General features: G+C 62.0%; 39 protein-coding genes and 1 tRNA gene (2 of these 40 running past the window's edge). 4 read left to right on the top strand and 36 right to left on the bottom strand.

The annotated features are described in order from the left end of the window. The 5 genes from ACFPPA_RS00910 to ACFPPA_RS00890 all read right to left on the bottom strand — a co-directional run. On the bottom strand, positions 1 to 1,329 hold the 5' portion of the coding sequence (locus tag ACFPPA_RS00910; protein ID WP_377316354.1) for an asparagine synthetase B family protein. Its footprint begins 324 nt before the window's first position; the window shows 1,329 of its 1,653 coding nt (coding positions 1–1,329); its start codon is at positions 1,327 to 1,329; its stop codon lies off the left edge, out of view. 53 nt (positions 1,330 to 1,382) lie between these two features. Next, positions 1,383 to 2,504, bottom strand: coding sequence for a CapA family protein (locus ACFPPA_RS00905; protein ID WP_377316352.1), 1,122 nt, complete (start codon positions 2,502 to 2,504; stop codon positions 1,383 to 1,385). Next, positions 2,505 to 3,947, bottom strand: coding sequence for a lipopolysaccharide biosynthesis protein (locus ACFPPA_RS00900; protein WP_377316350.1), 1,443 nt, complete (start codon positions 3,945 to 3,947; stop codon positions 2,505 to 2,507). It lies immediately after the preceding gene. Between the two features lie 324 nt (positions 3,948 to 4,271). After that, entirely contained in the window at positions 4,272 to 4,517 is a 246-nt protein-coding gene (locus ACFPPA_RS00895; protein WP_377316348.1) for a hypothetical protein, read from the bottom strand. Between the two features lie 260 nt (positions 4,518 to 4,777). Beyond that, complete coding sequence (locus ACFPPA_RS00890; RefSeq protein ID WP_377316346.1) at positions 4,778 to 6,634, bottom strand: hypothetical protein; 1,857 nt, start codon at positions 6,632 to 6,634, stop codon at positions 4,778 to 4,780. A gap of 1,089 nt (positions 6,635 to 7,723) precedes the next feature. Here ACFPPA_RS00890 and ACFPPA_RS00885 point away from each other — a divergent pair. Continuing rightward, the gene (locus tag ACFPPA_RS00885) at positions 7,724 to 9,772 is read left to right on the top strand and encodes an acyltransferase family protein (RefSeq protein ID WP_377316344.1); all 2,049 of its coding nucleotides are present in this window, start codon (positions 7,724 to 7,726) and stop codon (positions 9,770 to 9,772) included. A 509-nt stretch (positions 9,773 to 10,281) separates the two neighbouring features. Here ACFPPA_RS00885 and ACFPPA_RS00880 read toward each other — a convergent pair. From ACFPPA_RS00880 to ACFPPA_RS00770, 23 genes are all read right to left on the bottom strand, one after another. Next, complete coding sequence (locus tag ACFPPA_RS00880) at positions 10,282 to 11,766, bottom strand: asparagine synthetase B family protein (protein ID WP_377316342.1); 1,485 nt, start codon at positions 11,764 to 11,766, stop codon at positions 10,282 to 10,284. Positions 11,767 to 12,640: 874 nt separating this feature from the next. After that, positions 12,641 to 13,504: an ATP/GTP-binding protein gene (locus ACFPPA_RS00875; RefSeq protein WP_377316340.1), complete on the bottom strand. Its 864-nt coding sequence runs from the start codon at positions 13,502 to 13,504 to the stop codon at positions 12,641 to 12,643. A 166-nt stretch (positions 13,505 to 13,670) separates the two neighbouring features. Continuing rightward, on the bottom strand, positions 13,671 to 14,909 hold the full coding sequence (locus ACFPPA_RS00870) for a glycosyltransferase (protein WP_377316338.1): 1,239 nt from the start codon (positions 14,907 to 14,909) through the stop codon (positions 13,671 to 13,673). Between the two features lie 16 nt (positions 14,910 to 14,925). Then, complete coding sequence (locus ACFPPA_RS00865; protein ID WP_377316336.1) at positions 14,926 to 16,251, bottom strand: putative O-glycosylation ligase, exosortase A system-associated; 1,326 nt, start codon at positions 16,249 to 16,251, stop codon at positions 14,926 to 14,928. A 4-nt stretch (positions 16,252 to 16,255) separates the two neighbouring features. Continuing rightward, a complete protein-coding gene (locus ACFPPA_RS00860; protein WP_377319414.1) occupies positions 16,256 to 17,365 on the bottom strand; it encodes a beta-L-arabinofuranosidase domain-containing protein in 1,110 nt (369 codons plus the stop codon). A gap of 2 nt (positions 17,366 to 17,367) precedes the next feature. Then, entirely contained in the window at positions 17,368 to 18,573 is a 1,206-nt protein-coding gene (locus ACFPPA_RS00855) for a carboxylate--amine ligase (RefSeq protein ID WP_377316334.1), read from the bottom strand. Further along, positions 18,563 to 19,867 carry a TIGR04063 family PEP-CTERM/XrtA system glycosyltransferase gene (locus ACFPPA_RS00850; RefSeq protein WP_377316332.1) on the bottom strand — a complete coding sequence of 435 codons (1,305 nt, stop codon included), beginning with the start codon at positions 19,865 to 19,867 and terminating at the stop codon, positions 18,563 to 18,565. The genes ACFPPA_RS00855 and ACFPPA_RS00850 overlap by 11 nt, the downstream gene beginning before the upstream one ends. Further along, positions 19,864 to 21,183, bottom strand: a complete 1,320-nt coding sequence (locus ACFPPA_RS00845) for a glycosyltransferase family 4 protein (RefSeq protein ID WP_377316330.1) — start codon at positions 21,181 to 21,183, stop codon at positions 19,864 to 19,866. Before ACFPPA_RS00845 ends, ACFPPA_RS00850 begins: the two co-directional genes overlap by 4 nt. Then, the gene (locus ACFPPA_RS00840; RefSeq protein WP_377316328.1) at positions 21,180 to 22,178 is read right to left on the bottom strand and encodes a sulfotransferase family protein; all 999 of its coding nucleotides are present in this window, start codon (positions 22,176 to 22,178) and stop codon (positions 21,180 to 21,182) included. Before ACFPPA_RS00840 ends, ACFPPA_RS00845 begins: the two co-directional genes overlap by 4 nt. After that, positions 22,175 to 24,130, bottom strand: coding sequence for an XrtA/PEP-CTERM system amidotransferase (locus ACFPPA_RS00835; protein ID WP_377316326.1), 1,956 nt, complete (start codon positions 24,128 to 24,130; stop codon positions 22,175 to 22,177). Before ACFPPA_RS00835 ends, ACFPPA_RS00840 begins: the two co-directional genes overlap by 4 nt. 3 nt (positions 24,131 to 24,133) lie before the next feature. Then, positions 24,134 to 25,330, bottom strand: a complete 1,197-nt coding sequence (locus tag ACFPPA_RS00830; protein ID WP_377316324.1) for a TIGR03088 family PEP-CTERM/XrtA system glycosyltransferase — start codon at positions 25,328 to 25,330, stop codon at positions 24,134 to 24,136. Beyond that, positions 25,327 to 26,889: an exosortase A gene (gene xrtA, locus ACFPPA_RS00825; RefSeq protein WP_377316322.1), complete on the bottom strand. Its 1,563-nt coding sequence runs from the start codon at positions 26,887 to 26,889 to the stop codon at positions 25,327 to 25,329. The genes ACFPPA_RS00830 and xrtA overlap by 4 nt, the downstream gene beginning before the upstream one ends. Further along, the gene (locus tag ACFPPA_RS00820) at positions 26,886 to 28,136 is read right to left on the bottom strand and encodes a TIGR03087 family PEP-CTERM/XrtA system glycosyltransferase (RefSeq protein WP_377316320.1); all 1,251 of its coding nucleotides are present in this window, start codon (positions 28,134 to 28,136) and stop codon (positions 26,886 to 26,888) included. Before ACFPPA_RS00820 ends, xrtA begins: the two co-directional genes overlap by 4 nt. A gap of 3 nt (positions 28,137 to 28,139) precedes the next feature. Then, positions 28,140 to 29,195, bottom strand: coding sequence for a FemAB family XrtA/PEP-CTERM system-associated protein (locus ACFPPA_RS00815; protein ID WP_377316318.1), 1,056 nt, complete (start codon positions 29,193 to 29,195; stop codon positions 28,140 to 28,142). Next, positions 29,188 to 30,120 carry an XrtA system polysaccharide deacetylase gene (locus ACFPPA_RS00810; RefSeq protein ID WP_377316316.1) on the bottom strand — a complete coding sequence of 311 codons (933 nt, stop codon included), beginning with the start codon at positions 30,118 to 30,120 and terminating at the stop codon, positions 29,188 to 29,190. The genes ACFPPA_RS00815 and ACFPPA_RS00810 overlap by 8 nt, the downstream gene beginning before the upstream one ends. Further along, on the bottom strand, positions 30,117 to 31,190 hold the full coding sequence (locus ACFPPA_RS00805) for an ExeA family protein (RefSeq protein WP_377316314.1): 1,074 nt from the start codon (positions 31,188 to 31,190) through the stop codon (positions 30,117 to 30,119). The genes ACFPPA_RS00810 and ACFPPA_RS00805 overlap by 4 nt, the downstream gene beginning before the upstream one ends. Positions 31,191 to 31,197: 7 nt before the next feature. Continuing rightward, positions 31,198 to 32,976 carry a TIGR03016 family PEP-CTERM system-associated outer membrane protein gene (locus tag ACFPPA_RS00800; RefSeq protein WP_377316312.1) on the bottom strand — a complete coding sequence of 593 codons (1,779 nt, stop codon included), beginning with the start codon at positions 32,974 to 32,976 and terminating at the stop codon, positions 31,198 to 31,200. After that, positions 32,966 to 33,859 (bottom strand): AAA family ATPase, encoded by an 894-nt coding sequence (locus ACFPPA_RS00795; RefSeq protein ID WP_377316310.1) that lies wholly within the window; start codon positions 33,857 to 33,859, stop codon positions 32,966 to 32,968. Before ACFPPA_RS00795 ends, ACFPPA_RS00800 begins: the two co-directional genes overlap by 11 nt. Next, positions 33,856 to 35,412, bottom strand: coding sequence for an XrtA system polysaccharide chain length determinant (locus ACFPPA_RS00790; RefSeq protein ID WP_377316308.1), 1,557 nt, complete (start codon positions 35,410 to 35,412; stop codon positions 33,856 to 33,858). The genes ACFPPA_RS00795 and ACFPPA_RS00790 overlap by 4 nt, the downstream gene beginning before the upstream one ends. A gap of 87 nt (positions 35,413 to 35,499) precedes the next feature. Beyond that, complete coding sequence (locus ACFPPA_RS00785; RefSeq protein WP_377316306.1) at positions 35,500 to 36,123, bottom strand: XrtA/PEP-CTERM system exopolysaccharide export protein; 624 nt, start codon at positions 36,121 to 36,123, stop codon at positions 35,500 to 35,502. Between the two features lie 19 nt (positions 36,124 to 36,142). Beyond that, the gene (locus ACFPPA_RS00780; protein ID WP_377316304.1) at positions 36,143 to 37,543 is read right to left on the bottom strand and encodes a TIGR03013 family XrtA/PEP-CTERM system glycosyltransferase; all 1,401 of its coding nucleotides are present in this window, start codon (positions 37,541 to 37,543) and stop codon (positions 36,143 to 36,145) included. Positions 37,544 to 38,423: 880 nt separating this feature from the next. Next, positions 38,424 to 38,500 (bottom strand) — tRNA-Arg (locus tag ACFPPA_RS00775). A gap of 351 nt (positions 38,501 to 38,851) precedes the next feature. Then, entirely contained in the window at positions 38,852 to 40,756 is a 1,905-nt protein-coding gene (locus ACFPPA_RS00770; RefSeq protein ID WP_377316302.1) for a M61 family metallopeptidase, read from the bottom strand. Between the two features lie 310 nt (positions 40,757 to 41,066). On the opposite strand from ACFPPA_RS00770, the gene ACFPPA_RS00765 reads away from it, so the two are divergent. Continuing rightward, positions 41,067 to 42,146, top strand: a complete 1,080-nt coding sequence (locus ACFPPA_RS00765) for a GGDEF domain-containing protein (protein ID WP_377316300.1) — start codon at positions 41,067 to 41,069, stop codon at positions 42,144 to 42,146. Between the two features lie 6 nt (positions 42,147 to 42,152). On the opposite strand, the gene ACFPPA_RS00760 is transcribed toward ACFPPA_RS00765, so the two are convergent. The 6 genes from ACFPPA_RS00760 to ACFPPA_RS00735 all read right to left on the bottom strand — a co-directional run bounded on the left by ACFPPA_RS00760 (position 42,153) and on the right by ACFPPA_RS00735 (position 50,945). Continuing rightward, positions 42,153 to 43,646, bottom strand: coding sequence for an amino acid permease (locus ACFPPA_RS00760; protein WP_377316298.1), 1,494 nt, complete (start codon positions 43,644 to 43,646; stop codon positions 42,153 to 42,155). Between the two features lie 169 nt (positions 43,647 to 43,815). Next, positions 43,816 to 45,087, bottom strand: a complete 1,272-nt coding sequence (locus ACFPPA_RS00755) for a sterol desaturase family protein (protein ID WP_377316296.1) — start codon at positions 45,085 to 45,087, stop codon at positions 43,816 to 43,818. Further along, positions 45,084 to 45,830 (bottom strand): lysoplasmalogenase, encoded by a 747-nt coding sequence (locus tag ACFPPA_RS00750; protein ID WP_377316294.1) that lies wholly within the window; start codon positions 45,828 to 45,830, stop codon positions 45,084 to 45,086. The genes ACFPPA_RS00755 and ACFPPA_RS00750 overlap by 4 nt, the downstream gene beginning before the upstream one ends. A gap of 87 nt (positions 45,831 to 45,917) precedes the next feature. Further along, positions 45,918 to 48,233 carry a TonB-dependent receptor gene (locus ACFPPA_RS00745; protein WP_377316292.1) on the bottom strand — a complete coding sequence of 772 codons (2,316 nt, stop codon included), beginning with the start codon at positions 48,231 to 48,233 and terminating at the stop codon, positions 45,918 to 45,920. A 212-nt stretch (positions 48,234 to 48,445) separates the two neighbouring features. Then, a complete protein-coding gene (locus ACFPPA_RS00740; protein ID WP_377316290.1) occupies positions 48,446 to 49,783 on the bottom strand; it encodes an alkaline phosphatase family protein in 1,338 nt (445 codons plus the stop codon). A gap of 82 nt (positions 49,784 to 49,865) precedes the next feature. Then, on the bottom strand, positions 49,866 to 50,945 hold the full coding sequence (locus tag ACFPPA_RS00735) for a glycerophosphodiester phosphodiesterase (protein ID WP_377316288.1): 1,080 nt from the start codon (positions 50,943 to 50,945) through the stop codon (positions 49,866 to 49,868). 218 nt (positions 50,946 to 51,163) lie between these two features. Between ACFPPA_RS00735 and ACFPPA_RS00730 the strand changes: the two genes are divergently transcribed. Then, a complete protein-coding gene (locus tag ACFPPA_RS00730; RefSeq protein WP_377316286.1) occupies positions 51,164 to 53,182 on the top strand; it encodes an alkaline phosphatase family protein in 2,019 nt (672 codons plus the stop codon). A 301-nt stretch (positions 53,183 to 53,483) separates the two neighbouring features. Here the strand turns inward: ACFPPA_RS00730 and ACFPPA_RS00725 are convergent, their stop codons facing one another. Further along, positions 53,484 to 53,741 (bottom strand): hypothetical protein, encoded by a 258-nt coding sequence (locus ACFPPA_RS00725; RefSeq protein WP_377316284.1) that lies wholly within the window; start codon positions 53,739 to 53,741, stop codon positions 53,484 to 53,486. A gap of 234 nt (positions 53,742 to 53,975) precedes the next feature. After that, a complete protein-coding gene (locus tag ACFPPA_RS00720) occupies positions 53,976 to 55,679 on the bottom strand; it encodes an LTA synthase family protein (protein ID WP_377316282.1) in 1,704 nt (567 codons plus the stop codon). 186 nt (positions 55,680 to 55,865) lie between these two features. On the opposite strand from ACFPPA_RS00720, the gene ACFPPA_RS00715 reads away from it, so the two are divergent. Then, positions 55,866 to 57,671 carry the 5' portion of a bifunctional 2',3'-cyclic-nucleotide 2'-phosphodiesterase/3'-nucleotidase gene (locus ACFPPA_RS00715; RefSeq protein ID WP_377316280.1) on the top strand. 222 nt of this gene lie beyond the right edge of the window, so only the first 1,806 of its 2,028 coding nucleotides appear in the window; it begins with the start codon at positions 55,866 to 55,868; its stop codon lies beyond the right edge, outside the window.

Below are 57,671 nucleotides of genomic sequence, written 5' to 3'. Positions count from 1 at the left end.
CAGTGTGGTGAGAAAATCGAACAGATCATGATCCAGAAAAGGTGCGTATACACGAGGTATGTCCGCAAGCAGGCTGTAGGGTGCTAGCGCGATTGCACGCCTGGTGCGGTTCCATAAAATGAATGATGCGACCGGATTTGGGCCGTCCAGGTGTTTTTCCACCTCCATGGCAAGTCGCTTCGTGGCTACCCCTGGTTCCATGGCTGCTTTCAAGTCTCCCTTCAACAGACCTCTTATGCCGGAATATCCCGCAGTCTGCCGTGACAGCAGTGCATCACAGATTGCATTGACATCCCGGGTACGAAACGCTGTGTCGAGCTGAGGGTTCAGAAACTTGCTCTGAGTGAGAACGTCACCCGCTATTCCGTCATAGACACACCCGAATCGCCCGTTCAGAGAGTCCGCCAACGCAAGGTACCACCCATGCGCTAGCGTGCAGAAATGGGTCTTCGGATTCTTGCGCACTTCCGCTGAAAATGCTGATAGTTGCTGATTGACGATGACAAGATCAAGTCGCAGCTTCTGGCACAGGGCTGCTGCAACTCTGGCGTCCTCGTTGGGATCAGGTGGATTGTCCAGCGCAGAGACGCATGCCCCTGGTTCGAATCCGGTCCGGTGCAATTCCAGCAGTATGTGCCTCGAGTCCCGACCACCACTTATGGGGACGGCGAAGGCATCCGAATCAGGCGCTCGCTTCGCCATGGCTTTCGCGAACAGGTCGATGTATCTGTCGATGGCTTCATCGCGTGAGAGCGCTGTGGCGTTGAGCGTCTGAGGATATCTTCCGTGGCACTCGAGCTTCCCGTTCTCCCACTCGAATACGGCATTCGGGGGCACCGTTTTGATGCCTGAAAACGGAGTGTCGTCCCCGACGTAGAAGCCCAGCCTGAAAAAGACCGAGAGGGCTTCAATGTCCAGTTCCGTCGGTGCCCCTTGTTCGAGAAGGCTGACGAGCGACGAGGAGATACATACCCCGCCGCCGGGAGGGCTGAACCAGAACAGTGGATAGAAGCCATAGCGATCATTTTTGACCGCGAGCCGTGTTCCGTCCCAGTGCCAGTGCGCGAAAATGCCATCGGCAACGTGGTGGGTGGTGGAAGGTATCTGATGACCAAACTCGGCGGTCGACCGACCCCGTGTTTCGATTCGTTCACCACGTTTCCGTACGAGGAAGTACGGATTATCGATTGCGCCAGCGCAATCGACATCTGGTTGCGCGGCGCCACCGGCATCCGGTGCCGTTTGGCGCGAGGCCCGTAACGGACCGCTCGATGTCGAGAGATCGGACTTCGTAACGGACGTCCGCATCGGCATGTACTCTGTCTGCATGTATCGCCGCTCCGCTGCAAAGGGGCGCGCTATGAGTGGTTCCTGTTCAGGCCTCAAAGATAGCCCAGCGACGCCAGCCCCAGCATCCAACGCCGGTCTTCCCGGCATGTTAGCAGCTGGTGCAGTGTGCGATTGCCGCTCGCGATATCGCCGCGACGATACGCATAATAGAGATGACTAATGCGGCTGACGGCTTCCAACCGGCAACGCCGAAACCAGATTTTCCTGTGGACGTTTCTCTCGGCAACGAGCGACGAGCGCGCCTGCAACCGTACTGAGGCCTTTTCGCGGGAACGGTCGGTCATGTGATGTGGCAAATGATCGCTTCCGATGTGGAGTGGAATGGTGCGATGCGCAAGTACCGGTTTCTCTCCGCGCATGTCAACGTCGACGATCAGTACCATGCTGTCGAAGACGCCGGCCTGGTGCTCTTGGTACTTGTTGCCATGCAGCCGGAAAATGAAGTTTCCCAGCGAGTAGGCAATCACACCGCCCTGGTATTCTTCGATGCCCTGCAATACGTGTGGATGATGCTGGATCACGAGGTGCGAGCCTTGTTCGACCAGCCAACGTGACAAGCGCTGCCGCCATCGGCCGGGTACGTCGGAAAATTCAAGGTCGGCGTGCAGCATCGTGACGACCAGATCCGCTTCCGCGGCAGCGGCGCGCACGCGTTCTCCCAGGCGCAATTTTTCCAGCGGTGCGATACCGGCGCGGCCGTCCGACGCGTAGTATTCACTTTTGTCGCAAGCTCCCAGAAATGCAATTTTGCACCCATTGCGCTCCGCGAAGACAGGTTCTTCTGCCTCGCGCAGATCGGCACCTGCGCCGAATCCGCGAATGCCGTGGGCGGCCAGACTCTCGCGGGTAGTCGTAAGCGCTCCAGATCCACAGTCCAGTGAATGATTGTTCGCCAGGCACAGGTCGGTAAAACCGATTTCATGCAGGAACGAGCCCGCGGCAACGGGCGTTGCCATCGGCTGCTCTCGAGCTTTCTGACTGCAACGCTCGTCCACAAGGCAGCATTCCAGGTTGCCGACGAGAAAGTCATGCTCTCCGATCTCGCGCCTGATCGTGGGCCAACTATTGAATTCAGGAACGCCGGCTGGCGTACCTTTCAAGAAGGGGAGGCACACGTCTCCCACGAACGCAAATCGGAGATGATCTTTGTCCATTTACCTTCTTCTCAACAAATCAACGACTTCCATGAAATTTCTGCGCCAGAACAACCACATGAATACCGGATAGACCAACACGCCGATGGCAATTAAAAGTGCCATGCCGCTTGCGGGGCCAAGTAAGGGTTGGGCAATCGTGTCACGGGCAAGGATCACAGTGAGGTACATGACCGCGCCGCCTGCTGCCGGGCCAACCATGGCCCCGAGGTATTTTCGAGTGTTCAGTCCGAGATGTGGCAGCGTAAAGGGTATACGGGCAAGTACGAGAATGGGATATCCAATGACCCATGCAAGCGAGGCACCCACCAAGCCACCGAAATAGGTACCTATGAAGAGCGCCGGCGGCATGATTACAAGCGCGATCAAAGGACTCAACGTGCCGATATGGGGCTTGCCGATCGCGGTCAACGCCGAACCACTACCATGGCCAATCATGCGGATTGGTCCAACCAAGCCGAGTAATTGCAGGGGAATGATCGCCTTTTCCCAGCGGCTCCCCAGCACGACCATAACCAAATCAGGCGATATACTGGAAATTCCCCAGAACACGGGAAAGGAAATGAAACTGAGTATTCGTATGACTTTCAGGAAATGGCATCGGATAGCGGCCATATCGTGCTGGACGGAAGAATACGCGGCAAACCCGACCTGATCCAGCATCTCCGCAACTTTCTGTATGGGCAAAGACGCCAACTGCATAGCAATGGAATAAAACCCAAGAAGTTCCTTGCCAAGGAGTTTGCCGATGATGAAGACGTCCGATCGAGAATATACGTACCAAAGTAATCGACTGATGGTGACGAAGCTTCCGAAACGCAGCATGTCCGACAGGCCATCGCGCGAGAATCGTGGGCGGCACCAATGCCTTGCCGCCAGGCTCAGCGCAATGGGGCGTATCGCAGCCCCGGCGAGGCTACCGAGCACCAGCGCCCACACGCCTGCACCCGCCAGCGCGAATCCCAGTGTCGTAATGCCGTTGCTCAGACCTATCACGAGGTTCGCGAGCGACTTTTGCTTGAATCGCATGCTGCGACTCAACATGGCATCCTGCACTACACCAACCGATGCCAAGGGGAACTGGATGCCCAGAACGCGCACGATATTTGTGAGACGCGGGTCGCCGAAGAAACTCGCGAGCAGTGGCGCGATGGCGAACACCAGGATGTAAATTCCGCTGTTGACCAGGATGAGAAAGCCAAAAGCCTGCTCAACCTGTCGGTCAGTCAGGTCGCGTTTCTGGACCATGGCCGAGTACAAGCCCAGTTCCTGAAACAAGGTTGCGAAACCGATCAGCACTTCGGCGATCGCCATCAAGCCGTAGTCGGACGGCTTGAGGATGCGAATGACCACCAGCGTTATCATCCACGCGATGATCTGGCCGGCAAAACGCGCCCCGGCCAGCCACTTCAGTGAGTGAAGGACGTCTTTGCGTAGACTCATTCGGAATCAGTCCGGCCAGACACGTGGGCGAACATGGGTGACGCTTCCAAAGGGCGACCATCCTGTCCAAACAGTCATCATGGCGTGGTGCCAATCGTGCTTTGGGCAGTTTAGCCTAGATGGATGAGAGATAAGCAGCCCTATCATCAACAGATACTCGGGATCGAGTCACTGTGGAGTGTGATGTCGGTTGAAGAGGGTGAAGTCAGGGTCCGGGTGGCAAGGCCTGCCGCGGCTAGCCCAGCCAAGGCCCGATCGTGGTCGCGGTCGCGACCCACCTGAAAGTTCATCCAGGGCTGGGCATCGCTGGGCCCTGGGATGCCCTCAGCAGACGACTGGCTTGCGCGGCGCCTCACGGAGGCCCCCGAGATCCAAGGCAATGGACTGGGCGCAGCCCGAGCCGGCATCGACCATGGTCATGCTCACCGAGTCATCGACGGCCCCGACGGCCCCGACGGCAAGAACGGTGCCGACATCCCTGGCGAGCGCTTGAGCAACCGCCCAGATATCTTCGACTGCAGCGGTTTTGTGTGCGGCCTGCTTGCTAATCTCCTGAAGCGCCGTCGCCATCGGATCCGATATCCGTATTCTGCAGCAAGGCAATATACCGGTCGTACCTGACAGTGCTGTAGAACGTATTGTATTGCCGACCTCGACCGATATCGCGCCAAGGTCATGTGGCCCAAGAGTCACCGCTTTCGAGGCAAACACTCCGAACAGTATCCGGCTACCCGGAACAGACCCAGCTCGACCTCGTTGCAGATCGCGCCTGCCCCTGTCTGAATCGGATACACACCGACTGCGGGATTGTTCATCGGAAAACCCCCTGCTTACAGCTTCGATCTCGGTACGAGGTGGTACTTCTGGTCACTGCTGTAGTGCGGCTTGGTTGGCAGGGCGCCCACATAAGCCAGCGCCGCGTCCGCTCCCGGCGCTCCACAGTTTGCAGCTGCAACCACAGCGGCAATGAACGTCGCTGGGTAGGCCTCCGCCTGCGCAAAGTTTCCATGGAAGTCGGATACGTTGTTCACGCACCGGCCGCCCCACGTGCCACCAACCCTTGCGTACTGCGCCGCCACAATATCGTGGGCCTCTTGCACGGTGGTCGCTGCGAGCAATGCGTTTGCTTCTGCATCAGTCCACTTTCCATGGGCGCTGTCCACGAGACTGTAGTACAGCATTTGCGAAAAATCGGTCATGAGATTACCGTTCGGGTCTTTGCACATCAGGCAGTAGTGCGTAGCCAGCATGACGTAAGGATGTTTGAACCACTCCATCGGCAGCTTGGCAACGTACTGGGCAAACGGCTTCCACTCGGGCAGCTTGTACGACACCGCATCCAGCGTCATGGACAGGTAGTTCTGCATCCACTCGGCCATGCCGTGGTAGCCGGCGGCTTCGCCTGTCCCCGCGTACGAGACCACCGTGTCGATGATGCCAAAGGGGTTTTGCGGCAGCGCATTGGCAATGACCAGATTCCGGGCCGTTTCCGCCGCGAAGTACGCGGTGTCGGCACTGACGTAGCTGGCCATGAACAGGTTACGCAGGCACCATGCGAACCGACGTTGCGCACTATGCACCACGCCACCGGACGCCGTGTAGCTCGGCCCAATCTCCATGAGCGGGAAGTTCGCCCAAAAACTCGCATGCTCCTTGTCCCGCGCTGTACCTGTAAGCATGGCTGAAAGCAATGTGTAGGAATCCAGATGCGCCCCGTTCGGGATGAACCGGCAACCTGTGGATTTCCAGATACTCTTTGGAGGCACAAGCGTGGCCCCGTCAAACGCGCCGCTGTAGGGAGCAACGGGATTATGCTTGATCCCGCGCTGTTGCGCCGGAGGCAGGAAGTTAGCATCCGGGTAGACGTTCCGATCGATAATTCGCCCAGTGGACGGGTCGCAGAAGAATATCGGCCACGCACCGTCATGGTCATCAGCGCGCCGCACAACCGCCCAATCTTCTGGCGTCTGGTTCATGAGGAACCCTACGTTCCACTTCGACATGTATCCAATGTCCGGACGCTCACCACCCGGCCCCATGTTCGTGTACTGGGAAAGCCCAACGCCGTTGAAGCTGTAATCATATTTTGAGTCTTTGTATAACGGCTGTGCCTCTTTCGTGTAGCTCGGCAGCAGCGACCAATCAATGTCTGCGCCCGTAGGGATGGGCGCCTGAGTGCCATAACGAATCGCCGGGTTACGACAACCGCGCCAAAAGTCCACAGTGCCATCGGCTTTGCTGCTGGGTGCATGTGGCACCACCACGCCGTCGTACATTACTTCGAGCTGGCAATTGATGTAATCGTACGCGTTGTCAAAGCGGCACGCCCCCACTTCCACGCAGTCCGCGTAGAACCATGCAGTCAGTCCGGCATGCGCATTCCCTGCCGCATCGGTGAGCTTGACGTACTTGGCGGCAACCTTCGGATCGTCACCCACGCGCGCCTGAGCGAACCATGTCCTTCTGGCCCCATCGATAACCGTCACGACAGCGAGGTGCGCGCCCTCCGTTACCGGCGGCGGAGCTGGCGGCGGAATGGGCGGTCCTGGCGATAGATTGGGTGATCCTGGCGGAGTTGGCGGCGCGCGGCCAAACACACGCCGCAGCGGCACCAAGGCGGCGAGGCCCAGCAGACCCAGGACGGTTTGCAGGAAACGTCGGCGCGAAGACGGACTCTGTTCTTCCATCACACAGTCTCCCGAGGAGTGCTGTCGCAGATGCCATGATGAAACGAAGCGATCTTAACGCAACGCTGCCGTGTCAGCGAGCGTTCGCCCAATACGGGTACGATTCGTCGCCATGGGCGTCACCAACGGAGGGCTTTCTTGCAAGGAAAACGCTTGCACACGCCACCTGCATCTACACCGCCAGCATGGTCCATCGCGGCGTGTCAGCGCGCTCACCTCCAAGAAATGGTTGATCGAAGCGCCCTACCGGATGATTCTTCTTGCACTCGTTCACCTTTCCAGGAAATTGAAACCCCTGCCGGGAATACTCGTCGAACCCACCCTGTCGTATTCCAGTACTACATCACGGCTCTGGTAGTTCTTCTCGGGGGTCCAATCCATGTCTTGTTTGCCACGCAGGGGGATGCCAATAGATTCGAGGGATCGGAATCCCCCCGTCGGGCACTCACAAGCCGCATCGCTGGTAAGTGTCGCGGCACGATCAGAAGCAGGTATCGCACGCCCTCGGCTGGCACAGATGGAGTTGAAGCAGGTCGATGAACCACATGCCGGTGGTCGGTAGAGAGCATGGCCCCTCTTCTTGCGTCCGCTACGTGCCCAAAGCGCACCCGGCGTGAAATTTGCTGCCTTGACGCAGCCGTGGCCAGTATTGAGAGCAGGGCGAAACCTGGAACCACCCGTGCCGATCACATCATGCGGATGCCTGACGCGCGCGTGAGGCACTCGTTCCCGGCCTCGTGCATGCTCACGATTCTCCAAATCGATGCGGCCAGGCGCACCACGTAATTCGCCAAGCCGTCGCAGTCGCGGAAGACGCCGCGTCAACCCTCGGTAGAAGGTTCGCACGATGTAGCGGGCGGTAAACGTGCGATCCGGATGGTCGAAGTAGTCACGGAAGATCTCGCTGCCACCACCGTCCAGCGCAATGGACCCGTCGGCGGCTTGCCGCAACCCAGTTCGGCGGTCGGCACCCCGATTGTAGATGTCGTCGTTGGGCGGGCCATCGAAGAACAGCGTACTCCGCCCGACGGCACTTCCTAATTGAACCCACCGGGTACAATCCGACACTCCTTCAGCACTGGTCTGTCGATGGCTATCCGAGACCTCTTTGACGTCGTGCGACCCAAAGGGTTCTATCGCCCTGACATCGACGGCGTGCGTGCACTTGCAGTGCTGGCGGTAGTCGCCTACCACTACTCGCCAGGGAATTTTCCGGGTGGTTTCATTGGCGTCGACGTCTTCTTCGTCATCAGTGGTTACTTGATTACAGGAATCCTCGTCAAGGCAATCGAGGACAACGACTTCCCGACCTTTCGTAGTCTGCTGTCGGATTTCTACCAGCGCCGCATACGCCGCATTTTCCCCTCGCTCATTCTCGTGCTGACTGCCTGCCTTGTCATTGGCTGGCTGGTACTGTTTTCCTCGGAATACGAGCGCCTTGGAAAGTATGTCGCGGCGGGCGCCGGTTATGTGGAAAATTTTGTCTTGTGGAACGAAGCCGGCTATTTCGATCACGCATCGATCGATAAAACGCTGCTGCACCTGTGGAGTCTGGCAGTAGAGGAGCAGTTCTACATCGCGTGGCCGCTGCTTCTCTGGGTTATCACCCGCCGGCGCTGGCCGCTGCTTAGATCCATTGCCCTGATCGCGGCAATGACGTTTGCGTTGAACGTATCACTCGTCTTCGGCGGTCATATCACACATGCCTTCTATTCCCCAGTCTCACGCACCTGGGAGCTTATGGTAGGGGCATGGCTCGCAGTAGCGCACCGACATGGTGTGACATGGTTGTCCAGGTGGAGTTCTGTCCAAGCGTGGGGAGGGATGGCCCTCATCGTTGCAGGACTTTCGCTCATCGAGCCAACCAGCGCGTTCCCGGGCTTCTGGGCGCTACTTCCCGTGCTCGGCACCGCGTTAATCGTCAATGCGGGGCCGAATACATTCTTGAACGGACGCTTGCTGAGCTGGCGCCCGGCGGTCTGGGTGGGACTGATAAGTTACCCGCTGTACCTGTGGCATTGGGTGTTGCTCTCGCTGATGGTCATCGTGTTTGGCGACAACAACCCGACGTTTCGCCACGCATCCCGGCTCGTGCTGGTGGCGGTGTCGACCCTGCTGGCCTGGCTGAGCTACCGCTACTTCGAGGACCCAATCCGCAGGAGTCGGCGAGGATTTACTTCAGTCGGCCTCACGGCCGCCGTTTCGATATTGGGTGTGGCGGGCTTGGCCGTTTACGCGGCGTCAGGGGTGCCAGATCGGCCAGCAAGTCTTGTTTCCGTCAAGGCCGAAGAGTATGTCAAATCCATGCAGCTGGGCGCCCTTGCCGACTCCCGCGATTGTTTCAATCCCCAGACAAGAATGACGCTTCTGCAGAAACGGGGCCGTGACGCGTACTTGCCGGACAAATGGTACTGCGAGATTGGCGACACACACTCCAAAGCGGTAGTGCTGGCTTACGGTGACAGCCATGCGAGAGCCATGATCCCGACCCTGGACAAGTACGGCAAGGCTACCAACACGAGGATTGTCTTTTCATCCATCGGGAGTTGCTTGCCACTGACAGACGTCATAGTGCGCACCGATTATCCGAATGCATGTCGCGAATTGAGCGAGAAAGTAAGCCACTTCGCCAACGAAGCTCGACCAAAAGCAGTCGTATTGATCGAAGCTTGGGCAAGCTATATGGGTACAGGAGAGATTCATATCCAACACTCCAGCACGGGCGCGCAAGCGTTGCGCACCGCGTTGAACGAAACGCTTGGCTTTTATCAGAATTTGGGAATCCCGGTGGTGCTCATGGAGGACAACCCGCACCAACGCACGTCGGTCCCCAAGGCGGCCATCCGATTTGCCAAGAATCCCTCTGACAAACAATTGAACGCCAGTGCGGTGACCCGACCTAGATATGAGCAGCAGCAAGCGGGAGCGAATTCGATACTCAAATCGGTCGCCTCGCAGTACTCGCTGGCATCGGTACTGGGGGTCGGCGACGCGCTGTGCAACGCAGATATATGCCCGTGGGCTACGCAGCATGAGTTTCTCTACTATGACTCGGGTCATCTGAGCGAAGCGGGATCGCTGCAGGTCTATCCGGTGTTTGCCGCACATATGAACGCAATATCGAGGCACCGGCCATAATGAAGCCTGACTAGCGTCGAACCTCAGCTGGCATGCCCCTTCTCCGGTCGCGAGCATGGTTGGATTCCCGCTCCCCCCCCCTGCTTGCCCCAAAGGGACTTCCTTCGGTCGGAGGGAGGGCTGGGAAGAGGGTGCTCTTGATTCACCAGCAAGAGCACCCCCTCACTTGAAGGACTCCCTGCGCTCGCCAACCTCCCCCTGCCAGGAGGAGGAGGAGGAGGAGCGAAATCAACTACTCCCGAGCCATACTGATTCTGCCGCAGGGCGGCGTCCCAAGTCGCCGAAGATACATATGGGCTGTATCAGCTGAGGTTTGGCGCCAATCAGATGGTGAAAACAGACCGGATAGGGCATCATCCCTTCGTACCTTGGTTTGAGGCCTTGAGAAGTGGATCGTGTTTGCTGCCGACGGAATCCGGCGCGGCAGGAACGCGAACCGAGACGTGAACCTGGAGACGCATGCACTATCCCGCGACTATTACGTCGATTATCCATAGGCGGACAGCCGGCTAGAGTATCCGCCGCCACACTACTTCGACGGCAAGGGCGCGTCCCAAGGCACGTTCATCCGCCAATTGAGTAAGGTCGAGCAGTGAGTCCATGCGCCACTCGCCCGGCAGCAGCGCGCGGTAACGGTGCCACACCGCGGGTGCGACGCGCACAGTCCTCAGCCTTCGTCGTGCGGCATTGATCAGCGGGCGCAGCAACACCGGACGAGCACAGGTCGTCCACTCGGCCAGTCGTGCCTTCCAACCCGGTCCAACATCAAAGCGAAAACCATAGGCCGAAGGTTGCGCTGCGATACCTGGATGCAGTGCAGCGACCAGGCGGCTTTGAAAGGCACCCGCATTCTTCCAGCGCAACGGCACCTGCAGAGCCATGCGCACGGACTCCAGATCCACCAGCGGCGTCGCGTAGTACCCGTGGCGCACCGCCACGCTGTTGTTGACGCCCATCCAATAGTGGCAGCGGAACAAGGGGTAGAGGAGCTCGATCTGCGCGCGCGAGAGGCATTCGTCCCCAACCGCGGACATGCCCGCGATGTTCCGGATCGACGCCGCAAGCCGCGTTTCGTAGCGCGCCAGGCCGTCGAGGTCACGAAACATGCCACGGCTGAATCCTCGGTAGAAGGTTCGTACAATGTCACGGGCGGCAAAGGCACGGTCCGGAAGGTGGAAGAAGTTGCGGAAAATCTCGCCGCCGCCACCATTCAGCGCAATGCGCCCGTCGGCAGTTTGCTGCAATCGGGTGCGTCGGTCGGCGCCCGGATCATAGATGCCGTCGCTCGGCAAGCCATCGAAGAACAGAGTGCTTTGCTCCAGCGATTCGATGTCCGGCACCGGCAAACTGCGATTCATCACCTCTTTGTCGATTGCATCGAGTGCAAGGCCGGTCGCACCAGCCACTGTCCTCGCTATCGCCACGTCGGCGGAATCGGAATCGCCATACACAAATAACCGCGGCTGCACGCCGACCGCAAGCAACCCTGCAACAATCAGACGCGAGTCGAACCCGCCCGACAAAGCCGTGTTGACCCGACCCGGAAAGGCCGCAGCCACTTCGGTCGAAACAGTACGCAGATGTTCGGTGATGGCCTCCACAGCATGGTCCGGCGAGCGGAACTCAGAGGCATGCACATCGAAACCGTGGGGAAACCGCTGCCACGTGCAGCTGCGCCGAAGATCCTGGGCATGGCCGAGGGGAAGCAGGTCGACCCCGCGCGCGACCGATTGGCAAGAATGTGCCGCCCCCAGCAGCACGTATTCAATCGCCGAGGCCGCGTCAAGTTCGACGTGCTGCAGATATGCACAGGTGGCCAGCCAACTCGTGCTGAAAAAATAACGATCCGCACTGGCGTAGATGCGTATGAACCCCAACGCGTCATTCAGCAGCCAGGTGTGCTCGCCCGTATTGAGGAACAGCGCGAAGTTGCCGCGCAATGCGCCTTCTTCCAGGCGCCCGGTCGCGCGAACTTCGTCGAGCAGTATCGCCAACGCGTTCCGACCAAAATGACCCCGAAACCACAGTGGGCCGACGCAGCAAGCCGCCCCCGATGGAGTTTGAACGACACAATCCTCTACCTGCCGCTGTTCCGGGTGCCCCCATGCAACAACGCTGCCTCCGCCCCACTCCATTCGCGTGGCACGCAAGAACCCTTGACGCTCCAACGAGCGGGCAGCACGGACTTCCCCATTGGGGTCACCATTAACAAGGAAAACCGACAGCGCGTTCAGCACGGGTATGAGCAGCGAGCCGAGACGCAATAGAAAAAAAGCGCATTCAGGCTCATGACGTCATCGTCGATGAGTTACGACTGCCGTTCCTATTCAACGCTTCGACCATGCGTCTGCCCTCCAGATTCCGCCCTGTTCCCTTGCAGCACATCGTTCACCGCTGATCGTATTGCCAACATGACCGGGAAGTTCAATTCTGAAGTGCACCACTCGGAGTGGTAAATCGGCGCAGGTGCGGCAGCCTGCACAGCTTCTGGGCCAAGACTAATGCTACCGGATTCAGCACATCAATGGGATGGCTTTTCTTGGCGCGCGAGACCGGCGCGGATTTGAAACGCGCGGCGACGAAGATCAATCGCAAGCTTCGGTGAAACCTCGACAAGGCGCCCAAGTATCAAGCGCGTGCCGCACAACGCCAGGGCACAAGGTGCCGGCATGCGGCGAACGCGCAACCATGGGTGCGTGACGTGGGGAATCAGGCCGTGTCAGGTAACGCAATCACGTGTCCATGTGCATCGCACGATCCAGCAGCCGAGCCCAACTTAACCGGTCGAGGTCGACCGCAAAGATGCTGGCGTCAACGCGACGAAGCCAATCTCGCGTGATTGGCCTGACGGCACTATTCCATATAATGTCATTTCTCCGGTATCTCCGCCCGCAACACGACATCTTCAATTTCCGACCCGGATCCGACCCTATGAACCACCTCAAAATGCTTATCGTCTCCCCTGCGAAACAGAGTCCCATGGTTGGCACGGTCTTCGTGAGTACGCACCACAAACAGACTGCCGTGGGGTCTACGCAGGTAGCGTCCTATATTCGCAATCATAGTTGAAAGAACAGTGTGAGAAAAATATCCGTTGTTGAGCACGTTTGCTGCGCGAACGAAATCAAACTTCGCCTCAAACGCACTGTTGTACCGGCTTATGTCGTCGGTGCACATGGTGATACCTGCTTTGGCCAGCGCACGCGGGGTAACCAACTTCACTTCGCTGATTCCGGCGTTGTCCGGGTTGCGCAATATTCGATGCACCCGGCGGGTGAATAGAGCATTGACGAATTTACGCAAGATGAAAAGCCCGTTGTAATAATCTTTGCGTGTTACCCAGGGCTTCATGGTGACGAGGGGCAAATCGAACCTGAGCGGAAACCCGCTAGGTTCGACCAACGCGTGGCATTTGGGAAAGACCCTCACCAGAAGGGCGTCAATCAGAATGTCGGTGCCGAGAATCTCCACTTCGAGCCCGCCCTGACGCAGATCGTCGTACAGCTCGACGGTACTTATGCCGGAAGAAACCCCGACATCCAAAATCCTGGGCGCTGGCGGCGCATGATGCTGCAGGTATTCCAGGAGGTACGGGTTGATGTCGGAAAAACGGTCGTGAAATGTAGTCTTGTAAGTCTTGTTTCTCGTCATCAACGAGGTGAAAAAGTCCTCCTCCATGCGTGGAGTAAGCTGCTCCGATGGAGTTTCGAAAAACGTCTTGGCTGCTAGCATGGAGTTTGTTTACCCCGTTAATATTTCATTTGGGCAGACTATCCGAAGACGTTCCGATTATGCTGATTCCGCTCGTGGTTAGCGACGTTTACCACTAGCGCTGTCCGTCAAGAGTTTGCGATGCTTCGGCGAGCGGGCCCGCAGAAGCCCCGCATCCGGAAGAGCTTCAAGTGCAAACCTGATCGAGCAAGGAGGCCAGTAGTTCCGACCCTGCGCGCCGTGAATAATGGGCGACCACGGCGGATCGTGGAGTCGGAGCAGTCCCCTCGGTGAGTGCGCGGAGGAATCCGGACAGGCCTGTCGTGATCGCATCGACGTCATCGGCCGCCACCAATTCTGCTCCGCCTGAGTCGCGCAACAGGGTCGCGGTGTCTCCGTTGGCTCCGACCAGAGCGAAGATCGGCTGCCCAATTCGCAGGTACTCGTACACCTTGGCCGGTATCTGCAGGTCGAACTTGCTGCCCTGGAACAGCAGCAATCCATCGGCCGCGGCCTGCTCGAGCAGCGCTTCGTGGTTGCCGATGGGCGGCAGCAAGCTCACCATTTCCCCGAGCCCCAAACGTTGTATTTCGCGGGTATAGGCGGCCACCGAACCACTCGCTCGAAGGACGACCTGGAGAATCTCGGGAGTTACGCTCCCCAAGTCCCTGAGACGCGCGAGTGCGGCGAAGAATGGACCTGGGTTCCGGCCCTCTGGATACAGGAGGCCGCTGTGCAGCAGGACCAACGGTCGCCCGGTTCGTGGAGGCGGACGACCGAGGTCGGCGAATACCTCCTCGTCATATCCGTTCGCGATGACCGTCAAACGGCCAGCCCGGCAAGCCTCAGGGTAGAGCTCGGCACACCACTGCATCGCGCCGGGAGTCGTGAACACCGAACGCGCCGCGTGCGATAGGACACGACGCTCCCAGCGACTCTGCGACCTTACCGCCATCGGGTGCTTGCCCGCCGTTGAACTCGCCACCGGGTCGCGAAAATCCGCGATCCATGGAATGCCGGTCAAGCGATGCAGCGTGTAGGCGACGCAGTGGGAGGTCATGATGGGAAACGTCGACCATATCGCCTGCGCACGATGGCGCTTGATCAGACGCAATCCATTCCAGACTGCGGCGGGCCACCAACTTGCCCATCTGTCGGGTAACGCAAGAATGGGCGGGTACTTGCCCATGACCGCCAGGTGACGTTTGGCATCCAGCGCGAAGGCGCGGTATACACTGCACTTTTCGGGTATGGATCGCACGCTGGCGGGATCAGTTAGTTCGTACGCGCCTGGGGTCGCGGACAGGACCACCGGATCCCAACCGAACTCGGGCAGGTATTTCGTAAATGCCAAGAGCCGCAGGTGACCGCTGCTCAGTGCGGACGGGGGAAAGTGGAAACCCGTCATGATCACGGTCTTGTTCATCACTCGATCCGGTCGTTCATTTCGTGCTAGACGAGTTCAGGAGCGTTTCGCCCGCTGGCAACCGGGGCAGTGACGGATCGACTGTTCGGTGCGCAGCGGTCGCGGCGACCTTTGCGATCACCAACCCATGCAAAATGGCACACATCGCCATGATCTGGTAACTCATATCAAAGTAGCTCGAGGTGGTCGCGAGGCCCGCGGTCATGAATGCGAGCAGGCTCACCTGAAGCATGGAAGCAAGGTCGAACGCCCATTTCTCCGCTGGCACCTTGCGCGTCCGGCGCCGCACCTTGGCGCAATACCGCCAACTGGCAACCAGAAGCGCGATGAACAGGACGATCCCGGGGAGCCCTTGTTCACCAAGCACGCGGAAGTAAACGCTGTGGATGGCGCGCGGCTTCGCACCCTCAGGCCCATAACGGCCCCACATGGCGTTACTTTCGGAAACATTGAATCCACCGCCAACCAATGGACGGTGAAGCGTGACGTTGGCGGCAAACTCCCACGACTGCACGCGCGTCTGGAAACTGTTGACCTGCCCGGCATTTTGGATCGTGTCCATGCGTTTCATCCACTGCGCGGGCATGAAGTTGTAGGCCGTCATTCCCACCGCCACAAGGGCGATCGCAAGCGTTATCATCCGGCGACTCTTCAGGAACAGGGTCGCGCTTACCACCGTAAACGCAACGAGACCGCCGCGTGAATAGGTACCCAGTATCGCGACGCCAGTGAGGAACATCGCCAGTCCCAGCCCGACCTTCACCAGTTTTTTTGAGGTCTGAAGCTGGAGATAGCGCATCAGCGGAAGGACCATGCACAGCGCCTGGGCCAGGTCGTTGTTGTCGGCGATGAAACTGCCGGCAGGTCCAAGTACGTGATTGGTGCCGCCCTGAACGATCGTAAACACGCCCCCCTTGATGCCATAGAATCCGAGCGAAACCACGATCACCCATACGAGCCAGTGCATGCGTTCACGGGTATTCACCAGCATCAGTGTGGCGAACACCAACACGAGCGTCTTGGCGAAGTCCTGCCATCGTTGCCACGCGACATCCGGCACGACCGCGAAGAACGTAGTGAATCCCGTCCACAACAGGAACAGCACGAGCAGCACGCTGACCGTCGACCTGGGAATCCGCTTGCTTTCCTTGCTGACCCACAAACTCAGGAGCGTGATGACGGCGATCAGCATTACCCACGGAAAGCCGTAAGCAAAACCGTAGGTCAGCCGATGGGGGTTCATGTAGCCGAGCCATGACCATACGAGCAGGCCCACATAGGGCCGCATCAGCATGATGGGGATCATTCCGAAGATGAACAAGGCGAGGGCAATGTCACGCATGTCGCTAGTCCGTTTCGAGTTGCAGCATGAGCGCATCCATGAAGAACTTCGCTGCCCAATTCGGATAGCGGTTCTTCATATAGCCCCCTTTCAGGGGATGGGAGCCCGGCATTCCACCGCGCACGCCGCCATCGACGGCAGTCAGGTTCTGGATCGACAGATTGAAGCCGATGGCGCGTCCCGCCGCCGGTTTCCAGGAGGCATCGCCGGTTGCCGCCGCCAGACGATGCCAGATGATGGCCATCTGCGCATTGCCAGTCACACAGGTCCAGCGACTCGCAGGACGCCAGGCTGAGTCCAGCCGACCGGGCAAGGCTCCGTCGCGGCGCTGGGACAGCGCGACGGATCGGGCCATACGCGCGGCAGCGTCCACAAAAGTGCCGTTGGCAGCAATTAAGCCGACTTCCAGGATGCCGCGGGTCGCATAGGCGATGGTATGCGTGAGCGGCCGCTCGTTGTCTTCCAAATCGTTGTTCTCCAGCCAGCCATTGGCACGCATCTGGGTGAGCGCCCACTGCACATTGTGCACTGCTGCATCCAGATAGCGCGGCTCTCCAAGGGCGTGACCGACCTTGGCCAGCGCGAAGGCCACACGCGTGTTGTAGGTATTCACGGCATGAGCGGCAAAGGGCGAAGCGAAACTTCGCCAGGCGCCATCCGGATCCTGCGCGGCCACCAGCCAGTCAGCTGCGCGCACTGCCGAGTCACGAAAGCGCGCATCCTGCGTTTGCTGCCAGGCGGACAGCCAGCCAAACAACACCTGCCCTGTATTGAAGATAGTCGGCACGATTCGCGAAGCGTCCATCGTGCCGGCGCGTACGCCACCGTCCCGAAGCTGAATGTCGGACTCCCATGCTGCCATGCGCCGGGCCCGTTCGCGATACTCATGGTTGCCGGAGAAATCTGCATAGCGAAAGAAGGTGGGAATGATGTAACCGGTGGTCTCAGGATAGGCACCCGCCCACTGGCATTTCGCCACATCGTAATGAGCGCTGACGCCGCCGCAACCACTGGCGTCCTGGGCGCGCGACAGCCATTCGGCCGCTGCTTGCAGTCCGCCGCGCGCATCTGCGGGCGGGCGTGTCGATCGCCGGGACAGGAATCTGGCTACCACGTTCAAGACTTGCTCCTGGCAGCGTGCGATCGTGGCATCATCTTCGCAGTGCGGGCTTGCAGCACATGCCGGACGCGCTGGAAGCCTTGAACCAGAAATGGCACGGGATCATTCCAACGCCACAATGCGTCGCACACACCGTCAACACCGTCAAAGCCTTGCCCAGACCCCTGATGCTGGGCGGCGGCAGATTGCTCGTCGTCGGAACGCACATGCCAAGCCAGTGATCGCGTCACCGGTTCCGACGCGGGCCCGGACCGATCCATTTCGGCGCAATAAGCGGCGTATGGCAGATTGACACCATTGAGGGTAGCCACCTCTTCCTGGTAATCCGTGCGGCCGATGGTCGGCTCCACCATGCGGAAATCGCCGCTGCGCGCGTCGCGCTTGTACTCCATCCCGGCCATTCCGATCACGCCTGCGTTCTGAAAGAATCGTGCGGTCATGCCGGACAGCTCCCCATGGGCTTCCGGAGCCGGCATGCAACTCGCCGTACCACCCACCTGCGGCGGCCAGGAGCGGATCTTGCGCCCGGTGAACGACGCCGTCACCTGCCCCTGCCTGTTTAGATATTGCAGGCAGAAATAGATATTGGAATCTGGCCCCTCGGTCCACTCCTGCACCACAATATCAGCCATCACTGGCAGGATGCGGCGGATCAACTCGGTGCCTTCCGCGACACTCTCCACCCGATAAGCTTTCTTGAAATGCTTCCCGTATTCGGCATGCCGCTCGCCCGGCTTGATCACTACCGGATAGTTCAGACTCTCAAGAGCAGGCAGATCCTCAAGTGAGCGAATGTGCACCAACGGCGGAATGGGGCTGTCTGATTGTTCGGCGAGACGCTGGAAACTCAGCTTGTGCTGCAGTTTGTCCACGACGTCAATGGGTGGCAGGCTGAAGCGATAAAGAGCCGACAGCCGATCGCGCTCATGCGAGATCGTCCTGACACTTTCCTCTTGCGTCAGAAACAACACCGGTCGCAAACCGGAAAATTGCCCGTCCCCCAGACGCACGAGCTCTTCGGCCAGCGTTTCGCCATGCAACGCGCCGATCTTCAGGGCCTTCGCAGCGCGCGTGTACATTTCCGGGCGCAGCTCGTTGCAATCAAGTAACCAGACAGGTACATGCGCGCGCGCCAGGCTGCGCGCCACACCCAGGCCATTCAGACCCGCGCCCAGTACCACCGCAGGCGTATCAATGGCCATGCAATCGACCCTGTTTGACATGCCGTTGGCGACCGAGCACATCGGCGTAGACGGTGCGGTAACGCGCCGCGCTGGCTTTCCACGTACGTTCACGCTCCACGAACGCGCGGCCGTTGCTTGTCACATCGTCCCAGGTTTCGGGGGTCTTCAGCAGATTGATCAAACAAGCCGCGAGGGCCTCGGTCGATCCAGCGCGGAAAAGATGGCCATTGTAGCCATCGCGAATCAGCTCGGCATGGCCACCCACATCCGATGCCGCCACCAGCTTGCCCAAGGCCATGGCCTCAAGTGGTTTCAGCGGCGTCACCAACTGCGTCAGCCGTCGAGGGATGCGCGGATAGACCATGACATCCATGACGCTGTAGTAGCGGCCCACTTCGGCATGCGGCACGCGCCCGGTAAAATGCACGGCGCCTTCAACGCCAAGCTCAACCGTCATCGTTTTCAAATGGTCTTCGTACGGCCCCCCGCCCACCAGCATCAGTCGTGCCTGTGGTTCGGCATGCAGCACCTGCGGCATCGCCTGCAGCAGTAGTTCCAATCCCTCGTACGCGTAAAACGAGCCTGCGAACCCCAACGTCTTGCCGTGCGTGAGTCGGTATTGCTGCGCCAGCGTCGCATCGGCTGAGGCCTTGAAATGGAATTCGGATATATCCACGGCGTTGGGAATGACGGTGATCTTGTCTGCAGGAATTCCGCGTTCCAGCATGTCGCGGCGCAGACCCTCGCAGATCGTGGTCACGGCATCGGCGCGTTGCAGCGCGCGGGTTTCCAGCGCGCGCGTCAAGCGATAGCGCAGCCCCCACTCACGCGCTGTACCATGATCGGCAGCGGCATCCTCCCAGAATGCGCGGACCTCGTACACCACCGGAATGCCCGCAGTCCGACCGACTGCGAGCGCAGGCAACGCGTTCAGCACTGGCGAGTGTGCGTGGATGATGTCTGGACGCACGCTGTCCACTACTTCGGCAAGCCGGATGCGCAGCGCTCTCATCAGGAAGGGGTACTGGACGAGCGGCAACCGCGCCAGCATGCTGGTCGCCGGCGGGGTGCGATAGAAAATCCAGTCGTCAATATGCTCTTCGCGTTCCAGGCCATTGCCCTGTTTTGGGCTGGTCAGTTGAAACGTTTCCCATCCCATGGCTCGCTGCTCGCTGAGAATAGCGAGCGTTCGGAAGGTATACCCACTGTGCAGGGGCAGCGAATGATCGAGCACATGCAGGATGCGCAACGGACCGTCATCGAACGCCGTCGCCGCCGAGTGTTGCCGTGCGATGTTCACTGCGCCGGTCATCGTTCCACCCCGGGCCCGGGGCCATTCGCAGTCGCCAGCACCTGCGCATAAAGTGCATGCTGCGCTTCCACCACGGGCTGCCAGCCGAACCGCTCGGCAAAGCCGCGCGTGGCAGCGCGTTCCGGCGACCGGCCCTGCAACCCCAGCCATGCGGACGCGATCGCATCGGCGCTCCGCTGCGCGGCAATTTCGCCGGCCTCCGGCGCGCTCAACAATTCGGTGACGCCATCAAAAGGCGCGGCAATCACCGGCGTGCCGCAGGCCAGGGATTCCAGCACCACGTTGGGCATACCTTCGTGGCTCGATGCCAGCACCATCGCGTCTGCCGCGTTGTAGTAATCACACAGCTGCGCATGCGGAACATTGCCAAGAAACCGCACACGAGTACGGACACCCAAACGGTTGGCCAAATCCCACAAGCGCGCCTTCTCGGGGCCTTCGCCCGCAATCAAAAATGTTGCGTCGGTCGTCTTCGCCAGCGCCGCAAGGGTAATGTGCACGCCCTTCAGTTCGATCAGGTTCCCCACCGCCAACCAGACTGGACCAGCAAGATCGAGCCTGGCACGGATGGCACTGCGATCCAGCGGCTTGAAGCGCTCTAGATCAACACCGTTGCGCAGCGTCACGACCTTGTCTGGACTCACACCCAGGGCGTGGACTTTATCCTTCAATGCGCCCGATACGGTCACAATGGCGGCGGCACGTTCCGCCGCCCATCGGATTTGCCGCGCAGGCAGGCGATATCGCGCAATCACATTCACATCGCTGCCGCGTGCGGTGATCACCACCGGTTTGCCCATCGCTGCGCCGAGGCGCACCGCCGCTACGCCGTCCGGATAAAGGAAATGTGCATCGACCAGGTCGAAATCAGTCCCGTTGGCTTTCATGGCCCGGAGCACCGGCAGCAGCGCGCAGTGCATCAGGAATGGCGTGACGCTCATGCCCAGTTTCGGGATCACCGGATAACGTGGATGCAGAATCTGGATTCCATGGCGCTCCTCATACTTGGGCACCCTGGCAAATGTCGCGTAAGCGCCGAAGCGCCGATGCCGAAACGGAAACCACGGCACGGGCGCTACAACAGTCGCGGCAATCCGGCCGGAATCCACCAGGTGCCGGAGCCGCTCTTCCACGAATACGCCGTGGCGCGGCCGCTCGGCATCCGGATAGAGGCTGGTGAAAACCAGCAGGCGAATCTTGCGCTGGCCATCTGCCTCGACCCTGGTTTCGGCACCAGGGGACGTCGCATTGAATGCCTTTTTTCCCGGCGACTCGACACCATCGGCCGCGAAAGAATTGACCGGCTCGGTCTTCATGGCGCGACCTCCCCCAGCGCCGCTGGCGTCTGGGCGTCATCTGGGTAAAAGCGGGCAACGGAGCTGTTGCGCAAAATTCCCAGGATGCGTTCGATGACCTGCGGCGGCAGTTCCGAGCGCCAGCGTTGCGCCGAGCGCTGCGGATGCTTGAAGACACTATAGTAATCAGTGTTCGTCCCCTGGGTGCTTGCACGGACGAACTCCTCCGTTTGCGGGTGCCACTCGAGAGCTGCAAACTGAAACAGTTGTCGGGTCAAGGCGAGCGGCTCGGCGCAGATGTCTTCGTAGCGCAATGTGAGCACGCGCTCGCAGTTCGCGACATCGGCAAGAATCTTTTCCTGTATCAACACCCAACGCCAGGTCAACCGTTCCTCTGGCGTGAGCTTTTCAATATCATCCAGACTGATGTGGTGTGTTTTCGCGGCAGGCGTGTCCAGCAGCATTTTCAGCAACCAAAGATCATCTTCCCCGGGGCCGCTAAACCGCTGCGTCGCTTCGCCGCGCAATATCGACGCTATATAGCCGCACGGATGCCGCATCAGATGAATTCCGCGGGCATCCGGAAGCGCCTCGATGCACGTACCCAGACGTCCCGACGACTCAACGGACTTCCACACCAGACGCACTCGATCGCAGCCCGCGGCCGTTGGGCGGTACAAACAGGGAAAGTGCCGGCGAATCCGACTCGCGGCTTTCGCGCCAATCACGCTGGCACGATAGGCCGCCAGCGCGGCAGCGGACTGGTAGCTCTTGGGAAACAGCGGTTGTTTGCCCACCACCTCGGGAGAGCGCAGCCTCGGAAGCTGGTCGACAAACCGTTCCAGCTCAGCGCGATACCCGGGCGCATCTTCCTTCCCGGGAAACAGCGGCATGGTCAACCGCCGCACGCTGTCCGGTTCATGGCGGTAAAGCGTGTCCGGATGGCTGTCCAGCAGCTTGCCGATCCAGGTGGTGCCCGAGCGTGGCATGCCGAATAGCAGAATGCAGGGATTCATGGCGAAGCCCCAGCGGTAGCAACCGCATGCATCGAGTTATCGAAAAACGCGGCAGTCGCGGGCCGCTGAATGTAACGCAGAAAGGAGTCCAGCATCAGCAGGCTCCACAGTGTCGCGCTGTGATCGCGCTGACCTGCCATATGTTGTCGCACCAGCCGATCGAGCGCGGCGGCCTCAAAACAGCCTGAATCGGCGAGAGCCCCGTCCTTGAGAGCATGTTGCAGCTGCGCTCCCAGCGGGCCGCGGAACCACGCCGCAAGCGGCACACGGAAACCCATCTTGGACCTGTACAGCACCTCGTGCGGCAAGTCCTGTTCGAGCATCTTCTTGAAAATGAACTTGCCTTCGCCGTGTCGTAATTTCATCTCAGGCGGCAGGCTGGAGGCCCATTCGACCAACCGCTGATCGAGCACAGGCACGCGCACTTCCAGACTGTGCGCCATGCTGGCCCGATCGACTTTGGTCAGGATGTCACCGGGAAGCCAAGTCTTGAAGTCCAGGTACTGGGCCAACAGCAACGGATGATCGGTGGGCGCACGCATGGCATGTTCACGGAATACGGTGAGCGCGTTGTAACCCTGCAGTTCGCGTTTGAAGGCAGGGCTATAGAGTTGCTGGCGCATCGCCGCTGACGTGATGCTGACGCTGTGGAAATATGCCTCCACATCATCACACGCAAGCCCCTGCAGCGTGGTTTTGGCACGAAGCAGGCGTGGTGCCCAGTCGGCCTTGGGGTAGGCTCTCCCCAGCAGGCCGAACAGCGGCTTTCTCAGCCCTGACGGCAAGCGGGCGCGCAGACCACTTTCCCACGTATGCAACCGGTAGCGCCGGTAGCCGGCGAAATTCTCGTCCCCGCCGTCACCGGAAAGCGCCACCGTGACGTGCTTGCGCGCCAATTGGCATACCCTCCAGGTTGGCAGCGCGGAGCTATCTGCAAACGGTTCGTCGTAAATTCCGGCGAGCGTATCCAGCAAATCGTAATCCTTCGAACTGACGTGTTCTTCGAAGTGGTTCGTATGGAGGTATTCTGCGACTTGCCGCGCGTAGGCGGTCTCATCAAAACCGCTGTCGTCAAAACCAATGGAACAGGTGTTGACCGGCTCCCGCGTCGCCCGGCTCATGCTCGCTACCACTGCACTTGAATCCACACCGCCCGAGAGAAATGCTCCCAGTGGTACGTCGGAGACCATCTGGCTTGCCACGGCGTCATCCAACAGGCCGCGAAGCCGCCCCGTCGCCTCATTCACGCTCACGCTGTCGTCGATTTCAAAAGGAAAATCCCAGTACTGGCAGGGGGCCGGAGCGGGTTCGCCCGCTCGCCAGCTCAGCCAGTGGCCCGGTTGCAACTTGCAGATACCCTTGTAGATGCTTTTTGGATCCGGCACGTAGCCGAGCGCCAGGTAATCCTCCAGCGCCCGCGGATCGAGCTTGCGATCCACCTCGGGATGCGCCATCAGCCCCTTGAGCTCGGACGCGAATACGAAATCGCCGGTGCGCGTGAAGCCGTAATAAAGCGGCTTGATGCCGATATGATCGCGTACGAGGAAAATACGACTCGCACGCATGTCCCATACCGCAAACGCGAACATGCCCCGCAGCCGTGTCAGACACGCCTCGCCCCAATGCTGCCAAGCGCGTAACAGCACCTCGGTGTCACTGTGACTGGTGAATCCCACGCCCTGCTCTTCCAATTCGGCTTTTAGCGATCGAAAGTTGTATAGCTCGCCGTTGTAGATCAGCGCTAGGCCGGCGGCTTCGTCCACCATCGGTTGCTGTCCATGACTCAGATCGATGATGGACAGGCGGCGATGCCCCAAGCCAACGTCCTTGCCGAGATACAGTCCGGCATCGTCCGGTCCGCGATGAAGCTGCGCATCCCGCATGGCGAGCAACACGCTTTCATTCACGCCATTGCTGTTATGCGATGAGACAATGCCGGCCAGTCCGCACACGGATCAATGCTCCTTCCGTTCAGTCAATTCGGAGGCCGGTTTGGAGTGGGGACGTGCAGGCCCCCCGTGCAGCAATTCATCATAAAGCGCGGTGTAAGCCGACACCATCTCGTTCAGGCTGAATCCGGCTTCCACGCGTGCACGTCCGGCGTGACCGTGCCGCGAACGCAATGCTTCGTTGGACACATAATTCGCCAGGGCTTTAGCCAGTGCGTGAGGACTGCTGGCCGCAACCAACAATCCCGTGACCCCGGAAGACACAACCTCACTCACGCCGCCGACCTCGGTCGCCGCTACGGGTAGGCCGGCTGCCATCGCTTCCAACAGAACGCCCGGCATGCCTTCAGCGATAGAAGAAAGCGCAAAAATATCGAACTCGGGAAGGATCGCGGGTACGTCGTTGCGATTGCCCAGAAGATATACTTGCTCGGAGAGCCCAAGATCAGTGATTTGCGCCTCAAGCATCGAGCGCTGCGGCCCTTCACCGACTATAACCAGGCGCAGGCGCTCTCGCACGTCGGGCAGCGATTCGCACAGTAAATTGAATGCGGAAACCAATCCCGCCTGATCCTTGACCGGATCCAGCCGACCGACGCTTCCAATCACGATTGTGCCGGGCGGCGCGAAGGAACTCAAAATGGGGCGCACTTCGTTCTTCCGTGGAGCAATGACATAGTTCGCTGGATCAATGCCGTTGGGAATGAAAACAACCCGTGACGGATCAATGCCAACTTTTTCCGTCAGCCAATCTTGCAGATCCCTGGAAACCGTCAGATATCGGTCAATGAACGGCAATAACCAACGCCGCAGATTGCGGTATTTGCGGCTCTCTCCGCGTGGGTCGCTTGCATTCCGCCCACGCTCAGCGTGAACTATGTGGCGAACACCCGCAAGCTTTGCCACAGGGGCCGCGTCCAAGGCACCGAAATTATAGCTATGCACCAGATCCGGTTTTAGTTTTCTCAGTGCCTTCCACAACCTGAAATAGCATGGCCAGTCCTTGCCGGGCCTTTTATTCAGGGCCAAGCATGGCACGTTTGTATCCTCAATCTGTTCCCGTAACGCGCTGAATCCATCAAGACAGATCACCGCATGGCGGTATTGCAGCTGGGTACGGTTGATCATCGTCACCAGCACACGCTCCATGCCACCCGTTTCCAGCCGATAGAGGACGTGCGCGATCAGTGGTTTGCCATTCATGGCTTGTTGCCTGCGCTGGCACGACGGTCAGGCACATCCGGCATGCCTGTCCCAGGCAACATCTGTGCGAAAGCACGGAAGTTCGTCCGCGCCTGATCCGCATCCCCGAGACCGATCGGCGACGACAAAGCCCACACCGAAGAACGCGGTACGCGCCCGCGCAGTACATCCCACGCCTGCATCAACTTGGTCAGCGCCGGCGATCGAGTGCAACGGCGATCCACGCAATACCAGTACCAAACCAGCCGTGAACCTGTTGTGCCACTCAACCGCAGTTCCCCGACAACAAGGCTCTGTCCATCAGCCAGATCGAGCTTGCGGCTGGCGCTGCTCAGAATCTGCGAGTAAGCCGGATCGTAAAGGTCGTTTCCGTAGGTAATCAGGGTATGTTCACGGCGCGGTTTGCCGACATAGACGGCATGAAACAAGTCGACGACGTCGCCGTGGGCCGCCGATCGATAGGACGCTCGTACCTGCCCAGTCGCCCCCTTGAAGATCGGGCCCCAGCCGTCTTCGGCAGCCATCGGCCCGGTCCAGCCCGCGACCGCCGGAGCCGTCAGGTGCATCGCCTCCGAAGGCACGCGTGACTCGGATTCGGAGGCAAACATCGGACCCACGATCAACAACACGATCGCCGCCAACCAGACGATGCTGCGCGCGCGTTCCAGCTTGTCGCCATGTGCGGGGGCAGGCTCGCGCATCACGAGGTGGTCGCGGAAAAACCAACCGGCCAGCAACAGCAACACCAATACCGTTCCGAAGAACTGCCAACCGAAAATCAGATGGTCCGTGCCGCTGGCGTATTTCATGCCCCACGTCTCGCCGATCAAAATAGTGAAATACACTCGCAAGCCGTTCGCGATGACGGGCACCACGGTTGCCAGTGCCACGAACAGCACCCGCTTCCACCAGCGCTGGTACATCAGGTAGGCATACAGACAGCCGAGTGCGCTGCAAGCCATGAAGAACTTCACGCCGCTGCATGCGTCCGCCACCATCCATGTTGCCGAGGGCGTGAGGATCTGCCGGCCGTCGAGCAGCGCCGGCATGCCGGTCAACTCCAGCGCGCGCAGGGCAAAATGAGCCGTGATGTCCTGCAGCGGTCCCACCAGCGCATCGCTCCAGGGAACCTCAAACACCACCATATAGCCGAGTGGGAACGCCAGCACCCACAGAGCGCGCCATCCCCAGCAGGTCAGCACCAACGCCGGGAACAGGGCCACGAACGCGAAATGCTGCGCCAGATTGACATCCAGTAAGTGGCCGGCATACCAGACAAAAACCAGCATAGCCACCGCGGCCAGACCCCAAACGCTCGGCGCTGGCGGGTTCGCCCGCACTTGATGGCGCAAGTTGAATGCCGTCCACAGGCTCAACGGAAAGATCAAAAAAGCATACTGATACGTTCCATCGTGATCCCAGACCCACACCAGCGATTGCGCCGTCTGCCAGTAACAGGCCAGCAGAGTGATGGCTGCGGCGACAAAGGCAGCCGCAGCCAGTCCCCAGCAGGAAGCGCGCGTGAAGTTAGCGGACCCGGCTTCGATCACCCTGCTCATGAACATGCTTCCATACCGTCAGCACTCACGGCACGTACGGATGCCGTATCGCGCGACGCATCACACAGTACGTTCTCGTAGATGTGGAGATTGCGCACCCAGTCATAGCGGGACAGAACCTTCGCGCGGGCCGCCGGCACACGCATGGCTTGCGGCGCATCCAGCCAACGCAAGGCTTCCGTCGCCAGGACCTCGGGCATATCGCTGATGCAGCCCTGGCGACCCTCGAAATCCTCGATCCCCTCCCAGGCTTCAGGTGTTGCCAGAAGCACCTTTTCCATGGCCATGGCTTCCAGCACCTTGTTCTGGATACCCCGGGCAATCCGCAACGGCGCCACCACGGCATACGCATGCGCCAGCCAGGGCCGCACATCCTCCACCCTCCCCGTGACCGTGATCCCCGCGAGCTGGCCCAGCGCACGGACAGCTGCTGTCGGCTTGCTTCCCACGATGTAAAAGCGGGCATCCTGCCGCCGGGTGGAAATGCGCGGCCAGACTTCACGAGCGAACCACTGCGTCGCATGCACGTTGGCGCGGTAATCCATGGCACCCACGAAAACGATTGCCCGCTCCCCGGGCTGGTAGGGATCGGGGTAGGTGCGATGCGGATCCCAATACTCGGTGTCCACGCCATTGGGGATGCCATGCACCTTGTCCGCCAATGTCGGCACCTGCTGGCGAAAAAAAGACGCTTCGGCTTCCGAGACGAACACGCTGGCCTCGAATTGCTCGGCGATCGCGCGCTCGAACTCCGCCAGCCGCCGCGCTTCCCGCCGGTAGATCATCCGCGTCAAGCCACCATGATTCTGCGCGTACTGGCGCCATTTGTCGGAATCTACATCCACGAAATCCATGATACGGCGCAGTTGCGCGTGCCGCATGACAAATGGCGCAACTCCGGACGAATAACACAAGACCAGATCCAGCTTGTGCTCGGCCAGCAGCCGTTCGACCCAACTTCGCATGACGCGGTCGTGGTAAACCCCGACTGTGAGAGCTTCGCCCCGCATCAGCGAGACAAGCGCACGCCAGCAGGAATGCCAAGGTCCCAAGGGGCGGATACAAACCTCGGCACACAAGGACTCGACAGGTGCAAGGTACTGCCAGTCCGTCGGATCGTCGACGAATGTGCCTAGATACACGTGATAACGTTCGGCGAGCCAGCGCAATACATGGTACGAGCGAATCTTGTCGCCCTTGCTGGGTGGCCAGGGCAACCGGTGGCAGAGGAATAATACCGATCGCATGAGCTAACCCAGATCCCGCGCGAGCCATGGCCCCACGGCACAACTCACTGGCAGCGGCAGCTGCTTCCAGGCCCTGATGAACAGGTCGTATTTTCTATTGTCAGGGCTGATATTGGGGATCCCTTTGGCGCGTACCAGGTAATATGCATAGGGCAGCGGCTGCGGTTCGAAGCCCCAGTGCTTCTTGAAGTGATAGGAGCCGCTGTCCTGCTTGCTGCGGCCGTAGTCGAACAGGCGCGCGCCACGCTCCACCGCGCGCTGCATCACCGCCCAGTACATGAAATCGTTGGCCGCCAGATCGCGACCGCGTGCGACGCTGCCGCCGTAATAGGGATGCACTTCATCGCGGAAGTAGAAGCTCATGACCGCAGCCACCGGCTGCCCTTGGTGAGTTACCACGGTCACCTCGCAATCCTCGCCAAACGTCTGCTGCAGTGCCATGTAATAGTTGCGGGACAGCACTGGCGTGCCCAAGTTGCGCACGCTCTCGGCGTACACCCGGTAAAATTCGGCAATACCGCCGCCATGGTGCGATTGCAAACCGGCGCTGATGCCCTTGCGAACCATGGCGCGCTGCTTGCGCGGGATCGCCTTCAAATTTTCGTCATGGTCCGGATGGATCACTTTGCGGAAGCTTACGTACAGGTCCTTGACTGGCCAAGTGGGGTAGCGCAGCTCGCGGTTGCGCAATTCGAGATAATTGACTTGCAGATCGTCAGCGAGTTCTGTTGCTGCCTGCATGAGCAGCGCTTCACTATCCGGGTCGCTCGCTACCACCCCGCCATACACACAGAACGGCGTTGAAATCAGCGCGTGACCGAACAGCCGGCTGCGTATCTCAGCAAGGGGCAGAATCCCCGTGATGACGCCGTCCCGTTCCACGTACAAATAATGGCTGCGGTGGCCGAGTACCTGCTCGATGATGCCGCGCCAGGCGGCACGATGGAAAAACGTGGCCTGCGGGGCATCTGCGACAAAGTCGTTCCAGCGTCGCTCGTCGCCTTGCTCCAGACGCTTGACGACGCAACAGTTGATCGGACGATCCGCACGGTCAGGCATGCTGAATTCCTGCTTGGTGCGCACATGATTCTTCAGACTGCAGCGCCACCACTGGGTAGGTGGCATGTCCGGGGGCGAGAAATACGCGGTCCATGCGGTCGAAACGGAAGTCGCGTATCAGCCGTTCAATTCTTGGCGCTGTGCGCGTCAGGTTCAGGTAATGACGCACCCGGTTTTTCAGTGTCACGCCCGGCACACGCGGCTGTTGTGGATCCACTTCCCATGGATGGAAATAGAACACACCGGGGCGCTGCTCTTGCCCGTTGACGCGACGCAGACCGCGCCTGAACATCGCATAGGGCAGCAGGCGGAAATAGCCGCCGCCGCCGCAAGGCCAGTTGCGCCCCCACAACCGCACTGTGGTCACCGGGATTTCGAGCAATCCGGAACGCTCAGTGAAGAACGCAAATCGCGGCGCCGCCGGCATGCCATACAGGTCATGCCGGATGGGCACAATGCTGGAACTGTAACGGTAACCAGCCTCCCGCAATTCATCGTAGGCCCACAGTGTGGCGGGGCCGATGGAATAACTGGGGGCGCGGTAGCCGGCGACTGCAGTACCGGAAAGATCCTGCAGCAGCTGTTTGGTGCGAACAATGCCCTCGCGAAACTTGGTACGGCTAATGTTGGTCAAGCGCTCGTGGCCAAATCCGTGGCTTGCGAGTTCATGGCCGGCGGCGCTGATATCGCGCACCAGCGAGGGAAAGCGTTCGGCCACCCAGCCAAGCATGAAGAAGGTGGCATGCACATCGTGACGTTGGAAAAGCTCCAGCACGCGCCGCGTATTGTCCTCAACGCGAACGGGCCAGCTCGGCCAGTCTTCGCGCCGGATGCACTTTTCGAAAGCCGCAACCTGGAAATAGTCCTCCACGTCCACCGTCATGGCGTTGGTTATCGGCGCGGGTTGCAGCGCCACCGTGCTCATTTGTCGTGATCTTCCGACGTGGTGGAGCTCAGATGACTGGCGTCATCGGTCACCGTGTCATCCGTAGTCGATGCCATAGATTGCTGGACCCGCATCGCCTTCCGGATTCGGATGGTTTCGCGCATCAACTGCAAGAAAATGTTGCTGACATCGGAAGCCAGAGTGGCGACGTGGCGTTCCTCCCCAAACGGTGCGGGGCAATCTGTTGGACCTGGGTTGTCAGGCAGCGCGGGGGCTTCCAGCGTCAGCGGCATATCGGGCATCTCATCGCGGATTTCGTCCAGCACGATGGTGAGTACCGTCTGGTCAAGGTCGTGCAGTTCTTCCAGAAAACCGTGCAGCAACAACCGATCCATGATGAGATTGATTCTACGGGGGATACCGCTACTGGCATGGTAAACGGAGTCAAAGATCTCGGGCGCCAGTTGCGGATCGTGGTTCCACCCAACCGCGTGTAAGCGATGCATTATGTACGCCAGGCTTTCCTCCTCTCCCATGGGCTCGAGCCGGTGGGAAGCAATGACACGCTGACGCAACTGCTCCATACGGTTGTTGATGATGAGGCTCCGCAGTTCGGTCTGGCCCACGAGAAATATCTGCAGGAGGGCGCGGCCCTTGACCTCGAGATTCGACAGGATGCGCAGCATCTCCAACGCCGCGGGGGTAAGCGTCTGCGCCTCATCCACCACCAGCAGCGCCTGCGCGTGGCGGTCACGCAGCGTTATCAGGTGCTGTTTCAAGTCCTGCAGCAATGCCTCCTTGCTGCGCCCCTCATAAGACAGGTCAAACGCCGAAGCCACAGCCGGCAATATGTCCTCTCCACCGAGATTGGCCGAGGCGATACTGGCCATAGCGACGTCGCGATGTGCGAGTTCCTCGAGCAGCTTTTGGATGAGTAGCGTCTTGCCGGTGCCGACCGCGCCCGTGATCATCACAAAACCTTCGCCCTGCTCAAGGCCGTAGAGGAGGTAGGCCATGGCGCGCTTGTGGGCCTTGCTCGGAAACAGCATCGCCGAATCCGGAGTCAACTGGAAGGGCTTGCCTTCCAGTTTGTAGAAAGCCTGATACATATTGGTCTCAGAAAAGGTGGGTGCACTGCAGGAGAATCATGTTCGCGCCGTATCCCTGTGCGGCCGCCGATGCGGAATGTACGTTGCTGGAATCATGGCGCAGTCGCAGGCTGGCGAAATTTTTGGGATTGAACTGGTGCACGAGCGCCAGTTCCTCATAGTTGCGGTACCGAATCTCGCCGTCCTGGAATTGATACCGCTGCCAGCCCAGGGTTGGCGCAAGTGTGGTCAACGCCCCGATGTTGAACAGCCAGTCGACGTTCGCATTTGCAACTTTTTCCCGGCGATCGTTCAGGGTCAAATAGGTCCGCCGCTCGTCGTAAAGTGTCACGCGCAGCTTGCCGCTCGGCATGTCGTAATCCGCCGACGCCATGGCACGCTTCATGAGGTAAACCTGATGCTCCCTGAGCGAGGGAAGGCCGGAATAACCGGGGGGGGGCGAGGCAATGACTTCGCCCGGGTTTTGTTCCAGCAACTGCTGGTTGATATCGGTCGGCTGTTCCACATAACTGAGGGTCGTCGTGAGCAACGCGGCTGTGCGCGCCCAGGAAAACTGGTAAGTGCGCCCATAAAACCGGTGCCCGACCATCGCCTGGAGCCTGTTCAGACCGGTCGCCCACACGAAACCTGCATCCCAGAAGCTCGCCCCCAGCTTGTCCACCGTACCATCCGGCAGAAAGTTGCTTTCCTTGCCCGCATCGATCAGCAAACGGGTATTGTTGCTGACCTGCACGTACCCCCCCAGCTTGGCGACCGCGTAGTCCCTACTGCGGCCGAAGTCCGGCTCGATGCGCTGTTCGGAATACCCAAGATTCCAACCCCAGGTTTCATACTTGGGACTCGCAAGAGTGAACTGCAGCGCGTTGCTGGTGATGTCGGGTATGCCGGACAACAAGGTTCCATCTTGTGCAGGTATGCCTCTGGTGTTGTACACCACGCGCCCATAGCTGTAGCGCAAGCTCGCAGTGCCGACGTTGCCAAGGTCCTGAATCCAGTACGGACTGAGCGTCCACATCGCGACATTGGCACTGTTATTGCTGAGATAAAAGCTTCCGGGCGCAGCCGATAATTGGTTGTTGATGACCTCTCTTCCATACCGCGCAGTGCTGTCGACAAAGAAATGCTGCGGAAGAATGGTAAGCCTGCCCAGAGCGTTTAGGCTCGGGGTCAACTGGTCATAGCGCGACTGGCCCGAGTACAGATATCCGGTGAGACTGGAGTCGACCAGTCCGGAAAAACGGGGACCACTGTAGGCCGCCTTGAGAAACGGTTGGATCTCGGTGATCCAGCTCGATTGTTTTGGCTTGCCGGAGGCGGAGAGCTTCAGGTTATCGGTGTACAACTCTCCCAAGGTTACGCCCGCTACCCAGCCTGGATCGGCAAGGGTCGGCTGCCGGACAGTACCTATCGACATTGAATTTCCGGCCTGTTGGCCAGGAGCGGCAATCGGGGTCGTCGGCCCCATAGGGGGGATATCCTGCGCCGATGCAGGAGTCCACGAGTGGGTCAGAATGGCTGATGACAGCAGTACCAGCGGCAATGAATGCCGATACCTACGCCGCATATCAATGATCAGCAGGCCAAGAACGCTCTGAGCAAGCCTGCACAGCCGGCATCGCATCCGCAAAGTGCTGTGCACGATGGGGATGGCACCGCGCAAGCTGGTTGCCCCGCAAAGCCGCGGATAGCGCGCATAGCGCTTTGCGGATGGGACGCCGACTATAAAATCAACATGGCGGGTTCGGCCTGTCGGCGCAAACTTGTTCAGAGAGTCGCTAGTAGCCATAGCCACAGTCGTAGTGGTTTTCGCTCGTCGGCAGCTGGCTCATATTGAGAACCAGGCCGATATATTGCGAGTCACTCAAACTCTGCAGGGATGAATTGAGCGCCTGCTGACGGGTACGACCTGCTGCTACCACCATGACAACCTGGCCCATGTAAGAGGCCAGCACCTGGGACTCCGAGGTTGCCAGCAGCGGCGAAGAGTCAAATACCACCAGACGTCGGCGATTCGGCCCGCCAAATACTTCGAGTACTGCCTCCATGCGGCGGCTGCCGAACAATTCCCCGACGAGCGGGCAAGGCTTCCCAGCCGGCACCACCAGCAAATTCGGCACGTCGGTGCGCACGATGACCTCGGCGGGCGGGCGCCGTTCGTCCGCCAGCACATCCATCAGACCGGGCTGTCCGTCGAGCCCGAAAGCCCGGGTGATGTTGGATTTCGCTATATCACCGTCCACCAGCAATACCTCGAAATCCGGCTCGCGTGCCAGGCTCAGGGCGAGATTCACTGCGGTAAAGCTCTTGCCTTCGCCCGGCGCCGCACTGGTCACCACGATGCGCTCTGCGTGGGCCACCGCTTTGACGCCTTTTCTTGTCACATTGGCCAGCAATGGCCGCTTGATACGGCGCATCTCATCCGCAAGCCGGCGGTCGCCATCGCCGTTGGCGGGGAGAAAGCCCATCCGCTCGAGCGCCATCAGGTCTACATGCCACAGCGATGCTGCTTCCGGTGGCTGATCCGCCGCCCGCCCGCGTTCCATCAAACGCTGGACCGTCGGTGCCGGATGTGGCGATATCGTGTCCAACTCCGGGGCGCTTGGTGGCGACACCTGCGGTTCGGACCGCAAGGCTTTGAGTTTTTCTGCTGCCTTCTCAACGATGCTCATACTGGGCCCATGACAAAGAAATGCTGCACCAGCCGGGTAAGGGATCCATTAAAGGTTAATCCCAGCACCAGCACCACGGTCAACAGACCGGCCCCGGCCAAAAACCCGATCATTTCGCGGCGCCGAGACGCGTGTCGGGCCCGCGACACAACCAGACTGACGGCGCCCAGTACGGGATAATCACTTGACTCCCGCAGACCGCTGAGACTCAGAAACACCGGCCTTATTTTGTGCAGAAAATACGCAAACCCACCGCCAATAGCCGCAGCTAACGCGAACACCATCAATAGCAGCAGCCCGCGTCTCGGGCTCACAGGAACCAACGAAGCATCCGGTGGATTGACTACACGGAATTTCAAATTGTTGCCACTTTGCGTCGCGTCCTGCGACAGCCGAGCCGTGTTCAAACGCTCCAACAACTGGTCGTACTGGTTCTTGGTGGTGTCGTAATCGCGCGTCAGGTGCTGCAAGGTGGCCTGCACGCCAGTGATCCTGCCTGCCTGACCTTTGAGATCGGCTATCCGCTTTTTCTGCAGGGCGATTTGCGTCGCGAGCGTCTGGATCTGGACCTGGGTGGTGTACAGGGATTTTTGCATCTCCTGGTACACCGGATTGTCCGAGATCACACCCATCGCCGAAACGCCCGCTGCATTCTTCTTCAGCGCTTCCCGCCTATTCTGGAGCTGCGCGATCATGCGCTTGAGGGAAATCACGTCCGGATATTGATCGGTATAACTCAGCAAGAGCTTGTTGAGCTGCTGCTGGTAAGACTCAATTTGCTTGTCGATCTCCTGAGTGCGCGGATCGATCCCCGAGGAAGTCGGTCCGCTCGCCATGGCATGCATCTGCTGCTGGGTGGTCGCGCGACCGGCGACGGCCGTATCGTACTGGTCTTGCAAGGTCTGCAACTGCGTCTCGGCGGCCTGCAGGCGCGAGAAATAATTGCTACCACCCTGGTTGGGAATGTAGCCCACGTTGGCTTTCTGGAAATCTGCGAGACTATTCTCCGCCGCGTTCAGCTTTTGACTGTAGTCTTGGACCTGCTGTTGCAGGAAATTCTGCGCCATATCGGCCGAAGCAGTATTCGCGCCCAAGGTGTCATTCATGAGTATCTGCAAAAAGGCCTGCACCACGTTCTGCGCCATCTTCCGATCGGGGTCGGCATAGCTCAGGGTATAGATGTTGTTTGTCCCGGCGTCCTTGATCTGGACCCCAGTGCCGAGTTTCACCAGCAATTCGTCCTTGTCCGCCGGGGTAGTGGCGCGCGCCGACAAACCGGTCTTGTCCGCCACGGTCTCGAGATTGGGGCGCGAAAGCAGTGTGTGAGTAATGATTTGCAGGCGCTGACGCACGTCAGGCTGCACCGCGACCCCTTTGAGCAGCGGATTAGTCAACGCCTCGGTGTCGGCATACACCAGGGCATTAGCTTCATACTTGTTCGGGAGGCTGAAAACTAGCGCCGCCCCCACGATCATCACGCACCATGCGACGATCAGCGCATGCCAGCGGTAGCGCCAGGCGGCGCGCACCTCCAGCAGCAAATACTCAAACATTTCGTGCAAATCGAAAGATTGGTTCCGCATCGCGCTGTTTCCCGATGTCGCCAGAGGCTGCCGTGTGGTGTGCCGGTCATCAACGCTTCAAAAGAATGACTCGGGAATGATCAAGATATCCCCGGGGCGCATGACCACGTTGTCCTTGATCGTGCCGTTCATCAGATCACCGAGCCGCACAGGGATGGTCTGTTCCTCTCCGTTGGGCGGGTGGCGGATAATTCTGGCGCTGTTGCCGGAGGCAAACTTGGTGAGGCCGCCGACGTCGATCATCACATCAAGCAGGGTCATGCCGTCGCGGTATGGCACTGACTTGGGCGTCGTCGCCTGCCCGACCACGCGGACCTGCTGGCTATATGCACCCACAAAACTTTGGACGATCACGGTTACTAGCGGAGAACGGATGTACTGGCCCAAGGCCTTTTCCAGGTCACCCGCCAATTGGTCCGGGGTTTTCCCGGCTGCTACCATTGACTGTACCAGGGGGATAGAGATACGCCCGTCAGGACGCACCGGTACGGTGGTGGTCAGAGTGGGGTTATCGCGCACGAAGATATTCAGCGAATCACCTGGACCGATGATGTAGCGCTCCGCCGGTTGTGGCGCCGCTGTCGAGCCATTTACAACCGGTCCGCTGCTGCAACCACTAAGCAACAATAATCCACCCGCCATAATCAGCAGGAATACGAAGTTTCGCGATAATATTTTCAATGCCTTGTTCTCCGAAATTTCAGCGCGCGCCGCGTCCGAACAGCACCACTTCCAAGGTCTGGATCAGGATCGCCATATCGAATACGAGGTTGTGGTTTTTCACGTAGAAAAGGTCGAACTTCAGCTTTTCCTCGGCATCTTCCAGAGACGAACCATAGGGGTAGCGGAGTTGAGCCCAACCGGTCAGACCCGGCTTCAGGCAATGCCGCAACGCGTAGTAGCGAATACGGATGTTGAATTCGTCCACGAACTGCGGCCGCTCGGGTCGCGGACCGATGATGCTCATGTCACCGCGCAGCACGTTCCACAGCTGCGGCAACTCGTCCAGCCGGGCCTTGCGGATGAAACGCCCAACCCGGGTCACCCGATCGTCGTTCTTGCTGGCCCAGCGTGCCACGCCGTTGCGCTCGGCGTCGGTACACATACTGCGGAACTTGATTACCCCGAACAGTTTGCCGTTTTCACCAACCCGTTCCTGATGGTACAGGATCGGCGCGCCACGGCCCGACTCCAACCGAATTGCCAAGGCCGTCAGCAGCATGAGCGGCCACGTCACCAGCAACATCAGCAAGGTGACGACTACATCGAAGGCGCGCTTGATCGTGCGGCTCATGGGAGAGATGTTGAAGCCATCCGAAAATACCAGCCACGATGGGTTGGTAGGTTCCATCTTGATCTTGCCGGCCTCGCGCTCGACAAATTCGGCGAGCTCGGTCACTGCCATGCCGCCCTGCTTGCATTCCAACAGCGCGTCCACCGGCAGCGTACCGCGGCGGTCGTCCGGCCCGACCACGATTTCCTGCACGCCGAGCCGGGTCGCCCATTCGCACAAGTCCTCGTCGGGATGCAGCAGCAGAGGCGCGGAGATGGATACCGGATCGGCACCGACGGGCACGTAACCCAAGATCTTGAACCCGCGTTGATCAGTCTTGCGGCGCATCATGCGGTTCAAGTCAGCGGCGCGCTGGCCGGCACCGATCATTATCACGCGGCGCTTGAACAGGTCGGCGTCCACAAAACTAAGAAACAACTCTCCCCATAAGGCTATGACGAGGTAGCCAAGCAGCAATGCAATGCCTAGAACCCCGCGGCCCAGATACGTTGGAGGAACCGCGTAATAAAGCACGGTAAGTGCTGTGCCGCCCAGCACAAAGGCGACAGCTTGCCGGCTGAGCCGCCCCAGCCAGCGCGCTCGCAGGTGAACTTGGTATAACCCGAGCGATGCCATTGACAAAATCAGCACCATTGCCACCAACGCCGCATGCCAATGCAATGCTCGGTCGAACGCTGTTCGGGTGCCAGCATCCCCCCAAAATCGCAGCCCCACCGCCGCATAAACACTCATCATCAGCAGCGAGAACTCAACCAGCACCAGCAGCAACTGCCAGCGTAGTGCTCTGTGTCGGAACAACCCGGACATGTTTGCGGCCTCCCCGTACTGACGAATCCCTCCACCAGCCACCAGATCACAAACTTGAGCGGCCTCTATACCATAAACTGTGACGCATTGCACATCTTTTTAAGCAAGCAGCTGCTTAGGGGACTTGTCGGTGTCAAGCAATCGGGTCTTCGAAGTCCGCCCAGTTCACCGCCTGCTACAGAGCAAGCAGGTCTTGCAAGCGTGGCGTTCCGCCAGACCCTGTTCGAAGCTCTCTGCGACCCGTTGACGAGCAGGTTCGCGTCGGTACCCGACGCTTGGCTGCCGGCCTCCAGCTCGACGCGCGCGGTGTGGTACGGGCCAATGGGTTCAAGGTCACGTCCATCGTCAAGGTTCCAGGGCCGGTAGAGTTGCGCTGTCCCATCACGAGCTGCCGTCAAATGACGGACCCGTTGAACGAGAGAATCACACGGAACCCGACATGGCGTACGTACCGACTGGTGGGTGTCGTCCCGGTTTCCAACTCAGGATCAAGGCAGGTCGCTTCACCAATCCATGGTCGCTCCGGGCTGCGACTTCCTCGCCGGCAAGCGAACAGAGCTGAAGACTCATAGGCCCACGCTGCTTCGCGACGGCTGGGCAGGGCTTCGGTTGAAAAGAGGCGAACGTGATCAACCTGAGCTGGGGAGTCTCTGCCAGGCAATCATCCCGCGTCTGAAGGCGGGCGGACACTGTAGAGATGGGGTCAATTCAAGACGCTGCTGTTTGGGATGGGCGTGGCGCGGGCACAGGATGGGCATTATGCCCAAACGGCGATTTGTGCCCGAAACGGAGATGCGGTCATCGGCCCGCGCCGAATGCGTGGCACCTCATCCAGAGAGAACGCGTCAAGCGCGTCAAAAGTGATCGTAAGTCATTGATTTGGTGCGCCCGGCGGGATTCGAACCCACGACCACCGCCTTCGGAGGGCGGTACTCTATCCAGCTGAGCTACGGGCGCAACGATTTGTTCTCTACGGCTACTTTACCCCAGCGACTCGTTCCTTCGGCGGGCGGCATGCTATCCAGCTGAGTTACGGGCGCATGTATCACCGCACACGGAGCTGTGGCTTGAGGCCGGCGCCGCGGGGAGCGCAGTATAACGGAGTTTGATACGCCGGGCGGATGGTTACGACCTGGATGCTCAGCCGGGGATCCACCGCCAGCAAACAGCAGCGTGGCCTTTCCCCGCACAGCTTCCCGCAGGCACCCGCTCCTCACCTTCCTACAAGGGAATTTCCTCCGGTCACCCTCTCCTCTCACACGTGGCACCTGGGAGAGGAGGCGAACTCAAGAGCAAGAAGCGAGTGGTTCAGTTGGAGCGGGCCTTGAGCAGTGTGGTCAGCGTGTCCGGCCTGGCGCTGTCGCGTTGCAGGTGGGGGTACTTCAGGCCGCCGCGGTAGTCGATGCGCACGGTCTTGTACTCGTTGAAATTCTTCACCAGCAAGTCGATCGGCTGGCCGTGATCCTTCGCGGCGGCGGTGATGGCGTCCTTGAGTTCATCGGCATCGTAGTCACGATTGTTGACCGCGACCACGGTCATGCCGGGCGAGATCCCCGCCTTGAACGCGGGGCCGTCCCACAGCACATCGCCGATGCTGCCGCCCTTGCCGATCGACAGGCCCAGCGAATAGGTGAGGTCGACGTAGTGGCGATGCGCCTCGACCGCCTTCATCGCCTCGGACGGCTTGTCGGTATAGACCAGCTTCCAGCCGTGCGACGCCAGGCCGCCGATCAGCGGACCGTGGCCATCGAGGCGCGTACGCAGGAATGCGGCCCAGTCGTATGGCGCGATGCCGTTGAGCGTCTTCACCACGTCGCCAAAGGTGTAGGTGTCGACATCCCAGGCACCCGGATTGACGCCGAAGAAGTCCTTGCCGAAGGTGTCGATGCTCTTCTTGCCGCCGCTCAGCGCGCGCAGCTGGCTGTCCACTTCCAGCCAGATCAGGGCGCCGGCGTTGTAGTAGTCCTCGCTGGCCTGGTAGTTGCGGTACGGCAGCGGTGCGCGCTGGGCGATCACCGGATCGTTGGTGGTGTCCTGCACGCTGCGGAAGCTGGCCAGGCCCGGGCGGCCCTTGTCGTAGACCGCGCCCACCAGGGCCAGTTCGTCGCGCGCCTGCTCGTCCGTCCACAGGCCCGAGCGCGCGGCCATCACGTCGCCCCAGAACTGGGTCTGACCTTCATACACCCACAGCAACGTGTCACTCATCGGCACGTTGTAGTTCGGCGTGGCCAGGTCGGCGCCGCGACGGTACTTGCCGTCCCACGAATGGTTGAACTCGTGCGAGAACAGGTCGCGATCCATCGCATGCTTCTTCCACTCGGTGAAGAAGTCGGCCGCGACGCCGTCCTCGCTGGAGCGGTGATGCTCCAGACCGATGCCACTGAGCTTGTCGCTCACCGACACCAGGAAGTCATAGTGGTTGTAGTGGTGCGTACCGTACATCCTGTACATCTGCTGGATCAGCCCGCGGAACAGCTTGATCTGCTCGGGCTTGATGTCGATCGCCTTGGCGTCATCGCCGACCAGGTCCATGAATACGGCTACCTTGGCGCCCGGATCCAGGTCCACGCGCTTGAAGTACCGGCCGGCCATGATCGGCGAGTCGACCAGGTCGTCGTAGTTGATCGGCTTGAAGTGGATCGTGTCGCCCTCCTTCGAGGCCACTTCCAGTGCGGTGCCGGCCTGCCAGCCAGCCGGCAGCGTCACGCTCGGCTCGGTTTGGATCCGGCGAGCGTAGTAGCCGGCTGGATACAAGCTCACCGTGTTCCACTGCAGGTTGAGCATCTCCGGGGTCATCACCACGCGACCCTCGCGCCGGTCCTGCGGCGACAGAAACTGGAATGCCACGTCGACCGCGCTGGCGCCCTGCGGCACCTCGACCTGGAAGGCGTAGACGTTGAGCGGATCCCGCTTCCATGTCAGGGTCCGGCCATCGGCAGTCACCACCAGACCGGCCATCTTGTCGATCGGGCCGGTCGGCGAATGGTTGCCCGGAATCCACTGGGGATAGAGCAGGGTCAGCGGGCCCGGCTGCGCCGGAATCACCTCGTGCACGCGAAAGATCCGATGCGCCACGTCGGTGGCGTCCACGTCGATCTTGAGAGTGCCCTGATAGGGCACATCCTGCGGCGGCGCGACGCCGGCGAACGCGCCGAAGCTGGACAGGCCGAAGGCGGTGGCGGCGAACGCGGAAGCGATGCGGGTGAATTTCAATGTGTTCTCCGATGGGGACGGTGGCGACCCGGCCGGACGACTGAACGTGCCGAAGCCGAGGGAACGGAACGGACCAAACCAGCTGGATGGCGGGACGATGCCGCCGAAAGCTGCCACGGCATGAAACCGAAACAGGCGATGCTAGACCGGGCAGCAGCGCTTGACCCCCTGCCGAAGGTCACGGATGGAGCATGCCGCCAGGCCCGGTCCGCCGGCCCGACCACGTTTTGGCATTCATCTTGCTGGTTTTCAGGTTATTCCCCTCCCTGCCGACACCCCCACATTCCCCCGTCCGCCTTCCGAGGCCCGAATGCACCCCCTGCTCCAGATCCGGCAGCACGACAGCGATCCCGACCAACGCCGCGAATACGCGCACTACCTGGCGCGACAGATGGGTCCGATGATCCATGCCTTGATGCTGGTGGCCACGCTGGCCTACGGCGTGGCGGTCGTGGCCAGCACCTTCGTGCGCCAGTCGCCGCTGCCGGTGTTGCTGCGATTGGCACCGCTGCTGCCGCTGCTGCTGGTCACCACCGCGGCGCGCCGCGCGCGGCGACCCAACCTGCTCAGCCTGTTGGCGCTGTCGTGCGTGCTGTTGCTGGAAATCGGCATCAACCTCAACAGCGTCGGGCGCCTGCCGGGGCAGCCGTGGGTGATCCCCGGCCTGTTGCTGCCAGTGGCATCGTCGGTGATCTGGCTCGGTCGCTGGGACTTCGTCGTCGCCATGGCGCTCTGCGGGCTGGGACCGATGCCGATGCTGCTGATGGGCGCCGATGGCGTGAAGGTGTTCCAGTACATCGTCTACATGGCGATTGCGATTTCGTTGTCTGCGGTGCTGCGCGCGTTCATGGCAGATACCCTGTACGAGCAGTTCCGGCTGGAGCGGCAACTGCGAGAACAGGCCAATACCGATGGCCTGACCGGATTGCTGTTGCGCAACCGCTTCCTGGAGCTGGCCCGGCTCGCGTTGAGCGATCTGCGCGACCAGCACCGCCCGGTGTGCATGCTGTATCTGGATGCCGATCACTTCAAGCAGCTCAACGACGATTACGGTCATGCCGCGGGCGACGCGGCGCTGATCGCGCTGGCCACGACGCTGCGCGCGCAGACGCGCCAGGACGACCTGATCGGCCGCATCGGCGGCGAGGAATTCGCGATGCTGCTGCCCGGCCTGGATCTTTCCCAGGCCGCCACCCGGGCCGAGCACCTGCGGCTGGCCGTGCACGCGATCAGCCGCCCGGACCGCCCGCTGACCGTCAGCATCGGCATCGCCGAAAGCGCCCATGATCAGGAAAGCATCGAGTCCCTGCTGGCCCGCGCCGACCTGGCCATGCGTCAGGCCAAGATCGGCGGTCGCGACCGGGTGGTCAGCAGCGGCCACCCGGCCTGAAACGGTTCACGATGCGTCGGGCCGGGCCAGCTTGCTGTGCCACATGCCGTAACTGAAATAGACCCCCAGTCCCAGCGCCATCCAGATGATGAAACGCCAGATCGTGATCATCGGCAGGCCGCCCAGCAGCTGGAACTGGCCGTCGCTGAACCATGGCCAGCCGATGATCAGGAACAGCGAGAACAGGATGCCGACCGGGGCCACCAGCCACAGCGCCGGCGTGCGGAAGCGGCGTTCCAGGTCCGGCTTGCGAACGCGCAGCAGCAGCACCGAGCCGCAGATGATGATGAACGCGGCGAGCGTGCCGATGTTGACCAGCTCGGCCACCTCGCCGATCGGCAGGAAGCCGGCGACCAGCGCGGTGAACACGCCCAGGATGATGGTCGGGCGTGCCGGCGTGCCGTACCTCGGATGCACGTGGGCGAACCACTTCGGCAGCAGTCCGTCACGCGCCAGCGCGAACCAGATGCGCGCCGCACCCAGCATGAAGGCGAACATCACGCTGGTGATGCCGGCAATTGCCGCCACCGAGATGATGCCGCGCACCCAATCCAGCCCGAGTGCCTTGAACGCCGCGTCGACCGGCGCCGGACCGGCCAGCTGCTGGTAGGGCACCATACCGGTCAGCACCAGCGAAACCAGGATGTACAGCACCATCGACACCGCCAGCGACAGCAGCACGGCGCGCGGCAGGTCGCGCTGCGGATTCCGCGATTCTTCCGCGGCGGTGGTCAGGGTGTCGTAGCCGAACACGGCGAAGAACACGATGCTCGATGCCGCCAGCACGCCGCCCCAGCCGAAATGGGTCAGCCCGTCCTTGGTGATCGCCGCGGGGATGAACGGATGCCAATTGGCCGGGTTCACGTAGAACGCGCCCACGCCGATGACCAACGCCACGCCGATCACCTTGATGGTGACGATCGCGGTGTTGGCCCGCGCGCCCCACTCGGTCTTCACCGTCAGCATCCAGGCGATCAGCAAGGTGATCGCGGCCGCGATCACGTTGAACACCTTGCCGTTTTCCGGATGGGACGGATCGTAGGCACCCTGTGCCCAGGCTGGCAGGTGCACGCCGACGACCTGTTCCAGCAACGCCTGCACGTAACCGGACCAGCCGATCGCCACGACGCCGACGATCAGCGCGTACTCGATCAGCAGATCCCAGCCGATGATCCAGGCGAACAGTTCGCCCAGCACCGCGTAACTGTAGGTATAGGCGCTGCCGGTCACCGGAATCATGCCGGAGAACTCGGCATACGCCAGCGCGGCGCAGCCACTGCCCAGGCCGGCGACGAGGAAGCTGAGCACGACCGCCGGACCCGCGTTGGCGGCCGCCTGCTGGCCGGCCAGCACGAACACGCCGACGCCGATGATCGCGCCGACGCCGATCGCGGTGAGTTGCCACAGCCCGAGCACGCGGCGGAAATCGCCACTGCTTCCGGCTTCGGCCTGCAACTGTTCTACCGACTTGTGACGTACCAGTTTGCTGAAGAAACCCATGCTGAGATCCCCTTGAAATCAGCCCCGATCATAACAAGTCGCGCAGATCGCGTCAGAGCAGCTGCAAAGAGATACATCGTATGGACGTCCAGACGTCCATATGAAAACACCGGATGGAGATTGCCACCCGCGACACGCAGCCTCATCCAGAGGGTGCCGGGCGCAGCGCTCAGCCGGGTACGCGCTGATTCGGCGCAGCCGCCACGGCCGCGCGCAGGACACCGAGCCAGGGCAACAGCAGCGCACTCAGGCCGAACATCACCAGCAGGGCCAGCGCGGCCGGGGTCGCCAGAGGGTCCACCCCGAACCAGCGACCGAACAGCAGCGGCAGCATGGCAGTGAGCAGTGTGCGTGCGCCTTCCAGCCAGAACGCGGCGCGGCGGCTTTCCATCAGTGCGCCGATCACGCTGAGGCTCGCCACCATGTACAGCGCGTAGCCCAGCAGGGTACCCAGGCTGGCGTGGGCGGTGAGGCCGAGAAAATGCGTGGCCATGCCCAGCAGCAGGGCGAACTGCACCAGGCAGTAAGTCGCCAGTGCGGCCGGCATCGGCGGGTTGTAGATCTCGCGGCCGATGTCGTAGTCCGGCCTGGGATAGCGCGCCGCCACATCGACGGGACGCCAGCCGGGCCGACGCAACCAGATCTGCAGCTTGTCGCGCCAGCGGCTCGCGCGATGCGCCTCCACCGCCGTGGCCCAGTACACCTCGACATTCGCCCACAGCGGATTCCAGCTGTGCAGCGGCGAGCGCGTGCCGTAGACCGGGGGATCCCGGTCATCCTCCTCGACGAAGGTACCGAACAGGCGATCCCACAGGATCAGGATGCCGCCGTAGTTGTGGTCGAGATAGCGGTCGTTGGTGGCGTGATGGGCGCGATGATTGGATGGCGAGCAGAACACGCGGTCGAACCAGCCCAGCTTGCCGATCTGCTCGGTATGCACCCAGAACTGGTACAGCAGGTCGATCAGCGCGATCACCACGAACACCTGGAGCGGATAGCCCAGCACGGCCATCGGCAGGTAGAACACCCAGCCCAGCAGGCCGCCGGTGCTGGTCTGGCGCAGCGCCGTGGAAAGGTTGTATTCCTCGCTCTGGTGGTGCACCACATGCGCGGCCCACAGGATGTTCACCTCGTGCCCCATCCGGTGCAGCCAGTAGTACAGCAAGTCGTACAGCACGAGGCCGCTGACCCATACCCACAGGCTGTTCGCCGGCAGGGCGAACAACGCCAGATGCTCCACGCACCAGGCGTAGATGCCCAGCGTGAGCAGCTTCAGGAACACCCCGGCGATCTGCGACATCACCCCCAGGCCGATGCTGTTGATGCTGTCGTTGCTGCGATAGGCGCGCCGGCCGCGCAGCCGCGCCACCATCAGCTCGATCGCGATCAACACGAAGAAGAACGGTGTCGCCCACGTGATGATCAGTTCCTGCGTATTCAATTCGAAGCCCCCGCCTCAGCCATCGCGTCGCGCCGCTGCACCGAGCGGGCGATCCACCACAAGGCCAGATAATACGTCGACAACACCCAGATGCCCGACAACGGGATCGCCGCGTGGAAGCGGTTCCAGGCCAGCAGGCTGTCGCTGAGCATGAACGTCAGCGCGCCGGCGGCCGCCAGCCTCGCCGCGCCCGCCTGCGCATCGCCGCGCCGGGCGAAAACCCGGGCGCGCACCAGCGCCTGACCGGCCATGCTGGCCAGCACCAGCACATAGACGATCACCGGCACGCGCAATGCCGCGCCGATCGAGCCCCACAGCAGCCACAGATTGAGCCCTGCGAGGCCAAGGCTGGCCAGCAACCACAGCGGCAGCGCGGCGAAACGGCTGTCGCCCAGGAACGCGGTGAGAAAGCACAGGTGGCCGAACAGGAACGCCAGCAGTCCGGGCACGAACAGATCCTGTGGCAACATCAGCAGCACATCGCCGGCCAGCGAACAGACCAGACCCGCTCCAATCCAGCGCCGGTAACGTGGCGACAGCGGCGATCGCGTGCGCCACACCATGAACACAATCAGGGCGGTGGCCAGCGGCTTGCAAACCCAGTGCAGCCAGCGCCAGCCCGTCGCCGGATCGTGCAGCATCGCCGTGCCGCCGGCGATCGCGGCCGCGGCGGCGCAGGCGATGGCCAACCCCAGCCAGCGCGGGCGTGCGCCCCGGGCAATCGAAACAGGCAAGACGTTCATGCGGGCAACCGGCGAAGAGACCGGTACGATCATAGCCATGTCCGCAGCGCTTCCGTGCGCCGCGGGCATGGGTTCAACGCGGCGGCCTCAGAACTTCAGCGTGCCGGTCAGCATCGCCGCGCGCGGCGCACCCGGCAACAGGGTCTGGAACGTGCCGTTCGGGTCGTTGGCGACGAAGCCGTTCGAACCGATCGTGGCGAAGTAGCGCTTGTTGGTCAGGTTGGTGACGTTGAGCGCCAGCTTCAGGTCCTGCGCGAAGCCCAGCTTGCCGAAGTCATAGCCGGCCTCCGCATTGGCGACCCAGAACGAGGGCACCGACGCATCGTTGGTATAGGTGTAGTAGCGCTTGCCGGTGTAATTGGCCGACAGCCGCAGGTCCCACGCGCCGGGCGTCCAGGCCAGCTCGGAGAAGAACAGCTGCTTCGGACTGTCGACCACGGTCTTGCCCCCGGTCGCCACCACGGTGGTGCCGTTGAGGTAGTCGGAGTCATAGCGCGAGCGGTTGTACGACAGCGAATTGGACCAGTGCAGCGCGGGCGCCAGCTTGAAATTCAGCGCCAGCTCGGCACCGCGGCTGCTGACCGAACCCACGTTGGCATAACCGGCCGGGCAGCCGACGATGCCGGAGCACTGCGAGATCACCAGCAGGCGGTTGTCGAACTTCACGTCGTACAGGGCCAGCGACACCTGGTAGGCGTCGGTGACGCGGCGGAAGCCGCCTTCGAACGTACGCGACTGCTCCGGCTTGAGCTGCTTGCCGAACAGGTCGAACGCGACTTGGGTGGTGGCCAGCGGCCCGGTGATGCCGGCCTGGTAGGCCGCGATGTTCTTCGCATACGAACCGAACAGCTCGTTGCCGTCACCCAGCTGGTAGCTGGCGCCGACCTGCGGCAGGAAATTCTTGCTGGCGGTCAGGGTGCCGTCGGCGTAACTGCCGGCCGTACCGTAGCTGAGCGTGCCCGGCACGGCCGCGGCGGTGACCTTGCTGTGGGGCGACTTGAAGCCGATGTCGACGGCCAGGCGATCGTCCAGCAGCTTGAAGCTGTCCTGCACGTAGAACTGCCGCGTGACGGTCTCGTAGTGCTGGTAGAACTGGCGGATGTTCGGGTCGCGCAGGAAGTAGCTGTCGTCGATCGGACCGGTGATGTAGTAGTAGTTGCGCTGCACGTTGTGGTTGCTGTCCTCGTACCAGAGACCGGCCTCCAGATGATGACGGCCGATGTCCCAGCTGAGCGCGGCGGTCACGCCGGCGCGGTCGATGCCGTATTCGGTGGTGCGGATCGAGATCGGCGTCTGCTGCGGTGTGCCCGGATAGGACGCCACATACGGCGTGAACCAGTGGCCCTGGCCGCGATCGTTGTGATAGTAGGTGGTGGCCTTCAGGCGCACGTCCTGGCTCAGCGCGAAGTCGCCGAACACGCTGGCGACGGTATCGTCGCGCAGGCCGCGGGCGTCGTAGTAGGCATCGTCGACGCTGGTCACGCCGCCGTTGGAGACCGTGCCGGTGCTCTGGTACTGGTTCGCCACGGCCACGGCGCGGTTCCAGTCGGGCCGGAAATTGTCCCAGTTCCAGCCCAGCCGCTTCTGCAGCGCCAGCGACATGTCCTGGTAGTCGTTCTCGTCGCGGCTGGAGGTGGTCAGCAAGGCGCCGACATGGTTGTCGCCGAAGTCGTAGACCGCCTTGCCGTTGAACTGGCGCTGGGTCTGGCTGCCGTGGCCCTTCCACTTGTCCACGTCGCTGTACGCACCGGACAGATACATCGCGAAACCGTTGTGGTCGCCGGTGTCGAGCCGCGCATAGGTGCGCCGGGCACTGTCGCTGCCGAAGCCCTGCGACACGGTGACGCCGTATTCCGGCGACGGGTCGGACGAATAGAACTGCACCGTACCGCCCAGGTCGCTGGTCGACGGGGTACCGAGTGCGCCGATGCCTTCGGCCAGCTCGGCGCCGCCGAGATTCTCGGCGATCAGTGCGCGACTGATATGCAGGCCGTTCTGGTTGCCGTAGCTCATGTCACCCAGCGGGATGCCGTCGAGGGTGAAGCCCAGCCGGTTCTGGTTGAAGCCGCGCAGGCTGATCCGGGTCGACCACTCGTAGTTGCCGAACGGATCGGCCGACTCGAAGTGCACGCCCGGCTTGCTCTGCAGGACCTTCAGCGGGCTGGTACCCGGTGGCAGGATCTTCACGTCCTCGCTGGTGATGCGCTGCACCTGGCGCGACTCGCCCTGGCCGATCACCGAGACGGTATCGAGTGTCCTGGTGCCACCCGCATCCAGCGGAGCGGCGACCGGCCCTGCCGGCGCGGCGGAATCGTTACTCGCCGCCTGGGCGGCGCCATGCAGGGCGGCAAACAACGCCAGTGCCACGGCGGTCTTGCGGATCGTGATCATGCGGTCGGACATGCGGGGACTTCCTTAAACGCAGCGTCCCGCTTGGGGACGCCACGACGTCATGGGGAGGGTGGACAGCCGGTCGGCATCCCGTGGGATGCCGATCCGCGCCATCGTGACGATGCTTTGTGAAGACCGTCTTACATTGGCATTGCAGTAGACGTATGGACGTCCATATGAATCGTTTGTGACAGGAGCCGCGGAACGAATCGTCCTGCCGCCGCTCAGGGCGACGGATCCAGCAATACCCTGCCCTGCGCCTGCGGCAGGCTGGCGCCCATCAGCGCGGCCAGGGTCGGTGCGATGTCGCGCATGTCGATCGAGCCGAGGTCCCGGCCGGCCGGCACACCCTGCCCCGCGATCAGGAAGGTCGAACGCATCTCGGGCAGCGCCGGGTCGTAACCGTGCATGCCGCGGTAGTGGCCCGGCGACGGCATCGGCGCATCCGGCTTGATGCCCATCTCGAAGCCCGGCTTGAACAGCACGTACCAGCTGGCCGACGGCGTCGCACCCCGCGCCACCAGCTGGGCATGATCAAGCATCCGGTCGATGCCGTAGGCCGGGTCGGCACGCAATCGGTCCAGCAGCGCCGACACCCGGGCTTTCAACGCGGTGTCATCGGGCCGGCGCAACTCGATCGCGGCGCTGCCGCCACCGTTCCACGGCGTGGCCTGCCAGTCGGTTACCCCACCGTCCCTGATGCTGATCAGGCCGGCCTGGATGAAGGGCGCATACAGGTTCACGTCGTGCTGCACCGGCGCGAAGCCGTGGTCGGACACGATCGCCACCACGCCGTGCGGATGCACCTTCTGCGCGGCCGCCACCAGTTCGCCGACCAGGCGGTCGATGCCTTCCAGCACCGCGTTCGCCTGCGGCGTGCCGGGGCCGCTGGCGTGCTCCTGATGATCGAGCGAGGCGAAGTAGGCGGTCATGAACTGCGGCTTTCGGGTCTCCAGCAGCTTGACCATGAAGCGCGCCCGGTTGCGGTCGCCGGCCAGGCTCTCGTCAATGCCGTCGGCATACGGCCCCAGGCCTTTTTCCAGCGACGGCAGCAGGCCGGGCGTGGCCAGCGCCGCCAGCAGCTTGCGGTCGTCCGCGGTGCCGGTGCGCCAGATCTGCGGCAGGTTCCAGTCCACCGGCGCGCCCACGCTGACCGGCCAGTGCACGTTCGCCGTGCTCAGGCCCGCCGCCCGCGCCGCGTCCCACAGCGTCGGCACGCGGATGTCGCTGGCATACCAGTCCCAGCCGTACTGGTTGCGGTTGAGCGGATCGAAGGTGAGGTTGCTCTCGATGCCATGGCGCGCCGGGGTCACACCGGTAAGCAGGGTGGTATGGCTGGGATAGGTCAGCGTCGGCATCACCCCGCGCACGTCGCCGGCATGGGCGCCGCGGGTGAGGAAGGCCTCGAGGTTGGGCAGCTTCAGGCCACGCTGGCGGGCGTCGATCACGTCGGCCGGGCGCAGCCCGTCGATCGAGATCAGCAGCAGCGGTCGGGCGATCGCGGTGGTGGTGGACAGCAGCGCGATGGCGCCCAGGGACAGCGCAAGCAACAGACGGCGCATGAGGGGTTCCGGACAAGGCAGAGGTGCCGCGCATGCTCGGGCCGTTTCGCTGCAACGGCGTGACAGCCGCGCGTCGGTTTGCTCAGCGCGCGTCGACCGCCTTGCGCCCGATCGCCGCGTCGTCAGTGAAGAACGCGTCGATGCCTGCGTCCAGGTAGACGTCGATCTGCGCGATCAGGCCGGCCTCGTTGAACGTGTGCGGGTCGCTGCCCTGCCAGAAATCCTTCGCCAGGAACTGGTTCTCCGGCCGGAACGTGTACGGGTGCAACTCCAGTCCGGCCGCATGCGCGTCGTGCACCAGCCGGGTCGGTCGACCCAGGTGGCCGTCGGCGGTGCGCGGAATGATCGCCCCGATGTCCGGCCCGATCGCATCGGCGTAGCGGGCGATCTCGCGCAGCCCGGCCGGCGTCATCATCTGCGCATAGGTCAGCTTGCCGCCGGCGGCGGCGACGTCGTACGGCTGCACGTCCGGCTCGTCGATCAGCTGCAGCAGGCGGATGTTGGGATGTTCGCGATGCGCCTGCGCGCCGCCCAGCTTTTCGTGCAGGTACTGCAGATTGGCGATCTCGAACGACTGGATCTCCACCGGCGCCGTGCGCGTGTAGCTGTGCGCCGCCAACGTCGCCAGCAGCTTGTCCTCCATCGGCAGGCCGAGACCGCGGAAATAGCTGCCGTGCTTGATCTCCGGGATGATCCCGACCGGGTGGCCGACCACGGCGGATTCGGCGGCGACGAAATCGATGATCTCGTCCAGCGTGGGGATCTGGAACTCGCCGTCGTACTGCGTGCTGCGCAGCTGCGGCAGGCGTTCGCGGGCACGCAGGGTCTTCAGCTCGGCCAGGGTGAAGTCCTCGGTGAACCAGCCGGTGACCGCGTGGCCGTCGATCGTCCGGGTGGTCTTGCGCCCGGCGAACTCGGGATGGCTGGCCACGTCGGTGGTGCCGCCGATCTCGTTCTCGTGCCGCGCCACCATCACGCCGTCCTTCGTCATCACCAGATCCGGCTCGATGAAGTCGGCACCGTCGGCGATCGCCAGGCCGTACGAAGCGAGCGTGTGTTCCGGCCGCCGCGCCGGTTCGCCGCGGTGGCCGATCACCAGCACCTTCGGCGCCAGCGGCTTTTCGCGTGGCTGGTCTTCGCGGGCATGGGCAACGACGGACATGGCCAGCATTCCGGTGGCGGCAAGGGCAATCCAGCATAGGCGAAACATGGCGAAAACTCCGGTGGTGCTGCCGGGAAGTGGGCAACATCCTGCAGCATGCCGCCCACATGTTCACGCGGGATGACACCGCGAACCGTCGCCGGTCGCGCCGGCGGGCGTCTGCAAACCGCAACATGACGCAGGCAGGATGGGCCGTTTCCTGCCATCCGGGCTGCCCCATGACCGTCGTGTTCCGTCGCTTTTGCCCCCCGCTGACCGCACTGCTGCTGGTCCTCGCCGTGTTTGCCCGATTGCCCGCGGCGCAGGCGGCTCCCACCACCCCGGCATCGACACCGCACCGGGTGATCCTGTTCGTGTGGGACGGCATGCGGCCGGACGCAATCAGCGCCGAGGACACCCCGAACCTGCTGGCGCTGGCCCGGCGCGGCAGCCGCTTCGCCGACAACCATTCGACCTATCCCACCTTCACCATGGCGAATGCGGCCAGCTTCGCCACCGGCTCCTTCCTCGGCCCGCTGGGCTTCTACGGCAACCGCTTCTGGGCACCCGCGGCCGGCGGCCCGGATGCGAAGGGCGCGGAGGCGGACTTCCACGACCCGATCTACACCGAGGACTACGCCGTGCTGCGCGACCTCGATGCCCACTCCCGCCACGGCCTGCTCGAGCTGCCCACGCTGTTCGCCGCGGCCCACAAGGCGGGCCTGAGCACCGCGGCCGTGGGCAAGTCCGGCCCGGCGTTCCTGCAGGATTACCGGCGCAGCAACCAGGCGGCCGCCCACGACGACGGTCGCGACGTGGTGCTGGACGAGAACACCGTGCTGCCGCTGGCGTTCGCCAGTGAGCTGCAGCGCGCCGGTTACCCGCTGCCGGCCAACACCCTCCACACCTATGCCGCCGGTCAGCTGGGCCTGCGCGAGGGCAATGGTTCGCCCACCGCGCGCGGCCGGATGGTCGCCCTCCGCGACGGTGTGAGTTCCGATGCCACCGCCGCCGCGGAGACCACCCCGACCGCGGCCAACGCCTGGATGATGAAGGTCTACCTCGACGAGATCCTGCCCCGGCATCGACCGGACCTCAGCGTGGTGTGGCTGCGCAATCCGGACACCACCGAACACGAGTACGGCGTGGGCTCGCCGGAGTTCCACCTTGCCCTGCAGGCGCAGGACCACCTGCTCGGCCAGCTCGAGGCGAAATTGCAGCAGCTGGGCTTGGCCCGGGAGACCGACATCATCGTGGTCTCCGATCACGGCCACAGCAACATCGCCGGCCCGCGCGACCTGTTCCCGCTGCGCCGGATCAACGACGGTCGCGTCGCCGGCATCGACAACGCCTGGGGCTACTCGGTCTCCGGCGGCATCCGTCTGGCCGACCGGCTCAGCCGCGTCGGGTTCACCGCGTTCGACGGCGTCGGCTGCCTGTACGTGCCAGTGATGAGCGGCCTGCGCGCCGAGGGCAGCGCATTGCAGCCGACGCGCTACGACGATGACGGCCAGCTATGCGGCAAGCCCGGTCCCTACACCACGCCGGCCTACCGGGTGCCCGACGTGATTCCCCGCGGCGCGCTGGTGATCGCTTCCAACGGCGGCACCGAGTATCTGTATCAACCCGAACACGACGCGGCGCTGGTGAAGCGCACCGTGCGCTTCCTGCAGTCGCAGGAGTTCCTCGGCGCGATCTTCGTGGCCAGGCGCTACGGCGACATCCCCGGCACCCTGCCGGCGGAGGACGCGCACCTGGAGAATGCCGCGCGCGGCCCCGACATCATCATCAGCTACGCCTGGGATGCCGACGCGGTGATCCAGGGTTTTCGCGGCACCGAATACGCCAGCCAGGCGAACGAGCGGGGCGAGCACGGCAGCTTCAGCCCGATCGACGTGCACAACACCCTGATCGCGGCCGGCCCGGATTTCCAGCAGCGCTTCACCGATTCGTTGCCCAGCGGCAATGTCGATGTCGCCCGGACCATCGCCCGCCTGCTCGGCCTGTCGCTGCCCACGGCACAGGGTCGCGTACTGCATGAGGCACTGGCCGGCCGCCTCGGCCGCCCCCTCGGCGACTATCGCCTGTACCCCAGCGTGCTGCGCCCCAGACAAGCCGCCACCGACCTGCAGATGCAGCGCGTCGATGGCAGCCCGCTGCACGCCACCCGCTTCACCTTCACCATCCGGCTCAAGCAACTCGACAGCCATGGCAAGCAGTGGGTCTACTTCGACCAGGCCGGGCCACAGCGAAACTGAGCATCAACGCCCCCGGCGCGACGACTCGCCCCGGCCGGCGCCACGACAGCCTCGCTCATCAACGCCCCCAGTCTCGAGTAGCACGCCGGCCAAGACCTCTGTACAAGCCAAGCCCGGGGACCTCGTTCGTTCATCGGACTGCCCGGTGCCCGGGGAGCAGCCGAAACACCGTTTGGACGTCCATCCGGTTAGTCAGGTTCTCTCCGGGGCGATCCGACCTGTTGTCTACCGCGTGGGTCCGAAGTGTCTACGGATCTTGGCGGATCCAGGCCGCTTGCTGCAGATGAAGATAAGCGCCGGCTCAACGCGACCTGTACATGTCGTGATAGACCTGACTCACGCGCTCTTCGAGATCGCCACCCTGGTGCGCGGTGTCGAAGGCGTCGTTGAGCTTCTTCTCGGCAACGTGAAGCTTGCGCAGGAAACGTCGGGTGTCGCTGGACAGGCCCAGCTCGGCCATCTGCTGTTCGAGGCCGGGGTCCTTGTCTGACGGGGGGTACTGCTGGTCGTTCGCGCTGGTCTGGGCAAGCATGGCGGGGTCGGCTTTCGGTTGATTCATGCGAATGGATCAAGCAAGAGGCCTGCCAGCAGCCATCGTCTCAGCCCGCATTGAGCCGCGGGAAAAGCTGAACGGCGCCAGCGCCCACCGCCACTCAAAAGCGGCGAACGCCCCGCCCATGTCGCCCTGGCGCCATCGACATCGTGGCGCGTTGCAGTCGCCTTGTTGCGGCCAAAAACGGTCGAATGCTGACACTGTCGGTCAATGCGGCAAGTCACCCGCATACCGCGGCCCTCACTGATACACATGCAGTCGCCCGAAGATCCAGCCGTAGTAGGAGCTCAGCAAACCCGGCACGGCGCAGTCGTCGTACAGGCCGTGGCAGCGGTCACGCAATCCGGTCGAGGCCGAAAAATACGGATCCTCCGGCAGACCGGCCGCCTGCAACACCATGCTGGGCAGGAACGCGATGTCGAGCATCGGGTAATGCGGCAACGGCGCGCCGGCGAAATTGCTCTTGATCATGTAGTAGGTGAGGTAGTCGCGATAGGGCCGCAGTGCCACGGGCAGCGTGCGGTGCAGGTCGCGGATCACGCCGCCGAAGGACGGCTGGTGGTCGCCGAAATGCACCAGCACGGTCGGCTGCGGACGATCCAGAAAGTCATGCTCCAGGCCATGCATGGCCACGTCCGAATCGTGCAGGCGCGACAGATAGGTATCGAAGTCGAGGGCCGCTTTCGGCTTCAGCCCGTGCAGCAGGTTGCGATACCGCAACGGCAGTGCGGACATCGGATCGTCGTCGTGCGGGCCGTGCTGATTCAGGGTCAGGATCATCACGAAGACCGGCTGGCCCGGCTTCCTCACCCTGTCGTAGACCCGCTTGGCCGCGTCGAACATCTGCTTGTCGGTTTCCTCCCACTCCTCCAGGCCAAGCTCGCTGGCGTCGTACAGGTGATCGAAGCCGTACGCCTGGTACGCGTTGCGCCCGTTGATGAAGCTGCCGGCGGTCGGATAGATCGCGATGGTGAGATACCCCAGCCGGCGCAGTTGCAGTGCCAGCGCGTCGCGCACGTGCGGCGCCAGCACGTACGGTGCGTACATGCCGCCGGGGCCGAAGATGTCCTGCGGCATGCCGGTCAGGGTGGCGAACTCGCTGACCCAGGTGCCGCCGCCGAAGGTATGCGTGCGCAGCAGGCCGGTGCCGCGGGTACGCGCATCGGTCTCCTGCATGGCCACCCGGCACGGCGGCACGTTGCAGGCGGTGTAGATCGACGGGTCGAACGTGCTCTCCTCCAGCACCTGCACGATGTCCGGATACGGCGGATGGCTGGTGCCCGGCTCACCTTGTGCGGTTGGCCCCCAGACCTGCTCGGCCACCGCTTCGCTGCTCATCGCCGGCAGCTGCACCTCGGCGTCGCGGAAGTTGACGAAGAAATTGGTCAGCTGCGCATCGTCGGACAATTTCTCCCACACATTGCGCGAGTGCACCTGTGCAAACGGGCCCGCCGGCAACATGCACCACCAGAACGCCATCACGCCCAGCCCGATCCCGCCGAGGCGCACGGCCGCGGCAAGCCGTGGCGACAGCCCGGCCGGCACGCGCCAGTCCCAGCGCCAGGTCAGGTAAAGCAGCGGCGGCAACAGCACCGCCAGCCCGATGCCCAGCAGGTACAGGTGCTGATAGTGGCGCAGCGTATCGAGCAGACTGCTGCGCACGTAATAGATGAAATCCGACGGCATCAGCTGCGAATCCAGATAGCGCAGCTTCATCACCGCAATGAATTTCAGACCGGCGAACAGACCGCCGCTGACCAGCAACGCGGTGGCCACGCGCGCGAACGCGAACAGCAGCACGCCGAAGGTGCACAGCATCAACGCCGCGATGAAGGCCTGCTGCAACGGCAACGGTTCCCGCCATGCGGTGAGCGCGAGGCAGCCGGTGAATACCAGCAACGCGCACGCGGACACCGCCCGGGCACGCAAGACGCGCAACGACATTCGACGCATGGTGTGAAAAGTCCCCCGCAAGGACCGTTGTCATCAGGACGTCATCTTACGGACTTGTCCGGGCAACCGGCAGGGCCGGGCATCGGACCATTTCGCTGGCGTTGGGCCTGCCACGCGGATACCGACACCCCGATCTGCTAATTTCGCGGTCTGAACCTGCACGCCCACGGACCCCTCATGTCGTCACGCCCATCCCCGTTCGCCCTCCCGCTGCTTGCGCTGGCCGTCGCCCTGCTTGCCGGCTGCTCCATCCTGCCGTGGAAATACGGCCGGGCGCCCAACGGCGCGCGCGCGAACGTGGCGATCCTGGAAACCACCGACCTGCATGCGAACGTGCTCGGCTACGACTACTACAAGCTCAGGCCGGACGATTCGCTGGGCTTCGAGCGCACCGCCACGCTGATCCGCCGCGCCCGCGACGAGTTCCCGAATACCTTCCTGTTCGACGATGGCGACACCATCCAGGGCAGCGTGCTGGCCGACTATCAGGCGCTGGCCCAGCCGGTGACCTGCGACCAGGAGCTGGCGATCTACCAGGCGATGGATGCGATCGGCTACGACGGCGGCACCATCGGCAACCACGAGTTCAACTATGGCCTGGGCTTCCTTTCGCAGGTCACCGGCACGCCGATGAAGGTGGAAGGCGGACAGACCCGGCGCTGCGCCGGCCCTCATTTCCCGCTGGTGCTGGCCAATGTCCACAGCATCCGCGACGACGCGCCGATCTTCAATCCATGGGCGATCATCAGCAAGACGATCGAGGCCTACACCCCCGACGGCAGCAAGATCCACGTGCCGCTGAAGATCGCCATCATCGGCCTCACCCCGCCGCCGATCATGCAGTGGGACAAGCAGAACCTGGCCGGCAAGGTCGGCGTCAGCGGCGTGGTCGAGACGGCACGCAAATATCTGCCGCAGATCGAGGCACAGCACCCCGATCTGGTCGTGGCGATCCTGCATGGCGGACTGGATGCGGCGCCCTACACCGCACAGATGGAAAACGCCGGCTGGTACCTGGCCGGCATGCCCGGCATCGACGTGCTGCTGCTGGGCCATTCGCACAGCGAGTTTCCGGGACCGCGCTACGCCGGCATGAAGGATGTCGACGCCAGGCGCGGCTTCGTGCGCGGCGTGCCGACGGTGATGGGCGGCTTCTTCGGCAAGGACCTGGGCCTGATCCAGCTGGTGCTCGATCGCCAGCACGGTCGCTGGGTGATCGATCACGAAGCGAGCCACAGCGAAGTGCGTCCGATCTGCCGCAAGCCGGCTGGCCCGGGCAAGTCCGGACGGCAACCGCTGGTGTGCGTGCCGGCCGACCCCGCGATCGCACCCCTGGTGCAGAAGGCCCATGAGGCAGCGATTGCCTACGTCAACACGCCGATCGGCGAAAGCAGCCTGCGCCTCAGCAGCTATTTCGCCGACGAGGGCAACATGACGGCGCTGGCTCCCGTCAACGCCGCCCAGGCCGACTATGTGCGCAATGCGCTCCCGCGACTGCACCCCGAACTTGCCGGCGTGCCGGTGCTGTCGGCCGCCGCGGCATTCCGCACCGGCTTCGGCGGCCCCGACGACTACACCGACGTGGCCGCCGGCCCGCTCACCCTGCGCAGCGCGGCCGACCTGTACTTCTATCCGAACACGCTGGCCGCGGTGAAGGTCGACGGCGCCGGCCTCAAGGCCTGGCTGGAAAAGTCCGCCGAACGCTTCAACCGCATCGACCCGGGCAAGACCGGCGAGCAGGCGCTGATCAATCCGCATTACACCGGCTACAACTTCGACCAGATCCAGGGCGGCGTCCACTATGTGATCGATGTCTCCAGGCCAGTCGGCCAGCGCATCGCTTCGCTGACCTACCGGGGCCGGCCGGTCACCCCGGGCGAGCCGTTCATCGTGGTCACCAACAACTACCGCGCCAACGGCGGCGGCCACTTCCCCGGCCTCGACGGCGGCAACATCGTGCTGGCGGCGCCCGACGGCACGCGC

The sequence above is a fragment of the Rhodanobacter ginsengisoli genome (assembly GCF_042657065.1).
Taxonomy (GTDB): domain Bacteria; phylum Pseudomonadota; class Gammaproteobacteria; order Xanthomonadales; family Rhodanobacteraceae; genus Rhodanobacter; species Rhodanobacter ginsengisoli.
The sequence above is the reverse complement of the archived record's forward strand: the minus strand, read 5'-3'. Positions and strand labels throughout refer to the sequence as shown.

Coding starts and splice junctions, on each gene's coding strand:
- ACFPPA_RS00725 (WP_377316284.1), bottom strand. CDS start 53,741: ATGAATCAACCGAAAGCCGACCCCGCCATGCTTGCCCAGACCAGCGCG.
- ACFPPA_RS00745 (WP_377316292.1), bottom strand. CDS start 48,233: ATGTCCGACCGCATGATCACGATCCGCAAGACCGCCGTGGCACTGGCG.
- ACFPPA_RS00740 (WP_377316290.1), bottom strand. CDS start 49,783: ATGCGCCGTCTGTTGCTTGCGCTGTCCCTGGGCGCCATCGCGCTGCTG.
- ACFPPA_RS00890 (WP_377316346.1), bottom strand. CDS start 6,634: ATGGAAGAACAGAGTCCGTCTTCGCGCCGACGTTTCCTGCAAACCGTC.
- ACFPPA_RS00845 (WP_377316330.1), bottom strand. CDS start 21,183: ATGAAGACCGAGCCGGTCAATTCTTTCGCGGCCGATGGTGTCGAGTCG.
- ACFPPA_RS00800 (WP_377316312.1), bottom strand. CDS start 32,976: ATGGCTACTAGCGACTCTCTGAACAAGTTTGCGCCGACAGGCCGAACC.
- ACFPPA_RS00830 (WP_377316324.1), bottom strand. CDS start 25,330: ATGAATGGCAAACCACTGATCGCGCACGTCCTCTATCGGCTGGAAACG.
- ACFPPA_RS00875 (WP_377316340.1), bottom strand. CDS start 13,504: ATGCTAGCAGCCAAGACGTTTTTCGAAACTCCATCGGAGCAGCTTACT.
- xrtA (WP_377316322.1), bottom strand. CDS start 26,889: ATGAGCAGGGTGATCGAAGCCGGGTCCGCTAACTTCACGCGCGCTTCC.
- ACFPPA_RS00765 (WP_377316300.1), top strand. CDS start 41,067: ATGCACCCCCTGCTCCAGATCCGGCAGCACGACAGCGATCCCGACCAA.
- ACFPPA_RS00850 (WP_377316332.1), bottom strand. CDS start 19,867: ATGACCGGCGCAGTGAACATCGCACGGCAACACTCGGCGGCGACGGCG.
- ACFPPA_RS00900 (WP_377316350.1), bottom strand. CDS start 3,947: ATGAGTCTACGCAAAGACGTCCTTCACTCACTGAAGTGGCTGGCCGGG.
- ACFPPA_RS00760 (WP_377316298.1), bottom strand. CDS start 43,646: ATGGGTTTCTTCAGCAAACTGGTACGTCACAAGTCGGTAGAACAGTTG.
- ACFPPA_RS00820 (WP_377316320.1), bottom strand. CDS start 28,136: ATGCGATCGGTATTATTCCTCTGCCACCGGTTGCCCTGGCCACCCAGC.
- ACFPPA_RS00720 (WP_377316282.1), bottom strand. CDS start 55,679: ATGTCGTTGCGCGTCTTGCGTGCCCGGGCGGTGTCCGCGTGCGCGTTG.
- ACFPPA_RS00810 (WP_377316316.1), bottom strand. CDS start 30,120: ATGAGCACGGTGGCGCTGCAACCCGCGCCGATAACCAACGCCATGACG.
- ACFPPA_RS00885 (WP_377316344.1), top strand. CDS start 7,724: ATGGCTATCCGAGACCTCTTTGACGTCGTGCGACCCAAAGGGTTCTAT.
- ACFPPA_RS00905 (WP_377316352.1), bottom strand. CDS start 2,504: ATGGACAAAGATCATCTCCGATTTGCGTTCGTGGGAGACGTGTGCCTC.
- ACFPPA_RS00840 (WP_377316328.1), bottom strand. CDS start 22,178: ATGAATCCCTGCATTCTGCTATTCGGCATGCCACGCTCGGGCACCACC.
- ACFPPA_RS00735 (WP_377316288.1), bottom strand. CDS start 50,945: ATGTCCGTCGTTGCCCATGCCCGCGAAGACCAGCCACGCGAAAAGCCG.
- ACFPPA_RS00870 (WP_377316338.1), bottom strand. CDS start 14,909: ATGAACAAGACCGTGATCATGACGGGTTTCCACTTTCCCCCGTCCGCA.
- ACFPPA_RS00855 (WP_377316334.1), bottom strand. CDS start 18,573: ATGGCCATTGATACGCCTGCGGTGGTACTGGGCGCGGGTCTGAATGGC.
- ACFPPA_RS00805 (WP_377316314.1), bottom strand. CDS start 31,190: ATGTATCAGGCTTTCTACAAACTGGAAGGCAAGCCCTTCCAGTTGACT.
- ACFPPA_RS00865 (WP_377316336.1), bottom strand. CDS start 16,251: ATGCGTGACATTGCCCTCGCCTTGTTCATCTTCGGAATGATCCCCATC.
- ACFPPA_RS00730 (WP_377316286.1), top strand. CDS start 51,164: ATGACCGTCGTGTTCCGTCGCTTTTGCCCCCCGCTGACCGCACTGCTG.
- ACFPPA_RS00795 (WP_377316310.1), bottom strand. CDS start 33,859: ATGAGCATCGTTGAGAAGGCAGCAGAAAAACTCAAAGCCTTGCGGTCC.
- ACFPPA_RS00895 (WP_377316348.1), bottom strand. CDS start 4,517: ATGGCGACGGCGCTTCAGGAGATTAGCAAGCAGGCCGCACACAAAACC.
- ACFPPA_RS00780 (WP_377316304.1), bottom strand. CDS start 37,543: ATGTCCGGGTTGTTCCGACACAGAGCACTACGCTGGCAGTTGCTGCTG.
- ACFPPA_RS00750 (WP_377316294.1), bottom strand. CDS start 45,830: ATGAACGTCTTGCCTGTTTCGATTGCCCGGGGCGCACGCCCGCGCTGG.
- ACFPPA_RS00815 (WP_377316318.1), bottom strand. CDS start 29,195: ATGCCTGACCGTGCGGATCGTCCGATCAACTGTTGCGTCGTCAAGCGT.
- ACFPPA_RS00790 (WP_377316308.1), bottom strand. CDS start 35,412: ATGTTTGAGTATTTGCTGCTGGAGGTGCGCGCCGCCTGGCGCTACCGC.